Source organism: Pantoea sp. GL120224-02, assembly GCF_900215395.1.
Classification (GTDB): domain Bacteria; phylum Pseudomonadota; class Gammaproteobacteria; order Enterobacterales; family Enterobacteriaceae; genus Pantoea; species Pantoea communis.
Window position 1 is genome coordinate 317,271 of record NZ_OBEC01000004.1, and the last position, 57,671, is coordinate 374,941.

Annotated in this window: 53 protein-coding genes (2 of these 53 cut by a window edge); 23 read left to right on the plus strand and 30 right to left on the minus strand. The window is 55.7% G+C overall.

The genetic code is table 11. The features are described 5' to 3' along the window. From CRO33_RS10520 to CRO33_RS10570, 11 genes are all read right to left on the minus strand, one after another. Positions 1-492 carry the beginning of a sensor domain-containing protein gene (locus CRO33_RS10520; RefSeq protein ID WP_097118112.1) on the minus strand. The gene continues 2,352 nt to the left of window position 1, outside the view, so the window shows 492 of its 2,844 coding nt (coding positions 1-492); it begins with the start codon at positions 490-492; its stop codon lies beyond the left edge, outside the window. 166 nt (positions 493-658) lie between these two features. After that, positions 659-1,777 (minus strand): MBL fold metallo-hydrolase, encoded by a 1,119-nt coding sequence (locus CRO33_RS10525; RefSeq protein WP_097118113.1) that lies wholly within the window; start codon positions 1,775-1,777, stop codon positions 659-661. Next, entirely contained in the window at positions 1,765-3,507 is a 1,743-nt protein-coding gene (locus CRO33_RS10530) for an ABC transporter permease (RefSeq protein WP_097118114.1), read from the minus strand. The genes CRO33_RS10525 and CRO33_RS10530 overlap by 13 nt, the downstream gene beginning before the upstream one ends. A 2-nt stretch (positions 3,508-3,509) precedes the next feature. After that, a complete protein-coding gene (locus tag CRO33_RS10535; RefSeq protein WP_097118115.1) occupies positions 3,510-4,499 on the minus strand; it encodes an ABC transporter substrate-binding protein in 990 nt (329 codons plus the stop codon). A 24-nt stretch (positions 4,500-4,523) separates the two neighbouring features. After that, on the minus strand, positions 4,524-5,591 hold the full coding sequence (locus CRO33_RS10540; protein ID WP_097118116.1) for an ABC transporter ATP-binding protein: 1,068 nt from the start codon (positions 5,589-5,591) through the stop codon (positions 4,524-4,526). A gap of 122 nt (positions 5,592-5,713) precedes the next feature. Next, the gene (locus CRO33_RS10545; RefSeq protein ID WP_097118117.1) at positions 5,714-7,432 is read right to left on the minus strand and encodes a lysophospholipid acyltransferase family protein; all 1,719 of its coding nucleotides are present in this window, start codon (positions 7,430-7,432) and stop codon (positions 5,714-5,716) included. Between the two features lie 240 nt (positions 7,433-7,672). Next, positions 7,673-8,377, minus strand: coding sequence for a proteasome-type protease (locus tag CRO33_RS10550; protein ID WP_097118118.1), 705 nt, complete (start codon positions 8,375-8,377; stop codon positions 7,673-7,675). Positions 8,378-8,398: 21 nt separating this feature from the next. Then, positions 8,399-9,199, minus strand: coding sequence for a transglutaminase family protein (locus CRO33_RS10555; RefSeq protein WP_034828459.1), 801 nt, complete (start codon positions 9,197-9,199; stop codon positions 8,399-8,401). Next, the gene (locus tag CRO33_RS10560) at positions 9,196-10,125 is read right to left on the minus strand and encodes an alpha-E domain-containing protein (protein ID WP_097118119.1); all 930 of its coding nucleotides are present in this window, start codon (positions 10,123-10,125) and stop codon (positions 9,196-9,198) included. Before CRO33_RS10560 ends, CRO33_RS10555 begins: the two co-directional genes overlap by 4 nt. Further along, positions 10,119-11,558, minus strand: coding sequence for a circularly permuted type 2 ATP-grasp protein (locus tag CRO33_RS10565; protein ID WP_097118120.1), 1,440 nt, complete (start codon positions 11,556-11,558; stop codon positions 10,119-10,121). Before CRO33_RS10565 ends, CRO33_RS10560 begins: the two co-directional genes overlap by 7 nt. A 125-nt stretch (positions 11,559-11,683) precedes the next feature. Further along, positions 11,684-12,298, minus strand: a complete 615-nt coding sequence (locus CRO33_RS10570; protein WP_097118121.1) for a cupin domain-containing protein — start codon at positions 12,296-12,298, stop codon at positions 11,684-11,686. Positions 12,299-12,551: 253 nt separating this feature from the next. On the opposite strand from CRO33_RS10570, the gene CRO33_RS10575 reads away from it, so the two are divergent. Next, complete coding sequence (locus CRO33_RS10575) at positions 12,552-13,034, plus strand: YlaC family protein (protein WP_097118122.1); 483 nt, start codon at positions 12,552-12,554, stop codon at positions 13,032-13,034. Positions 13,035-13,200: 166 nt separating this feature from the next. On the opposite strand, the gene CRO33_RS10580 is transcribed toward CRO33_RS10575, so the two are convergent. From CRO33_RS10580 to CRO33_RS10590, 3 genes are all read right to left on the minus strand, one after another. Beyond that, on the minus strand, positions 13,201-14,616 hold the full coding sequence (locus tag CRO33_RS10580) for an aminotransferase-like domain-containing protein (protein ID WP_097118123.1): 1,416 nt from the start codon (positions 14,614-14,616) through the stop codon (positions 13,201-13,203). 108 nt (positions 14,617-14,724) lie between these two features. Then, positions 14,725-16,815 (minus strand): putative bifunctional diguanylate cyclase/phosphodiesterase, encoded by a 2,091-nt coding sequence (locus CRO33_RS10585; protein ID WP_097118124.1) that lies wholly within the window; start codon positions 16,813-16,815, stop codon positions 14,725-14,727. 159 nt (positions 16,816-16,974) lie between these two features. Next, positions 16,975-19,077 carry a putative bifunctional diguanylate cyclase/phosphodiesterase gene (locus CRO33_RS10590; protein WP_097118125.1) on the minus strand — a complete coding sequence of 701 codons (2,103 nt, stop codon included), beginning with the start codon at positions 19,075-19,077 and terminating at the stop codon, positions 16,975-16,977. Between the two features lie 547 nt (positions 19,078-19,624). On the opposite strand from CRO33_RS10590, the gene CRO33_RS10595 reads away from it, so the two are divergent. Genes CRO33_RS10595 through CRO33_RS10615 form a run of 5 tightly spaced genes read left to right on the plus strand, consistent with a single transcriptional unit; the run spans position 19,625 to position 24,853 of the window. Beyond that, positions 19,625-20,194 carry a spore coat protein U domain-containing protein gene (locus CRO33_RS10595; protein WP_045814784.1) on the plus strand — a complete coding sequence of 190 codons (570 nt, stop codon included), beginning with the start codon at positions 19,625-19,627 and terminating at the stop codon, positions 20,192-20,194. Between the two features lie 22 nt (positions 20,195-20,216). After that, complete coding sequence (locus tag CRO33_RS10600) at positions 20,217-20,732, plus strand: Csu type fimbrial protein (protein WP_034828443.1); 516 nt, start codon at positions 20,217-20,219, stop codon at positions 20,730-20,732. Positions 20,733-20,757: 25 nt separating this feature from the next. Then, complete coding sequence (locus CRO33_RS10605) at positions 20,758-21,456, plus strand: fimbrial biogenesis chaperone (RefSeq protein WP_176505759.1); 699 nt, start codon at positions 20,758-20,760, stop codon at positions 21,454-21,456. Next, positions 21,453-23,891 (plus strand): fimbria/pilus outer membrane usher protein, encoded by a 2,439-nt coding sequence (locus tag CRO33_RS10610; RefSeq protein WP_176505754.1) that lies wholly within the window; start codon positions 21,453-21,455, stop codon positions 23,889-23,891. The genes CRO33_RS10605 and CRO33_RS10610 overlap by 4 nt, the downstream gene beginning before the upstream one ends. Then, positions 23,888-24,853, plus strand: coding sequence for a Csu type fimbrial protein (locus CRO33_RS10615; RefSeq protein ID WP_097118128.1), 966 nt, complete (start codon positions 23,888-23,890; stop codon positions 24,851-24,853). Before CRO33_RS10610 ends, CRO33_RS10615 begins: the two co-directional genes overlap by 4 nt. A 167-nt stretch (positions 24,854-25,020) precedes the next feature. Here CRO33_RS10615 and CRO33_RS10620 read toward each other — a convergent pair whose 3' ends face one another. From CRO33_RS10620 to exbB, 3 genes are all read right to left on the minus strand, one after another. Then, entirely contained in the window at positions 25,021-26,343 is a 1,323-nt protein-coding gene (locus CRO33_RS10620; protein WP_097118129.1) for an MFS transporter, read from the minus strand. Between the two features lie 181 nt (positions 26,344-26,524). Next, positions 26,525-26,947, minus strand: a complete 423-nt coding sequence (gene exbD, locus CRO33_RS10625) for a TonB system transport protein ExbD (RefSeq protein ID WP_034828432.1) — start codon at positions 26,945-26,947, stop codon at positions 26,525-26,527. Positions 26,948-26,952: 5 nt separating this feature from the next. Further along, on the minus strand, positions 26,953-27,681 hold the full coding sequence (gene exbB / locus CRO33_RS10630) for a tol-pal system-associated acyl-CoA thioesterase (protein WP_176505760.1): 729 nt from the start codon (positions 27,679-27,681) through the stop codon (positions 26,953-26,955). Positions 27,682-28,034: 353 nt separating this feature from the next. On the opposite strand from exbB, the gene CRO33_RS10635 reads away from it, so the two are divergent. From CRO33_RS10635 to CRO33_RS10655, 5 genes are all read left to right on the plus strand, one after another. Further along, positions 28,035-29,009: a TRAP transporter substrate-binding protein gene (locus CRO33_RS10635; protein ID WP_097118131.1), complete on the plus strand. Its 975-nt coding sequence runs from the start codon at positions 28,035-28,037 to the stop codon at positions 29,007-29,009. 49 nt (positions 29,010-29,058) lie between these two features. After that, the gene (locus CRO33_RS10640; protein WP_097118132.1) at positions 29,059-29,565 is read left to right on the plus strand and encodes a TRAP transporter small permease; all 507 of its coding nucleotides are present in this window, start codon (positions 29,059-29,061) and stop codon (positions 29,563-29,565) included. Positions 29,566-29,580: 15 nt separating this feature from the next. Beyond that, the gene (locus CRO33_RS10645; protein ID WP_097118133.1) at positions 29,581-30,867 is read left to right on the plus strand and encodes a TRAP transporter large permease; all 1,287 of its coding nucleotides are present in this window, start codon (positions 29,581-29,583) and stop codon (positions 30,865-30,867) included. Positions 30,868-31,000: 133 nt separating this feature from the next. Then, positions 31,001-32,191 carry a cystathionine beta-lyase gene (gene metC / locus CRO33_RS10650; protein ID WP_034828423.1) on the plus strand — a complete coding sequence of 397 codons (1,191 nt, stop codon included), beginning with the start codon at positions 31,001-31,003 and terminating at the stop codon, positions 32,189-32,191. Between the two features lie 105 nt (positions 32,192-32,296). After that, positions 32,297-32,956 carry a DedA family protein gene (locus tag CRO33_RS10655; protein ID WP_034828422.1) on the plus strand — a complete coding sequence of 220 codons (660 nt, stop codon included), beginning with the start codon at positions 32,297-32,299 and terminating at the stop codon, positions 32,954-32,956. On the opposite strand, the gene CRO33_RS10660 is transcribed toward CRO33_RS10655, so the two are convergent. Then, positions 32,957-33,868 carry an AraC family transcriptional regulator gene (locus CRO33_RS10660; protein WP_034828421.1) on the minus strand — a complete coding sequence of 304 codons (912 nt, stop codon included), beginning with the start codon at positions 33,866-33,868 and terminating at the stop codon, positions 32,957-32,959. Positions 33,869-34,073: 205 nt separating this feature from the next. Here CRO33_RS10660 and dkgA point away from each other — a divergent pair, with 205 nt between their 5' ends. Continuing rightward, positions 34,074-34,901: a 2,5-didehydrogluconate reductase DkgA gene (gene dkgA, locus CRO33_RS10665; protein WP_034828419.1), complete on the plus strand. Its 828-nt coding sequence runs from the start codon at positions 34,074-34,076 to the stop codon at positions 34,899-34,901. 156 nt (positions 34,902-35,057) lie between these two features. Here dkgA and ftsP read toward each other — a convergent pair whose 3' ends face one another. The 3 genes from ftsP to parC all read right to left on the minus strand — a co-directional run bounded on the left by ftsP (position 35,058) and on the right by parC (position 39,644). Then, the gene (ftsP, locus tag CRO33_RS10670; RefSeq protein ID WP_097118134.1) at positions 35,058-36,485 is read right to left on the minus strand and encodes a cell division protein FtsP; all 1,428 of its coding nucleotides are present in this window, start codon (positions 36,483-36,485) and stop codon (positions 35,058-35,060) included. Positions 36,486-36,594: 109 nt separating this feature from the next. After that, positions 36,595-37,332: a 1-acylglycerol-3-phosphate O-acyltransferase gene (locus tag CRO33_RS10675; protein WP_058961927.1), complete on the minus strand. Its 738-nt coding sequence runs from the start codon at positions 37,330-37,332 to the stop codon at positions 36,595-36,597. A 38-nt stretch (positions 37,333-37,370) separates the two neighbouring features. Further along, positions 37,371-39,644, minus strand: coding sequence for a DNA topoisomerase IV subunit A (gene parC, locus CRO33_RS10680; RefSeq protein WP_097118135.1), 2,274 nt, complete (start codon positions 39,642-39,644; stop codon positions 37,371-37,373). Positions 39,645-40,055: 411 nt separating this feature from the next. Between parC and CRO33_RS10685 the strand changes: the two genes are divergently transcribed. The 6 genes from CRO33_RS10685 (at position 40,056) to CRO33_RS10710 (ending at position 45,501) form a co-directional block, all read left to right on the plus strand. Beyond that, the gene (locus CRO33_RS10685; protein ID WP_097118136.1) at positions 40,056-41,618 is read left to right on the plus strand and encodes a BglG family transcription antiterminator; all 1,563 of its coding nucleotides are present in this window, start codon (positions 40,056-40,058) and stop codon (positions 41,616-41,618) included. An 18-nt stretch (positions 41,619-41,636) separates the two neighbouring features. Continuing rightward, positions 41,637-42,107, plus strand: coding sequence for a PTS sugar transporter subunit IIA (locus CRO33_RS10690; protein WP_034828413.1), 471 nt, complete (start codon positions 41,637-41,639; stop codon positions 42,105-42,107). A gap of 24 nt (positions 42,108-42,131) precedes the next feature. Next, positions 42,132-42,446, plus strand: coding sequence for a PTS fructose transporter subunit IIB (locus CRO33_RS10695; protein ID WP_034828411.1), 315 nt, complete (start codon positions 42,132-42,134; stop codon positions 42,444-42,446). An 11-nt stretch (positions 42,447-42,457) separates the two neighbouring features. Beyond that, entirely contained in the window at positions 42,458-43,549 is a 1,092-nt protein-coding gene (locus tag CRO33_RS10700; protein WP_034828408.1) for a PTS fructose transporter subunit IIC, read from the plus strand. 9 nt (positions 43,550-43,558) lie between these two features. After that, entirely contained in the window at positions 43,559-44,410 is an 852-nt protein-coding gene (locus CRO33_RS10705; protein WP_097118137.1) for a class II fructose-bisphosphate aldolase, read from the plus strand. Positions 44,411-44,637: 227 nt separating this feature from the next. Next, positions 44,638-45,501: a ketose-bisphosphate aldolase gene (locus tag CRO33_RS10710; protein ID WP_097118138.1), complete on the plus strand. Its 864-nt coding sequence runs from the start codon at positions 44,638-44,640 to the stop codon at positions 45,499-45,501. 85 nt (positions 45,502-45,586) lie between these two features. On the opposite strand, the gene CRO33_RS10715 is transcribed toward CRO33_RS10710, so the two are convergent. After that, a complete protein-coding gene (locus CRO33_RS10715; protein WP_045831819.1) occupies positions 45,587-46,351 on the minus strand; it encodes a transporter substrate-binding domain-containing protein in 765 nt (254 codons plus the stop codon). A 163-nt stretch (positions 46,352-46,514) separates the two neighbouring features. Between CRO33_RS10715 and CRO33_RS10720 the strand changes: the two genes are divergently transcribed. Together CRO33_RS10720 and CRO33_RS10725 are read left to right on the plus strand one after the other, a co-directional pair. Beyond that, the gene (locus tag CRO33_RS10720; protein ID WP_034828398.1) at positions 46,515-47,096 is read left to right on the plus strand and encodes an NAD(P)H-dependent oxidoreductase; all 582 of its coding nucleotides are present in this window, start codon (positions 46,515-46,517) and stop codon (positions 47,094-47,096) included. 31 nt (positions 47,097-47,127) lie between these two features. Continuing rightward, positions 47,128-47,436, plus strand: coding sequence for a putative quinol monooxygenase (locus tag CRO33_RS10725; protein WP_034828396.1), 309 nt, complete (start codon positions 47,128-47,130; stop codon positions 47,434-47,436). A gap of 32 nt (positions 47,437-47,468) precedes the next feature. On the opposite strand, the gene CRO33_RS10730 is transcribed toward CRO33_RS10725, so the two are convergent. From CRO33_RS10730 to nudF, 6 genes are all read right to left on the minus strand, one after another. Then, on the minus strand, positions 47,469-48,368 hold the full coding sequence (locus CRO33_RS10730; protein WP_097118139.1) for a LysR substrate-binding domain-containing protein: 900 nt from the start codon (positions 48,366-48,368) through the stop codon (positions 47,469-47,471). 67 nt (positions 48,369-48,435) lie between these two features. After that, positions 48,436-50,331 (minus strand): DNA topoisomerase IV subunit B, encoded by a 1,896-nt coding sequence (gene parE / locus CRO33_RS10735; RefSeq protein ID WP_097118140.1) that lies wholly within the window; start codon positions 50,329-50,331, stop codon positions 48,436-48,438. Between the two features lie 47 nt (positions 50,332-50,378). Next, positions 50,379-50,960: an esterase YqiA gene (gene yqiA, locus CRO33_RS10740; RefSeq protein WP_034828385.1), complete on the minus strand. Its 582-nt coding sequence runs from the start codon at positions 50,958-50,960 to the stop codon at positions 50,379-50,381. 3 nt (positions 50,961-50,963) lie between these two features. After that, entirely contained in the window at positions 50,964-51,791 is an 828-nt protein-coding gene (cpdA, locus tag CRO33_RS10745; RefSeq protein ID WP_034828383.1) for a 3',5'-cyclic-AMP phosphodiesterase, read from the minus strand. Positions 51,792-51,828: 37 nt separating this feature from the next. Then, a complete protein-coding gene (locus tag CRO33_RS10750; RefSeq protein ID WP_034828381.1) occupies positions 51,829-52,254 on the minus strand; it encodes a DUF1249 family protein in 426 nt (141 codons plus the stop codon). Beyond that, positions 52,251-52,886: an ADP-ribose diphosphatase gene (nudF, locus tag CRO33_RS10755; RefSeq protein ID WP_097118141.1), complete on the minus strand. Its 636-nt coding sequence runs from the start codon at positions 52,884-52,886 to the stop codon at positions 52,251-52,253. The genes CRO33_RS10750 and nudF overlap by 4 nt, the downstream gene beginning before the upstream one ends. Positions 52,887-53,098: 212 nt before the next feature. Here nudF and tolC point away from each other — a divergent pair, with 212 nt between their 5' ends. From tolC to CRO33_RS10775, 3 genes are all read left to right on the plus strand, one after another. Next, positions 53,099-54,571, plus strand: coding sequence for an outer membrane channel protein TolC (gene tolC, locus CRO33_RS10765; RefSeq protein WP_097118142.1), 1,473 nt, complete (start codon positions 53,099-53,101; stop codon positions 54,569-54,571). Between the two features lie 141 nt (positions 54,572-54,712). Beyond that, a complete protein-coding gene (locus tag CRO33_RS10770) occupies positions 54,713-55,402 on the plus strand; it encodes a DUF1190 family protein (protein ID WP_097118143.1) in 690 nt (229 codons plus the stop codon). Between the two features lie 8 nt (positions 55,403-55,410). Beyond that, positions 55,411-56,574 (plus strand): glutathionylspermidine synthase family protein, encoded by a 1,164-nt coding sequence (locus tag CRO33_RS10775; RefSeq protein ID WP_097118144.1) that lies wholly within the window; start codon positions 55,411-55,413, stop codon positions 56,572-56,574. Between the two features lie 37 nt (positions 56,575-56,611). Here CRO33_RS10775 and ygiD read toward each other — a convergent pair whose 3' ends face one another. Together ygiD and ribB are read right to left on the minus strand one after the other, a co-directional pair. Further along, a complete protein-coding gene (ygiD, locus tag CRO33_RS10780; RefSeq protein WP_097118145.1) occupies positions 56,612-57,397 on the minus strand; it encodes a 4,5-DOPA dioxygenase extradiol in 786 nt (261 codons plus the stop codon). A gap of 220 nt (positions 57,398-57,617) precedes the next feature. Continuing rightward, positions 57,618-57,671 carry the 3' portion of a 3,4-dihydroxy-2-butanone-4-phosphate synthase gene (ribB, locus tag CRO33_RS10785; protein ID WP_034828370.1) on the minus strand. It continues 603 nt past the right edge of the window, so the window shows 54 of its 657 coding nt (coding positions 604-657); the start codon falls outside the window, past its right edge; it ends in the stop codon at positions 57,618-57,620.

Consider the following 57,671-nt stretch of genomic DNA (forward strand, 5'->3'; position numbering starts at 1 on the left):
GCCGGCATTCCAGTTTTCGACGTTACCGTCGAGATCAAGCATGTAGATGGCGTAGTCCGTTACGCCTTCAACTAATAAACGGAAACGTTGCTCCTGTTCCTGCTGTTTGCGCTGCTGTTCTTGCTGAACCGTGCAGTCGCGGGTGATTTTGGCAAAGCCCAGCAGTTCGCCGAAGTCGTCGCGAATCGCATCAATCACCACATGTGCCCAGAAGGCGCTGCCATCTTTACGATAACGCCAGCCTTCGGTTTCGAAGCGCCCCACCGCTGTCGCTATTGAAAGCCCGCGCTGCGGCGCACCGTTTTTACGATCTTCTTCGCTGTAAAACAGCGCAAAATTTTTGCCGACGATTTCGTCCGGCGTATAACCTTTGGCGCGTTGCGCTCCTGCATTCCAGTTGGCGACGGTGCCATCGGGTTTGAGCATGTAAATGGCATAATCCACCACGCTCTGCACCAGCAGCCGGTACATGACGTCAGAGTTATTATTCATTGTTGTTCGCCTATTGCTGGCCTGGTATTAATTGCTTCTTAAGAAAAATCTTAATTACCGTGGAGACTTAAACGCAAAAGCGCAGCGCTGACAAGCGTTAATCGTCCACAGACAAAAGTTGGTAGTCAGGTTATCGGCAATGGCGAAAAAACATTCAGAGGGATACTCAATATATTCTGCTACGTTGACGCTGCTCCTGGGGAAAACGCGGACTATCCAGATGGCATTGCAGGGGGAGATGCGCTTGCCAGCATAATGGCGCGCGTGTCGCTAAAATCGGGCACTCTGCCGCCGCAATAAAGGCCGGGATCACGCGCTGGGCAGCGGTTTTCTCAATTAACCATAGCTGATCGTCAAGCGGCGGATGGACGTTCCACGGCAGCCAGCGTGCCTGCTGCTCGGCCAGCAGCCGCGCAGCGCGTGTGCCGGGCGCAACGTGACTGCTGAAAATCAGCTTAAAGCCTGGCTGAGCACTGAGCTGCGCGGCTAAGCCGCTGTCGGCCACCGCATCGGCCGCCACAATGACATCTGCAGGCCGCCATTGTTCCGGCTGCGGCTGTTTCAACAAGCGCACCAATCCCAGCGCCGTGGTGGCGGGCAGTTTGTCCATCGCCAGCAGTTGCGCGACCTCACTGCGAATTTGCGGGCAGAGCTGAACCGCCAGCCCCCGTGCGGTGAGCTGTAAAGCCACTTCCGGACCGCGTCCGTGTTCCGGCACGGCAATCACCGCGCCGTGGGTGGCGGCCATCCCCAGTGCATCCATCTGATCGCACAAACGCTGCGTGCGATCGCCGTAGGACGCATCAGTGATCAACAGCTTAGCCTGCGGCGGGCAGTCAAACGGCAACAGCAGCGCTTCGCGGCTCCAGTCGCCCATATAGGTGATGCCACCGGCAATCGGCAGATGGAACCATACCGAACCCGGTGAATGGCCGCTGCGGCCGGTAAACAGATTTAACGGGCCAATGGCCGTTTGCCCGCGTAGCGGTAACAAACGTCGCGCATACATCGGCACCGCGACGTTAGCCAACTGCAACCAGGTTTGCTCGGTGGCGTAGACCGGCGGTGAGCCGATTTGCGCCCAGCAGTCGAGCGAGGCGGCGTGATCAATGTGCGAGTGGGTCAAACACAACGCATCAACCCGGCCAATGGCGCGGATATCCGGGCGCACGCCGGGTTGCGGACCGGCGCCGAGATCCCACAGCAGGCGATAGCCTTCCATCTCAACCAAAAAGGCCGCGGGCAGCTTGCCGCCCACACCGCTGATAACCGTTAAGCTTGCCATGGTAAAACCCCTTGCGGCAGGCGCCGCGCCAGCCGCGTTGCCAATCCCATCAGCAAACACACGACCAGAATCATTAGGCAGCCTACCGCGGCCGCCAGCGAGGCGGAGCCCCCTTCGTCGAGGAACACGATGGTGGGTCCGATGGTTTGGGTTTGCGAGGTGACCAGCAATACCGAAACCTGGATTTCATTCAGTGCGGTGAGGAACACCAGCACCGTGCCCGCCAGCGCAGAAGGCGCAGCCAGCGGCAGTAAAATATCGCGCATGCGGCGCATAAAGCTGGCACCGCACAAGCGTGCCGCCTCATCCAGCGCTGGTTCCAGTTGCGCGAAGCCTGCCAGGGTCGGGCGCAGCACCAGCGCAAGGAAGTTCGCCAGATACGCGGCGAGGATGATCCACACCGTGCCATACAGCGACACATTGATTATCGGCAGCGGCCGCAGGAAGAACAGCATCGCGGCGACACCGGTAACAATGCCCGGCAAGGCATAGGTGAGTTCACTGGCCAGCCACAGGCCGCGCACCAGTTTGGTCCGTCGCCAGCTGAGGAAATACGCCAGGAACAGCGCGGTGGACGTCAAAATCATCGCCGCCAGCGTGGTTAGCCCGAGGCTGGTCATAAAGGCGTGGCGCACCGCTGGGTAGCCCCATAGCGCGCTGCGGAAGTTCTCCAGGGTCAGCGTTTGCCAGGTGAGTGCCTGACCATATCCGCTGGTGAGTGCAGTGATCAGCAGCGCACTGACCGGCAGCAGCAGCGTCAGCACCATCCACAGCCAGGCGGTACCTTCAATCGCCATGCGCCCGCGCCCTAGCGTTTGCTGCCACAGGCGCGGCGCACCGTTGACGCGCACATCATGACGCCCACCGAGCCAGGCGCTGGCCGCCATACCCGCCAGCGTGATCACGGCAATCAGCAGCGCGTAAACGGCGGTATTGGGTAAGGCGCTCGGACCAATGCCGTTGAGCTGCTGATAGACCAGCGTGATCAGTGTCGGCACGCGGGCGGGAATACCCAGCATCGCCTGAATACCGAAGTTACCGGCAGCGGCGACAAAGGTCAGCGCGGCCCCGGCAAAGATCGCCGGACGCGCCAGCGGCAGAATGATGGTGAACAGCACGCGCATCCTGGACGCGCCGCTAATCTGTGCCGCTTCGACTAAATCGGCCGGTAAGCGACGTAAACCCGCGCGCACGGTGAGAAACACCAGTGGCGCGTTGTGTGTACCGAGCAGCAGCACGATGCCGCTCAGCGAATAGAGCGGCTGTTCGCCGGGCGCAAACCACGGCAAGCCGAGCGAACCAAACAGCAGCGCTAACGGGCTGGACGGTGCCAGCGCCTGCAGCCACGCCAGCGCCGTGACCTGCGGCGGAATCATCAGCGGCAGGATAAAGGCAAACACCCAGGCGGTTTTGGCGCGCAAATCGCTCAGCGCCACCAGCCAGGCGGCGGCGGCGCCGAGCAGCACCGAAATCAGGGTCGAGCTAAAGGCGATGAGCAACGTATTGCCACTGGCAATCAGCACGCGGTCGCTGGCTACCAAGCGCGTTAACCGAGCCATGTCCGGCACGCCCTGAGGAGCAATCGCCGTCCACACCAGTCGCAGCAGCGGCGCGACAGACAGCAAACCAATCAGCAGCACCATCAGCGCCAGGATCAGCTTTTCGCTGTTGAGACGCCAGCGTTGGCCGCCACGCGTCGCGTTACGCCATTCGTTGCTCACCACGCTCATGCTTAGCCGCCAAACATTGCGGTGAACTGATCGCGCACCGTGGCATCTTCCTTGATGGCTTTCGCCACGTCAGGGGTCAGCAGTTTGATTTTATTAATGGGCGTAAAGCCGGCCGGTGCAGAAACACGATCGTCCACCGGACGGTTACCCTGCTCGACCACCAGCTTCTGGCCTTGCTCAGACAGCATAAAGTTTACGAAGGCTTTAGCGGCGGGCAGGTTGTGCACCGACTTCATGATCGCTACCGGCTCCGTCACGTAAGAGACGCCCTCTTTCGGGTACACCAGATCGACTGGCGAGCCTTTTTTCTTCGCCAGAATCACGTCAGCATCAGTGATGATGCCGTACTTATCCAGTCCGCTGGCCACCGCTTTCAGCGCCGGGCCATTGCCGCCCTGCGGAGCCACACCAATCGCTGCCAGCTTCTTGTAGAAGTTCCATCCGATGGTTGGCGTGTTGATATCGGTGTGCAGCTTGTACAGCGCCGCACCAGAGTAGAGCGGGCTTGGCATGGCGATCTGACCTTTATTGGCCTCTACCGCTAGCGCGTTCCAGCTGTCAATCGGCTGTGCGTGCTGGGTGTTATAAGCAATCACCGTGGCGATGATTTTGGTGCCAAAGAAGCTTTTGTCTTTGTCGTAGAACGACGGATTGATGTGGCTCAGTGGCGCATCTTTGTAGCTGTAGAGCTGGTTCTGATTCTTCAACGCGCCAAGGTTGATGGCATCGGCAATCAGCAGCACATCTGGCTTAGCGCCACCGCTCATCATCTCGGTCTGCAATACGTTCATCAGCTGTGTGGTGCCGTTACGCGTCCACTCCACTTCGACTTTCGGGTACGCGGCTTTGAACGCGTCCACGGTTTGCTGCGCGATTTCCGGTGCCTGTGAGGTGTAAATCACCAGCTTGCCGGACGGGGCATCATCGGCGTGGCTGGTGGCGGCAAACACTAATCCACTGGCTAACATCAAAGCGTTAAAAGACGTGCGCATAGCAATTTCCCTAAGGTTTGAACGTTATGAAGGAAGAATCCAACCGTCGCGCAGCGCCACACCAAGGGTCGCGTCAACAACGGGTAAAGCGGCATCGGCCAGCTGCAGCGTGATGCTGTGGTCTGGTGCCTCGATGGGTGCAACATCAATTTGGTAATGGCTGCCGCGATAGATCACCCGCTGCACGCGTGCCGCAAACTGCGGTTCACCCGGTTCAGCGAGACGGAAATCCACCGCATGAAAACTGGCTTTGCCATGGGGCATCGGGCGTTGATCCGGTGCACAGCGCAAGGTGACGCGCAGACCGCACAACGTGGCGAGCGCTTTGCCCTCGCCGGTAGGTTCGATATCGCTGACCGGCAGCACTTTGCCGTCATCGATAAATCCCGCCACCATTGCATTCGCCGGTTCACGCCACAGGGTTTGCGGCGTGGCGAACTGCATCACGCGGCCGCTGTCCATCACGACAATGCGGTCGGCCAGCGCCATCGCTTCGTGCTGATCGTGGGTGATGTAGAGCAAGGTGGCGTGGCTGTGGCGATGGAAGCGTCGAAACTCCTCTTCCATGGTAGCGCGCAGGTGCACATCAAGGTTGGCCAATGGCTCATCGAGCAGCACCAGCATCGGTTTAGCGACCAGACAGCGGGCTAACGCCACACGCTGACGCTGTCCACCGGAAAGATCGGAAGGACGGCGCGAGGCAAAGTTTTCTAATCCCACCAGTTCCAGCGCCTGCTGCGTGCGGCTGTCACGCTCATGGCGCGCCACGCCGTTGACTTTCAGGCTATAGGCGACGTTTTCCGCCACCGTCATATGTGGCCACAGCGCATAGCTCTGGAACACCACGCCGAGCTGGCGATCTTCCGGCGGCAGGTGCACGCCCGGCGCAGCAAAGCAGCGCTCACCGACGTGGATTTCACCGGCATCAGCGGTTTCAAAGCCCGCCAGCAGACGTAATAAGGTGGTTTTGCCGCAGCCCGAAGGACCCAGAACGGCGATGAACTCTCCCTGCGCAATCTGCAGCGAGATATCCTGAAGTACCGGCTGGGCAGCAAAGGCTTTGCTTAACCCGCGAAGTATGATCGTTGCCATGTTTCTGGCCTTTATCTGACAGTCCGGCTAAAACCCTACGACAATCAGATGACGATCCCGTGACATCGATTTGACGTTTCCGTGCTCAAACAAAACGGGAGGCCCTAAAGCCTCCCTGCTACTTATTCGACGCTTTCAACCTGCAAATGCATGCCGATGTAGCGCTCATAGCGTGATGGCTTCACGCGTGACAGGTCCACCAGCACCAGCCCGTCAATACAGTTGTTGAAATCGGGATCGCTGCCGAAATCGATAAACTGCACCCCGCCCGGTTCACACACTTCCGAGTACTGCTTGTAGAGCGTGGGAATCGCGGTGCCGAGGTTCGCCAGCAGATGCTTCAGACGACGCAAGTCTTCCGCATAGTTATCACCGGTAAACTGCGCCAGCACCTCCGGCAGCGAGGCCGGATAAGGACGGCGCGATTTTGCCAGCGGCAATTCAGTCGGGAAGTACATGCGGTAGAACGCCACCAGCAGATCGCGCGCCGCCAGCGGCATACCGCCGGAGATCGACACCGGACCGAACAGGTAACGGGTCTCCGGGTATTTGGCGATATAGGCACCAATGCCCATCCACAGATAATCCAGGCCGCGTTTGCCCCAGTAGGCGGGCTGGATAAAGCTGCGACCCAGCTCCAGGCCCTGATTGATGATCGGCAACATGCGCTCGTCGTAGTGGAACAGGCTGTCGCTGTAGATGCCTTCCAGACCACGACGCTCCAGCTGCTCGGCACCCGGAATAAAGCGATAAGCGCCCACAATCTCCAGCGCGTCGTCATCCCACAGAATCAGGTGATAGTAATCGTCATCGTATTTATCGAGGTCACGGCGGCGACCGCTGCCCTCGCCCACCGCGCGGAAGGCGATTTCACGCAGGCGTCCGAGTTCACGCAGCAGCGGCACCCAGGTCGCGCCGTTACGACGCCACAGGTAAATCTGTTTGCCATCCGGCAGCGAGCCGAGACGCTCACTCTCCATCAGCGCTTTTTTCAGTTCGGCACGATCTTCCGGGCGCGCAATCGCCGCTTCAGTCTGGAACAGACCACGACGGCCCTGACCAATGCGATATAAGTGCTTGCGCAGCCGTTTCGCCAGCTCTTTGCCCGGCGTGTGGCCATCGTGCCAGTTGGCAAACGGGATCTGCTCGCCAATGTGCAGCTTGATGCGCGATCCACGCTGGCGGAACATCTCGCGCACCAGCATCAGCAGCGCCAGCGGTGAGGCGATTTTGGCGGCGGCATAGAACGCAAGGCTATTACGTCCGACGACGTGTGCCGGAACAATCGGCGCACGAGCACGGGCGGCCAGGCGCAGGAAGCTGTGATGCCAGCGGTTATCGCGCACACCACGGCTCGAAAGGCGCGACACTTCACCCGCCGGGAAGATAATCAGTGCGCCCTGATTGTCGAGATGCTGCTGCATGCGCGTCAGCTGTTCGCGACTGGTGCGGTTGCCCATGTTATCCACCGGCAACATCAGATTGTTGATCGGCTCCAGCATCATCAGCATGCGGTTTGCCACGATTTTCACATCACGACGCACCTGAGACACGGCCGCCAGCAGCGCCAGTCCGTCCAGCGCACCGAGCGGATGGTTGGCGACAATCACCACCGGACCGCTGGTCGGGATCTGCTCCAAATCGCGTTCACTTAATTCACAGCGCACATCCAGGTGCTCCAGTACTTGCTCGACCATATCCACCCCTTTCAGGTGGCGATAACGGTCAGCAAAAGATTGGAATTCATGTTCGCGAACCGCCCATTTCAACAGGCTTTTTTGCCAGTTCGCGGGGTGATGGCCTGGCCAGTAAGTATCGAGAAGCTGATCAACAGAAAACATCATTCACCTTTTGTGCGCAGAGGTTTATGGCACCGAAGTTAAACAGGCTTGTTTTCAGATTTATGACCAGTGAGAAAGCGAAACGGAAATAACGGGGGGAAACGCAGGGCGTTAGTCAGTAATGGCACCGCTAGCGAACCGTATAGAGGATTGTCGAGCCAGCGAGCGGCAGAAGCCGCCCCTGAAAAGACAACCACTTATCGATGGTGTGGCACCGCCCGATTCATCGTGCGTGAGCGGTTAAAGTTTTAACGGCGGCAATTGTGAGAACACGCTCAACAAGCCTTTGCTCCACAACTGACGAATCTGCGAAAAGTAAGGGTGCTGTTCGTTAATATGATGCTGTTCGTTATCTTTGAAGCTGTCGGTGTGATACACCATCACATCCAGCGGCAGGCCCACCGAAATATTACTCGCCAGCGTCGAGTCCATGGAAATCAGCGCACACTGCATCGCCTGGCTGAGCGGGGTCTCATAACGCAATACGCGATCAATAATCGGCTTGCCGTACTTGCTTTCACCAATCTGGAAATAAGGCGTATCCACGCTGGCTTCAATGAAGTTGCCCTGCGGATAGATCTGGAACAGGCGCGGCTCTTCACCACGAATCTGCCCCCCTAATAGCAGCGTGCCACCAAACTCTTCGCCATCACGTTTGATCACTTCACGCAGGGTTTCCCCCACCAGCAGCGCAATGTCATACAGCGAGCGCCCATTCAGCAGATTGGGCTGGTCGCTGTCGTGGTTATTACGCCGTAGCAAACTCATCACGCTTTGCGTGGTCGCCAGATTACCGGCGCTTTGCAGCACCAGCGTGCGTTCATCATCCACCTGAAACACATGTAATTTACGGAACGAGGAAATATGATCGACGCCCGCGTTGGTGCGTGAATCCGATACAAAAATCATCCCTGACGATAAACGCATTGCCACACAATAAGTCATAGTCACGCCTGCAAAAAAATATCACTGCTGCGCATGCACCTGCTGCACCGCGGCCATCGCCAGCATATCCTCACCGCCGCCGCCCAGCCGCATACCGCGCACCGGACAAGCATCGAGATAATCCACACCCACCGCCAGACGTAAATGCTGGCGCGTACTGCGCGTATTGTTGGTGATATCAAAGCTGTGCCAACTGCCATCCAGCCAGGCTTCAACCCAGGCGTGAGTAGCAACGTGTTCTACATTGTCCGTATAAAGATAGCCGCTGACATAGCGCGCCGGGATCCCGAGACTGCGACAACAAGCCAGAAACACATGGCTGTGATCCTGGCAAACGCCGCTGCCCGCCGCAAATACTTTCGCTGCGGTATCACTCACCTGGGTGCTGCCTGGCTGGTACGGCATTTTTAACAGCAGCTCATCCATCAGTTTTTCCAGGCTGGCGAGCGGTTTTTCCGCGTGCCAGTAGCGCTGTGCGAAATCGCGTATCGCCGCATCGGGCAAGGTTAATGGCGTGGCGCGCAGAAACACCAATGGCGAAAGGATCGATTCAGGGTCGGGGGAATACTCCCCTTCATCCAGAATTTCCACCACCCCGCGCGCGGCAATCTCCAGTTGCTGGTGTGGCGTATCCAGCGTCAGCACATGCAACACGTTGCCGTAAGCATCCAGGGTGCGCGTGGCTTCGCACGGTAAATCGAGATCCCATGACAGAATCTGCTGGTGCACCGAGTTTTGCGGCGTCAGGCGCAGATACTGGGTGCTGAGTTTGACCTGATGCTCATAGGCATACCAGGTTTTGTGCTCGATGTTCAGTCTCATTTCGCCTCCAGGTAGGTCTGATTGATGCTTTCTGCCAGCGCATTGGTCTGCGTGAGAAAGTGATTAAGCCACCTGTACAACCCGTCACGCGTCAAACTCTCCCAGGTGCTGAAGCGCATTTCGGCTAACAGCACCGTCACCAGATAGCGTGGACGATCCTCACCGCTGCTGCCGATCTGTTCCAGCTGGTTGGCGATCTCCTCAATGCAGGAGTGCAGCGAACGCGGGCTTTCGTTACGCAGGATCAGCATCTCATTCACCAGATCCGGCATCAGCTGCTGCTTAAAGATCGCGTTATAGGCTTCACGCGCCGACACCGCACGCAGCAAGGTATCGAGGCAGTAGTATTCCCGCACCGAATCGGGGTTTTGCTCCAGCAGTTGCTGGTTGACGCTCAACAAACGCGCGGTGCCGTCGCTGCGCTCCATCAGCGTGCCGATGCGGATAAAGCACATCGCATCGCCGCGCAGCAAGGTGCCGAACATCGCGCCACGAAACAGGTGGGAGCGCTCTTTAACCCAGTCGAAAAAGCTGTCGGCGTTGGCGCTGGTGATGCCGCGTCGCCGCATGTTACGCATCTCAATCCACGTTGAGTTGATGCTCTCCCACACCTCGGACGACAAACTGCCGCGCACCGCGTGCGCATTGTTCCAAGCCTCCTGCCAGCAGCTAAAAATACTGCTAGGGTTGCGATCGTCGAGGGCGAAAAAGTTAAACAGCTGCGGCATGGTGAAACGCCCGTTCAGGGTTTCAAACAGCTGGCGCGTGCCGGTGAGATTGAGCGGCAACAACAGCTCATCGGTTTGGCTGTTACGCACCGGCATCAGCGAAAGCCGGTTGGTGACATCCAGCACCCGGGCAAGTTGTTCTGCGCGCTCCAGATAGCGCGCCATCCAATAGAGGCCACTGGCCGTGCGGCTTAGCATGATGCGTCATCCTCCAGAACCCAGGTGTCCTTGGTGCCACCGCCCTGCGATGAGTTCACCACCAGCGAACCTTCGGTCAGCGCCACGCGGGTTAAGCCACCCGGCACTAAACGAATATCCGCACCGCATAAGGCAAATGGACGCAAATCGATATGACGCGGCGCCAGGCCGTTGTCGATAAACGTCGGGCAGGTGGAGAGCGAGAGCGTGTCCTGCGCGATATAGTTTTCCGGGCGTGCTTTCAAACGATCGCGAAAATCACTCAGCTCCTGCTGGCTGGCCACCGGGCCAATCAACATGCCGTAACCGCCAGCGCCGTGTACCTCTTTCACCACCATTTTGCTGAGATTGGCGAGGACGTAAGTCAGATCCTGCGGCTTACGGCACTGCCAGGTCGGCACGTTGTTGAGGATCGGATCTTCATCCAGATAGAAGCGGATCATGTCGGGCACATAGGGATAGATCGATTTGTCATCGGCCACGCCAGTTCCAATGGCATTGGCCAACACCACGTTACCGGATCGATACACCGACAGCAGGCCCGGCACGCCGAGCATCGAATCGGGACGGAACGCCAGCGGATCGAGGAACGCATCATCAATACGGCGATAGATCACATCGACTTTGCACGGCCCGGCGGTGGTGCGCATCATCACCGCACCGTCTTTGACAAACAGATCGGCACTTTCCACCAGCTCAACGCCCATCTGCTGCGCAAGGAAACTGTGTTCGAAGTAGGCGCTGTTGAAGCGGCCCGGCGTCAGCACCACGACCACCGGATCGTTGACCGGTGAGCTTTCGCGCAGGGTTTGCAGCAGGTGTGAAGGATAGCGTTCTACCGGCGCAATATGCTGCTCGACGAACAGTTCCGGGTAGAGGCGCATCATCATCTTGCGGTTCTCCAGCATGTAGGAGACACCAGAAGGCGTGCGCAGATTGTCCTCCAGTACGTAGTACTCGCCGTCGTTGTTGCGCACCATATCGACACCGGTGATGTGCGCATAGATGTTGCGGTGCAGATCGACACCTTGCATGCAGGGCTGATATTGATCGTTTACCAGCACCTGCTCGGCAGGCACGATCCCCGCCTTGAGGATGTGTTGTTGATGGTAGATATCATGCAGGAAGGCATTCAGGGCTTGCACGCGCTGGCGGATGCCGCGATCGAGCATCGCCCACTCACTGGCCGGAATAATACGCGGCACGCTATCGAACGGGATGAGCCGCTCCGCGCCGCCGTCTTCACCATAGACGTTGAAGGTGATGCCCACGCGATGAAACAGCAGTTCCGCTTCTTCGCGTTTCCGCGCCACAGCCTCTTTGTCCGCCTGTTGTAACCACTCCCAGTAATGCTGATAGTGCGCACGGTGTTCGCCGTTGCTCAATAACATCTCATCATAGAAGTGTGACGCTATCTGGTAGCTTTCTTTCATGATTTACCCGGCGCTTGTCAGAGGACCTGGATCCTCTCCTGCACAAAGTGTGCCAGAGGCTCACGCCCCAAACGGCACACGCACCCCGATAGTGGAGCAGCGCCGAATAACACTCAGATTGCACCTTACTGGTGCATTAGCTGCTGCGCAATTGGCAGCCAGATATCCGTCATCGCTCCATCGCCCCCCGTGAAAGGATCGCGCTGCGGCAAAGGTACGCGCGCGATCTGAACTTTCGCCGCGCGTAAACGAGAAGGTTCATCACGCACGGTTTCCGGGGACATTCCTTCAGGATAGGCGCCAACGGCGAAAAAATCGTCTGAGGCGAACACCTGTTTATGGCCGACACCGGCGGGGATCAGCACCGCATCACCCTCACGTAGCGTCACCATACGGCCGCTATCGCCGCCAAACAGCACTTCCGCCCAGCCCGACGCGACGCCCAGAATTTCATGGGTGTTGGGATGGTAATGGGTGTAAGGGAAGATTGGCGCGCGCCACGCGGCCGGCCAGCCGTTAGCCGTGAAGGTTTTTTCAAACCATTCGGCGCTGTTGCTTTGCAGCTCCTCATCATAGTCAGGCGCAATGCCGGGCCAGATGATCAGCGGCAGTAGATTGTTCGGGATGCCGCCCGAGGGCACCGACAGCATCAGATGCTGCGGATTATTTGATGAACCTGCAGAAAAGGTACCGGCGGCGAAAGACATCAGTAACAGCAGGCTGGAAGTGTTGGCAGTCATACTCTTTCTCCGGGAAGCCACATTGCTTAATTGTGGCAAACCCCGACGGCATTGCAATGTGCGCCCGCCGACAAAATTCACATAACAGAATGATTTACCTTACTAAAGCCAAATTACCTGGCAACATATTTAACATTTTGTGGGACCGGAAAAGCCGCCAATAAACTGTTATAAAAAAACACCTCAATTCTGTATCTGATTCGCTTCACTGTTATGTGATTAACTGGCAGGCAGTAACATTCAGAGGTGAACTATGGAAGCGATCAAACAAATTCTGCTCGATGAAATCGCCACGCTTAACCGTGAAGGCCAGCGCGATAATCTGCCACGCTTTAGCTTATCATTCCTTAAAACCCATCCGGGGCTGTGGGCGATCATGTATCTGTGTTACGCGCTGTGCGTGGCGCTGATCTTCTCCACCGACATGCTTGGCTGGCCCGCGTTCTGGTTCGCCACCGCCTTTGTATTGGTGATGAGCTTCCTGATGCTGATGGATATCAACCCCAAATACCGCTTTGAGGATATCGACACGCTGGATCTGCGCGTGTGCTACAACGGTGAGTGGTATTATGTGCAGCCAGTTTCACAGCAAGCGCTGGATAAAATCGTGGAAAATCCCGGCACGCCCGACCGCGTGCGCAGCGGCATCGATCGCCTGATGAAGCAGAAAGGTGAGGTGGATTTTTATGATGTTTATTACCTGACATGGGGCAATAAGCAGGCAGCAACTATCTGATGAATATCGTCTTGCACGAGATGCAAGGCAGCACAGGCTCCAAAAATCTGACGCGATGTTGTCAGGTTGCCCTGCAGGTACAAACGGCACATCGAATTCAGACTGACCACATTGGTCATCCTTTGTGGTCAGTCGTCTCGGGGGCCAACATTTTGCGGCAGAGCCGTTAAGCCGACGCCAACTGAGCAATCAATTTCCCTAACGTCTCCACCGCCGCCTCGGCGCGCGCATCCCACGGCCAGGCGGTGTTGAAGCGGAAACAGTGGCTGAACCCTTCACTGCCCGAGAACAGCTGACCGGGCGCGATACTGATGCCCTCTTTTAACGCCAGATGATACAGCTGCGTGGTGTTGATCTGCTGCGGCAGCGCAATCCACAAGAAATAGCCGCCTGGCGTATCACTGATCTGCGCGTCAACAGGCAGCACACGACGTAAAGCCTGCTGCGCCAGCTGCTTACGTTTTGCCAGCGTCTGGCGCAACTTCTTTAAGTGCGTGTCGTAACTACGGGTGCTGAGGAAGTCGGCCAATGCCAGCTGCATCGGCGCGCTGGTGGAGAGTGTGCTCATGAGCTGAATACGCTGTACGCGCTGTGCATAGCGCCCGGCTGCCACCCAACCGACGCGAAATCCCGCTACCAGATTCTTCGAAAAGCTGCCGCAATGCAGCACATTCCCCTCGCGATCAAAAGCTTTGGCGGGCAAAGGCTTGTCGTGGCCGCAGTAGAGATCGCTGTAAACGTCATCCTCAATCATCGCGACCTGGTAGCGTGCCAGCAACGCAACCAATTCCTGTTTACCCTCAACGCTCAGAGTAAAGCCGAGCGGGTTTTGTCGGTTGGTCATCAGCCAGCAGGCTTTGACCGGCCAGCGTTGCAATGCCTGCTCCAGCTCGTAGAGATCGATGCCCTGCTCAACATCGCTGGCGATGGCAATCGCATTCAGTTTCAGGCGCTCAATCACCTGCAAGGCACCGTAGAAAGAAGGATTTTCAATCACCACCCAATCACCGGGTTCGGTCACCGCTTGCAGGCTGAGGTTGAGCGCTTCCATCGCGCCGTTGGTGATGACGATATCGTCCGGCGACAAGGTGATGCCCTGCTGGGCATAACGTTGCGCCAGAATTTTCCGCAGCGCTTCGTTGCCGGGCGGCAGGTTATTCAAGGCATCACTGGGTTTCAGATTGTGCGAGACTTTGACCAGCGAGCGCATCAACTGACGCTGCGGAAAGAGTTCGGGATCGGGAAAGGCAGAGCCAAACGGCATGATGCCAGGGTCACGCGTGGCTTGCAGCACATCAAACACGAAGCTGTTGGTGTCCGCCTGCTCGGTTTTGGCAATCGCCTGTGTCGGCAAACGTGGGCGGCTTTCGGCAGCACGAGGCGCAACGTAGTATCCGGATTGCGGTTTTGACAGGATCCAGCCCTGGCTTTCCAGCACTTCATAGGCGTGCATCACCGTCATCAGGCTAAGGCCGCTCTGCTCCGCCTGCTGACGTAATGACGGCAGCTTTTCGCCCGGCGGCCAGATGCGCGCTTCGATCTGCTTACGAAGTTGATCGACCAACTGCTGATATTTCGCCACCCTGGCTCCGATATGGGAAATGAGTGCGGCTATTTTCCCTCACCCTGGCCCCTTCCCGCAAGCGCGAGAGGGGATGGTTGGGATGAGACCATCACCGCACACATGCCCTTACGGCAGCTGCACCAGCTGCTGCTCATTTTCGACAAAGTTCGGCAGTTCGTGGATGCGTTCCGGCGGCACCGGTTTGCCCAGCAAATACCCCTGCAAGGTATCGCAACCCAGGCCGGTGAGGAACGCTTGTTGATCCTGCGTTTCCACCCCTTCCGCCACCACTTTGAGATCCAGTGACTGCGCCAGTGCCACAATGGCGGAAACGATGGTGGCATCTTCCGATTTTGCCTGCAGTTCATTGACGAACGCGCGGTCGATCTTCAACTCACTGGCGGGCAAACGTTTGAGATACAGCAGGCTGGAGTAACCGGTGCCGAAATCATCGATCGAGGCTTTCACGCCCATATCCGTCAGTTGCGTCATGATACGCACACTCTCTTCCGGATCACGCATCGCCGTGGTTTCCGTCACTTCCAGCGTCAGCAATTCGGCCGGGATCTGATGCTTCGCCAGCGCCTGCGTCACGGTTTCCACCAGGTTGCTCTGCTCAAACTGCAGCGCGGAGAGATTCACCGCGACCGACCAGTGTGGATGGCCCTGCAGATGCCAGCAGTGCAATTGACGGCAGGCTTCGTTAATCACCCAGTTACCGATGTTGATGATCATGCCGGTCTTCTCGGCAATCGGCAGGAATTTGTCCGGTGCCAGCAAACCGCGTGTCGGATGCTCCCAACGTAACAGGGCTTCAAAGCCGAGAATCGGGCCGCTCGGCGCACAGTATTTTGGCTGATAGAATAGACGTAACTCTTCGTTATCCAGCGCTTGCCACAGATCGTTATTCAGCTGTAGCTGCGACTGCGCGAGGGTATTCATCGACGGCTGGAAGAAGTTGTAGCCGTTACGACCATTGTTTTTGGTGTGATACATCGCCGCATCGGCGTTAAACATCAGCTCGCGATCATCTTGACCGTCGCCGGGATAGACCGCGATGCCGATACTCAGTGACACCACCAGCTCATAGCGTGAAATATCAAACGGGCGATCGACCGCTTTCACCAATGCATCCGCTACCGCTGCGGCGTCATTGGGCTCATCGATTTCGATCAGCAGCACGAACTCGTCACCGCCCATACGTGCCAGCGTGTAGTGCCCTTTCATCTGACTGATCATGCGCTCGGCCACGGCAATCAGCAGGTTGTCACCCACATGGTGACCAAAGGCGTCATTGACCGCTTTGAAGCCATCCAGATCCATAAACATCAGCGCAAACTGCGACTTCTCGCGATTGGCTTTGTTGATGGATTGCTCCAGACGATCTTCCAGCAAAATACGGTTTGGCAGGCGTGTCAGGTTATCGTGCAGAGCCAGTTGCGCCAGCTCGCGGTTGGCTTCCGCCAGCGAGTGCGCAAGGATGGAGGTGCGTGCTTGCAGGCGTGCATCCAGCATCGAAACCAGCAACGTAATGCCGAGGATCGCCAGCGTCACCACGGTGACCACAATCGCCAGCCAGTTGCTGTTAACGCCCATGTGCGTGGCATGACTCATCATCGGGAAGCTGGCCGCGGCCATACCGGTGTAGTGCATGCCAGCAATGGCGCAGCCCATTACCACCGAAGCACCGAGACGCAGAATGTTCACGCGACCATGTCCTTCGCGCAGGTTAAAGGCCAGCCACAGGGCCGCCCCCGATGCCACCAGCGCAATCACCACTGAAGCGGCGACCCAGCCCCAATTCCAGACGATGCCCGGCGCAAACATCAGCGCGGCCATGCCCATGTAGTGCATGGCGACCACGCCGGAACCGAGCACCAAAGCCCCGCCCGTTAAGCGCCGCCAGGATAAATCATGCGATGAGCACACCAGCCACAAGGCAAAAATTGATGCCAGGATTGCCACTGCCATCGACGTCGCCGTCAGCAGCGGATCGTAGCTCATCACCATATCCAGGCTCATCGACAGCATGCCGATGAAATGCATCGCCCAGACGCCTACGCCCATGGCGAATCCACCGCCTAATAACCAAACCAGCGCCACCTTGCCAGTTGAAGAAGCCACGCGTCCCGCCATATCCAGCGCGGTAAACGAGGCCAGCATCGCCACCAGAATGGAAACGATGACGGTAAACGAATCGTACGAAGTCACTAACATAGTGATTTCCCAAGTTAAAGCCGTTATCAATCAGCTGTGGTGTTATGAAAAAAAGTCAAGGCTATAGGTTTTATGGTGTGTTTTATCGGCAGGAACACTGCCGATTTGAGTCTTTGAACGATGAAACCTTCCGATGCGGAAGAAAATAAAAATGATTTATCAGGCGCTGGTTAAGGGCAGCGGGTGCTCAGCAAACAGTGGCGGTGCATTAAACACAGCGGTAAATTCACCGATACGCTCCGCCGGTGTTGGCTTGCCCAGCAGATAGCCCTGCAGCGTGTCAAAACCGAGCCCGGTCAGCAGACGCTGCTGTTCTTCGGTTTCTACCCCTTCGGCCACCATGCGCAGATTGAGACTTTGTGCCAGCGTCAGCATCGCGCTCACGACGGTGGCGTCCTCGCTGTCGGCACGCAGGCTGTTAATAAAGGCGCGGTCGATTTTCAGTTCGGTGGCTTCCAGATGTTTCAGATGCAGTAAATTGGCATAGCCGATACCGAAGTTATCGATCGCCACTTTCACGCCGAGCTGATGCAATTCTGCAATGCGCTGCTGGCTGAACTGCGGGTCGCGCATCGCGATATTCTCGGTAATCTCCAGCATCAGCGCCCCCTCCGGCAGCTGATAGCGCAGCAGTGCATGACGCAAGCTGTCGATGAGATCGCGCTGATGGAATTGCAACGCCGAAAGGTTAACTGACACGCTCCAGTCGCGGTTGCCTTCATCGTGCCACTGTTTTAACTGACGGCACGCTTCGTTGATCACCCAATTGCCCAGCGCCACGATTTGCCCGGTTTTCTCCGCACGCGGCAGGAACATATCCGGCATCAGTAATCCGCGACGCGGATGTTGCCAGCGCAGCAGCGCTTCGAAGCCCATGAGCACCGTGCCGCCTGCGCGGAATTTTGGCTGATAAAACAGGCACATTTCCTGGTATTCCAGCGCATTCCACAGGTCATTCGCCAGCGCCAGCTGATGCTGTGCCACGGCGCTCATCATCGGTTCAAACAGACACCAGCCGTTTCGGCCGCTGTGTTTGGTGTGATACATGGCGGAGTCGGCGTTGAACATCATCTCCTGCTGGCTACGACCGTGCTGCGGGAACACCACGATGCCGATACTCAACGACACCCGCAGTGAATAACGATCCAGTTCAAACGGCGCATCAATCGCATTCACCAGCTGCTGCGCCAGCGCCGAGGCTTGTAAATCATTGTATTGTGGACACAGCAGCACAAACTCATCGCCCCCCAGTCGCGCCAGCAGCACGCCCTCGCCCAGCTGCACGCGCAGACGTTCGGCGACCGCGATAAGCAGGCGATCGCCCACGTGATGGCCCCAGGTATCGTTGACGGCTTTGAAGCCATCGAGATCCATAAACATCAGCGCAAAAGTCTCATCCTGCAACGTGGCTTGCTTGATCTGCGCCGTCAATTGCTGCTCCAGCAGCACGCGGTTGGGAAGCGAGGTGAGATTGTCATGCAACGCCAGCTGGCGCAGTTCACTGTTGGCACGCTTGAGCTTGGCCGCCAGACGCGCCGCGCGTAGCTGAGCGTCCAGCATCGAAACCAGCAGCGTGACGCCGAGAATGGACAGCGTGATAATGGTCACCCATACCGCCAGTCCATCCTCACTGATGCCATGATGTTGCTGCATGGTGCTTGGCACGCTGTACTCCGCTGCCGCCATGCCGGTGTAGTGCATTCCGGCGATGGCAATACCCATCACCAGTGCCGCGCAGACGCGCATGATCCACACGCTCTCGCCCTGACGCAGATGAAACGCCAGCCACAGTGCTGCCCCCGAGGCGGCATAGGCAATCACCACGGAGAGTGCGACCAACGGCATGTCCCAGCGAATCGCCGGTTCAATCATCAGGGCATTCATGCCAATGTAATGCATTGCCACCACGCCGCTGCCGAGTATCAGGGTGCCACTTAACAGCCGACGTGGGGTCAGATCGCTGCCCTGAACACCCTGGGCGAAGGCGAAGATGGCAGTGAGGATCGCCACCAGCAGGGAAACCGTGGTGAGGGTAATGTCATAACGCATGGTCATCGGCATCATCATCGCCAGCATGCCAATGAAGTGCATCGCCCAGATGCCAATGCCCATCGCGGTGCCACCGCCAATCAGCCACATTTTCGCCAGGTAGCCGCGTGATATCGCGACGCGTCCTGCCGTATCCAGTGCGGTAAACGCAGCAATGAAGGCCACGATTAATGAAACCGTGACCAGAACGCTATCCCAGGTAACCAGCAGCATGTGCGCTCCTAAACTCAGCCCGCTGCGGAGCAGGTGCTGTATCGTCAAAAAAGTTCAAAGAGTTCGAAACATTGATTAAGGGTGAGTAATGACCGCACGCAGTGAGGCAGAGGGGGGAGCCGATCCAGATAATTCTGGAAACACCACGCTATGTTTTTTGTTTTTCATCATCCGTCGCAGTCAGAAAAATTAATAATATCTGATTAATGCACGAACATAACATTGAACGATTAATCGCGGTAGAGGGTGAAATCACTCGCTGTTTAGTTTTTTTAACCGGTTGTCACTCCTTGCGATTACTGCATTATCGGCGAAAATTGTGAATTGATTAATGAAAAATCTAACCGCAACGCTCCCAGTGTTGATTTGCTGATCTATAGTAAAGAAAACTGATATAAATCATAAACCCTCCATCTAAGAATATTCCTAGATGTCGGGCACTTACGCAGTAAAGTCGATCGTGGCTCTTGTTTGACTTCGGATTCGTTACATAAATGAATCACCAGGTGAAAAAGCACTGACTACGGATAATCAGTAAGGAATGATTATGAAACTCAAGCTTTTTCTTTTGGCGTCCAGCCTGAGCGTAGTGCTCGCCCCTCATGCGGCTTTTGCCGCCACCACAACGGGAACCATTAATGCGACCCTGACCCTGACCACCGGCTGTCTGGTGAATGGTCAGTCTGCCACCACAGGCGTCAACTTCGGTACCCTGAACTTTGGTAGCAGCGCCGCAACCTTCGATACCCTGAATGCCACGTTGGTCGGCGCATCAGGCAACGGTATCTATGTTCGCTGCACTACCGGCCAGACTTTCAACGTGCAGGTCACCAGCAGTAACGCCGCGCCAGCGACCATTTATGGCACCGTCAGCGGCCAGCCGCGCTATCTGATCCTCGGTTCCAATAACACCCAAGGCATTGCCTATACCCTGTATAGCGATGCGGCATTCACCACCGCCATCGCCAATAACACCAACATTGCCGCCAGCGGCACCACGGACCCGACCTTAGGCACTAACTACGCCATTTATGGTCGTGTGGTGGGCGGCGGGTTTAACCCACTGATTCCGGCAGGGACTTATACCGACACCATTAACGTTGCGGTGAACTACTGAGGTCAGTTGTGGGGTAATCAGGGTGGCCGTGGTGCAGCGTTGGGTGCACATTGCAGGCGGCCTCGCCCTGCTGATAGGGAGCGTCTCTGCCTGGGGGTTGCCAACCGCAACCTTTCAGGTCTCTGCATCAGTAGTGGCAGGCTGTGTTGTCTCCGGTACCAATACCGGGGTCTTTGGCACGCTTAATTTCGGTACGCAATCTGGCGTATCGTCCAGCAGCGTGAGCGCCAGCTATGTGCAAAGCACCACCATCATTCTCGCCTGCACGCCAGGCACCGCCGTTAGCATGAGCATTAATGGCGGCGCCAATTACTCTACTACCCGCAATCTCAAGGTGTCGGGTAACACCAATACCGTGCCCTATTCCCTTTACACCAACGCGGCACACACCACGGCTATCCCAGTGAATAGCGCCGTGGCGCTGAGTTACAGCAACGCCAATAACATTACTTTGCCGATTTATGGCCTGTTAACGCTGCCCGGCCCCACGCGCGCCGGCACTTATACCGACACCTTAACCGTTACGCTTAGCTGGTGACGGCAGTGATAAAGAAGGATGAATAATCATGAACCTGCGCGCCCTGTTACTGTTGTTTATCATGGCACTAATGCCTGCTGCCCACGCTGCCAATTCGCTGATGATTTGGCCCATCGATCCCACCATCAATCCCGATGATAAAGCCAGTGAGCTTTGGCTGGAAAACCGTGGGAATGCCACCACCATGATGCAGGTGCGCATCTTTAGCTGGCTGCAAGTGGGCGGTCAGGAACAGTATCAAACTCAGCAGCAAGTGGTCGCCAGCCCGCCGATGGTGCGCCTCGAACCGGGTCAGAAACAACTGGTGCGACTCATTAAGCAGGGCGCGCCGGAAGCGGGACGCGAAATGTCCTACCGCGTGGTGCTGGATGAAATCCCTACGCCACGCACGCCCGGCGAAAATCAGGCGGGATTAACCTTCCAGATGCGCTATTCGGTTCCGCTGTTTGTTTATGGTAACGGCGTCACCAGCGACAGTGCGAAGCCGCATCTCAGCTGGCAACAGGTGGACAGTGGTGGCAAACGCTGGCTGGAACTCACCAACCGTGGCAATGGCCATGCGCGGCTGAGTAACGTCACCATCGGTGGTCGCCGCCTGGGCAATGGCCTGTTTGGCTACGTACTGGCAAACAGCAGTAACCGCTGGCCATTAACCAGCAGCGTGAGCGGTGAGCTGTCCGCAGAAGTGAATAAAGGGCACTGGAGCAGCGCGGCCGCGCGTTGATGACGTTTTCGCTGCATCCCTGCACGTTGGCAGTGGCTAGCGTGCTATGCCTGTTACCTCAAATCAGTAGCGCGGAGACCTTTTCCGAGCTACCACCGCCCCCTGCGCTGGAGAACAACGCCAGCGGTCAGCAGTACATGCTGGAGCTGGTGGTGAATCAGAACGCGCGCGGCGATATCGTGCCGGTGGAGCGCAAAAAAGGCGACTTTTGGCTGCGCAGTGGCGATTTACAGCGTGCCGGTATCCCTGCGGAGAAACTCCAGGGCGAGCAAATCGATGTGAATCAACTTGCGGAGGTGAAAGCAGAATATGACGAGCGCCGTCAACGCCTGTTGCTCACCGTTCCGCCCGCCTGGCTGCCCGGCCAGGTGATCGGTAAAGATCAGCGCGGCCCTCGCTACCCGGGGCGAGCCAGTAACGGTGCGCTGCTCAATTACGACTTTTACGCCACGCGTACCGATAATGCCGGTTCCCGCCTGTCGAGCTGGAATGAGCTGCGCGTGTTTGGCCCCAGCGGGCAATTCTCCACCAATGGCGTCTACACCCAACAACTGGAAGGCGGTGTCAGCGGTCAGCAAGAGGGATACATTCGCTACGATACCTGGTTCAGCAATGAAGATGAGAACGATGCAATTAGCTGGCGCGCCGGGGATCTGGTCACCGATGCGCTGAGCTGGAGTAACAGCGTGCGTCTGGGTGGCGTGCAGATTGCGCGTGATTTCAGCGTGCGACCGGATTTGGTCACTTACCCGCTACCGGCGTTTTCCGGCCAGGCCGCAGTGCCCTCTTCCGTCGATCTGTTTATTAACGGTTATCGCAGCACGCAAGCCAATGTGCAGCCGGGTCCGTGGTCGCTGACCAATGTGCCGTTCGTTAATGGCGCGGGCGATGCGGTGATCACCACCACCGATGCCGTGGGGCGCCAGGTCACTACCACGCTGCCGTTTTATGTCTCCAGCAGCCTGCTGCGACAGGGTTTGTCGGATTACTCCTTCTCGGCCGGTGCTATTCGTGAAAACTACGGACTGGAGAACTTTGACTATGGCGCAGCAGCAGCCAGCGGCTCTTATCGTTATGGGTTAACCGACTGGCTGACGCTGGAGAGCCATGCGGAAGGCAGCGACAGCGTGGCCACCGGCGGCGCTGGGGGATTGGTGAAGCTCGGCAGCTGGGGCGTGGTCAATGGTGCGCTGGCACAAAGTCAGATGGAAGGTAAACCCGGCACGCAATACAGTTGGGGTTATCAATACAACAACAGCTGGTTTAGCCTCGGCACCCAGCATGTATTACGCACCGCCGATTACGGCAATCTGGCGCTGGTCGGCAGCCGGGGCGACAGCGCCAACACCAGCTACTCACTGGCGCGACGCAGTGCGCAGTACACCGCCAGCGTGTCACTCAATCAATACGGCAGTCTGGGCCTGGCCTACTTTGATATTGCCGGCGGATCGGGCGATCGCACCCGTTTATGGAACCTGTCGTGGAGTAAAAATCTGTGGGGTAACAGCAGCCTGTATATCTCCGCCAGCCGCGATCAGGAACAGGGCGACTGGAGCGGTGCCATCTCTTTGGTGATCCCATTCGGCGAGCAGAGCAGTGCTTCGGTGAGCTATGAGCGCGATCAGCAGGGCAACAACAATCAGCGCCTCTACGTGTCACGCGCTATGCCGACCGATGGTGGCTTTGCGTATGATGCGGCCTGGGCCAATCAGGGTGGCGACAGCGGTGATTACCGCCAGGCAAGCCTGCGCTATCGCAATAACAAAATCGACACCTCAGCCGGATTCTACGGTGATAACGATAACACCACGCAGTGGGCCGATTTCACCGGTTCGCTGGTGCTGATGGATAACCGCGTGTTTGCCGCCAACGACATCAATGATGCGTTTGTGGTGGTGAAAACCGATTACCCGGATGTCACGGTGCGCTATGAAAACCAGGCAATGGGACGCACTGATAATCAGGGCTATTTGCTGGTGCCATCGATCAGCAGTTACTACGGCGCAAAATACGATATCGATACCCTGGATTTACCCGCCGATCGTACCGCACCCAAGGTGGAACAGCGTTTTGCGGTGAAACGGAAAAGCGGTTACCTGCTGAACTTCCCGGTGGAGCGCCTGCGTGCCGCCAGCGTGGTGCTGCACGATAAACAGGGGCAACCGTTGCCGATCTCCAGCCAGGTGCTGCGCCCGAATCAGGGTACGGAATATATCGGATGGGATGGCATTGTCTGGATGGAGAATCTGAGCGCTGAAAACCCAATTCATGTCGTGACGCCTGATGGGCGCAGTTGTGATACCACGCTGACCATTGCGGACGGCCAGCCAAAAGCGCTGGAGACCTACGGTCCGCTGACGTGCGACCTGCCGTCGCCGTCGCCGGGTTCGGCGGTCATCACGGCCAATAATTCACAGTCAGGAATTTCGCCATGAGAAAGTTTCTTCTGCTGCTGGCACTGTTTATCTTGCCGGGCACCAGCTATGCGCTTTGCAGTTTATCGGCCCCAACGGCGACCTTTGGCTCCGTGACCACCTTCGCGGTGGGCTCCACAGTGCAGAACACCTCCAGCACCACCAACGTCAACTGTGGGTCAGGTACGCTGTCGTTGCTGGGCACCGATAACGTCACTTACGCCTTCACCACCGCGACCTATCTTAGCGGCGCGCGCGCGGTGTTGAAAACCGCCAGCTCCGGCACGGACAGCATTCCGATTCAGATGTGTATCGACAGCGCCTGTGCCAGCGAACTCACACAGGGGTCTAACCACGTTTACAGTTCATCGGCGTTATTAACACTGGGCAGCACGCTCAATTTCAATATTCCGCTCTATTTCCGCACAGTGCCTGGACAGGTGATTGCCGCAGGCAGTTATACGACGACGATTACGCTCACTGTGAGCTATACGGTATGTGCCGGGTTGAACGTAGCAGGTTTATGCGTGGGTACGGTGCAAACCAGTACCGGCACCGCGATGCCGATTACCGTTAACCTGGTTGTGACCAATGATTGCACCACCATCACCGCGCCCAATGTGAGTTTTGGCAGCGCACCCTTGGTGGGAAGTTTCTCCACGGTGCAGCAGACCATCAACGTGGTGTGTTCTAAAGGCAGCACTTTCACTGTGGGGTTGAGCAATGGCAGCTACTACAGCGGCACCACGCGCCAGATGGCGAGCGGGACTAACCGGCTGGCTTATGACATTTATAAAGGCACCACCACCACGACACGCTGGGGACCGACCGGCACTGACCGCTGGAGTAGCGCCAGCGCCACCTCCCTGAACGCGGATCTGGTAACGCGCAACTTCACCTATACAGCGCAGATTCTGACGACGCAGAATACGCCAGCGGCGGGGAGTTATACGGATAGCGTGGTGGTGGATCTGTCGTTTTAGGCAGGGCATGAGCGACGATGTCGCTTGTTAAGAGGCCCGATGATTGCGTTTCACTGCGCCATACCCACATATCTGCATAAACAAAAAAGCAGCCCCTTCAACAAGGGGCTGCTTTATTCGAATCGCTTCTTAACGGGCTGATATGAGGCCCGTTGTCAGCCAGGGCGTTACAGCGAAGCTCCCACCGGCATGCCGCCATGGCGTGCCTGATACTGTTTCACCATGCGGCCAATCAGCAGCGTCCCGATCAATCCGCACACCGCCGCGAATGACAACCACACGCCGGGCATCGCTTTATCACCCGTGGCATGGATCAGGTAGCTTGAAACTGCTGGCGTGAAGCCACCAAACAGCGCGGTCGCCAGGCTATAAGCCAGTGAGAAGCCGGTGGCGCGCACTTCAGCCGGCATAATTTCCGCCAGATAGACCACCATCGCACCGTTATAGCTGGCATACAGGAACGATAACCACAATTCCGCTTCCACCAGATGCGCAAAGGTGGGCGATCCCACCAGCCAGTGCAGCACTGGCCAGGTGGTAAGAATCATCAGGATAGTAAAAGTGATCAGCAGCGGGCGGCGTCCTATGCGGTCTGACAGCGAACCCATCACCGGCAGCCAGATCAGGTTAGAGATGCCGACAAACAGCGTCACCATAAAGCTCTGCTCGTCGCTCATCATCAACACGGTTTTGCCAAAAGTCGGGGTGAAGGCGGTGATCATGTAGAACATCACCGTGGTGGTCACCACCATCAGCATCCCCGCCAGTACCAATGCCCAGTTCTCACCGACCGAGCGCATAATCTGTCCCATGGAAGGATGCTGCTTGCGCTTGCTGAACGCTTCGGTTTCTTCCAGCATGCGGCGGATCCAGAACAGGAACGGCACAATCATACAACCGACCACGAACGGAATACGCCAGCCCCATTCGGTGACCGCATCCTTCGCCAGCAGATGGTTCAGGCCGAGGCCGAGCAGCGCCGCGAAGATCACCGCAACCTGCTGGCTTCCAGACTGCCAGCTAACATAAAAACCTTTGCGTCCTTTTGGTGCTACTTCAGACAGATAAACTGACACACCGCCCAATTCCACACCCGCAGAGAAGCCCTGCAGCAAACGACCCAGCAGAATCAGAATCGGTGCGGCGGCACCCAGCGTGGCATAGCCCGGCACCAGGGCGATGGTGAGTGTGCCCAACGCCATCAAGCCCAATGTCAGCAACAGTCCTTTACGGCGTCCGTGATGGTCGATGTAGGCACCGAGAATAATCGCGCCAAGTGGACGCATCAGGAAGCCCGCACCAAAGGTCATCAGCGTAAGCATCAATGAAGCAAAGGGATCATCTCCGGGGAAAAAGGTTTTGGCGATCGCCGTAGCGTAATAGCCAAACACCATAAAATCGTACATCTCAAGAAAGTTACCGCTGGTAACGCTAAAGATGGTTTTGGCCCCGCCTTGCGATGGCTTTTGTAAAGATTGACTCACGCTCATGTTGTCCTTCCTGGGTTTTTCTACCGTTGTAGCGGGTTGCGCCAGGAATAGATGTGATCAGCCTCACCATTGCAGTTTACAAAAGTGATACCAAAAGTAACAAGAAATTAACATTGACGGCGGGAGAAAATAGAAAGGGCCGCTTTCGATGGCGGCCCTTATGAGCGATAAGAGGGGGGATTTATTTCTTCACCGTCTCCATGCCCATCAAACCAATCTTCAGATAACCCGCTTCACGCAATTGATCCATCACGCTCATCAGGGTTTCATAATCCACTGACTTATCCGCCTGGAAGAAGATGGTGGTGTCTTTCTTGCCTTCGGTCTGCGCCGTCAGCGCATTCACCAGCGTCTCTTTGGTGACCGCATCGTTGCCGATATAGATCTGCTTATCTTCCTTAATAGATAGATAAACCGGTTTTTCCGGACGCGGTTGCGGTGCGCTGGTGGAGGCAGGCAGGTTAACACGCACATCCACCGTGGCTAATGGCGCGGCGACCATAAAGATGATCAGCAGAACCAGCATAACGTCGATAAACGGCGTCACGTTGATTTCATGCATTTCGCCATCGCCTACCGAGTCATCGTTTAAACGCATCGCCATAATACTTATCCTACGCGCAGTTTCTGTGCCGCCGTCGGACGGGTCGCTTCTTTCGCGGTGTCCACATTGCCGAGATCCAGATCGCGGCTCTGCAGCAGCATCACCTGCGCCGCAACATCACCCAATGAGGCTTTGTAGCTGGCAATCATGCGCGCGAAGACGTTGTAGATAACAACAGCAGGAATAGCAGCAACCAGACCAATCGCGGTCGCCAGCAACGCTTCTGCGATGCCCGGCGCCACAACAGCGAGGTTGGTGGTCTGGGTTTTAGCGATACCGATAAAGCTGTTCATGATGCCCCAAACGGTACCAAACAGACCGATGAAGGGTGCAACAGAACCGATGGTAGCGAGGAAGCCGTTACCGCGACCGGCATGACGGCTGAATGCCGCAACGCGACGATCAAGGCGGAAGCTGGTACGTTCCTTAATGCCATCAAGGTCTTCGGTACCTGCAGAGAGTTCCAGCTCATTCTGCGCATCGTTCAGCAACACCGCACTATGGCTGTTACTTTTGAAGCTTTCAGCGGCGCGGTAAGCATCTTTAAGCGAACGCGCTTCGCCCAGCGCCTGCTGTTCGCGTTTCAGGCGACGTTTCGCCCCGCTCAGCTCAGCAAACTTGCCGAAGAAAATCGCCCAGGTGACAACCGAGGCCAGTAACAGGCCAATCATCACCACTTTTACCACGATATCGGCATGCTGATACATGCCCCAAACGGAGAGGTCCGTTTGCATCAAATCACTGGCTACCACGCTGCGTCTCCAACTTCTGTTGCACAGTTCACGATTGAAGCGCGGATCATAGCAAAAAAATTGACCGAAGTGATAGTAGTTCTCATTACTATTTACAAACGATTAATGCTTCAATTTCTAACAATCTATGTGGTTTTTATGGATGCGCTGGCTGATGTTTTACAAATGTGAGCTAAATTGAAAATTTATTAAAACATCGTTTCAAAATGTGATGTATTTCATCCAATCAACATTTGACCACTTTTTCGCCAGCGCAATTTCACTATTCTGAGCCAGCCCTTCCCGATTGTGGTGTGCCTGACACCGCTAATGATCACTAAGCTGGAGCAATAATAATGACATCTAAAAAACGACTCACGATTGCAATCTCTTCTCTGGTTATGCTGCTGGCGAGTGGTGCTCACGCCAAAGTGTTAAAAGTCGCGGAAGTACAGCCCGCCGGTTATCCCACTGTGGTCGCGCTGCAGCATATGGGCGATAAGTTAAAAGAAGCGACGCAAGGACGATTAGAGTTGAAGGTTTACGCTGGCGGCGTGCTGGGCGATGAGGATCAAACGCTGCAGCAGGTTCAGCTCGGCGCGATTGACATGATTCGCGTCTCGCTGGCTCCTGTCACCACTATCGCCCCTGAAACCAGTGTGCTAACCCTGCCCTATGTGTTCCGCGATGAAGACCACATGCACAAGGTGCTGGATGGCGATGTCGGCAAACAGATTGTCGAAAAATTCGATAACGATCCCCGCACGCGCATGGTGTTCCTCGGCTGGACCGACGCGGGCACACGCAACATGATCACCAAAAAACCCATCACCAAACCCGAAGATTTACAGGGGATGAAAATTCGCGTGCAGAACAGTGCCATTTCACTGGCCACGCTGAAAGCGATGGGTGCCAATCCTGTGGCAATGGGCGTCAGCGAAGTGTTTAGCGCCATGCAAACCGGCGTGGTCGATGGCACAGAGAACAATCCACCGACGTTTGTCGCCCACAACTATCTGCCCGTGGCGAAGTACTACACCCTGAGCGGCCACTTTATTCAGCCGGAGATGATCCTGTTCTCTAAAGCCTCGTGGGGACGGCTTTCCGCAGAAGATCAGGCGCTGCTGAAGAAACTCGGCAAGGAAGCGCAGGATGAAGAGCGCCAGCTGTGGGCCACTTACACCGCCCAGTCAGTGGAGAAAATGAAAGCCGGCGGCGTGACATTCCAGGACACCAACCGCGATTACTTTATGAAAGCCACGCAACCGGTGCGCGACCAGTTTGGCGGCAATTATCAGGATCTGATGAAACAGATTGCGGATGTGAAATAACCCTCTCAGCGCCGCGCGACCGCGTGGCGCCTTGCTCAGGTAACGAAGCATGAATGCATATTCCCGTTTGATGGATGGGCTCTATCTGTTGTGCATGGGCATCGCGGCGGTAGCCCTGTTGATCATGGTCACGGTGATACCCATCGGTATTTTCGCGCGCTATGTGCTAAATGGTGCCCTCTCATGGCCGGAGCCGGTCGCTATCGTCTGCATGATCATCTTTACCTTTATTGGTGCGCCCGTCGGATTGCGGGCAGGCACACACATTTGTGTGTCGATGGTGACCGATCGCCTCTCTGAGGCTGGGCAAAAATGGGCACAACGGCTGTGCAACCTGCTGCTGATCGTGGTCTGTCTCATCCTGCTGCAGGCCAGCTACAGCTTGTGCGAGGCCATGTGGATTCAACCGCTGGCGGCAATGCCTGCTGTGACGTATGGCGAAATGTATCTGCCCATTCCAATCGGCGCGCTGTTTACGCTGCTGTTTGTGATCGAGCGAATACTGAATGGCGATCAAAGTCAGCGTCCGCTGGTGACGCTGGGCGGCACACACTAAATTCGGAGCACTAAAATGGATGCTTTCATTCTGGTTGGTAGTTTGGTGTTGCTGCTGTTGGTCGGCTTTCCGGTGGCGTTTGCCGTGGGGTTTGCCGCTTTTATTGGCGCCTGGTGGATTGATTTGCCACTGGAAGCCGTGGTGATTCAGATCACCAACGGGGTCAACAAATTTTCACTCCTCACCATTCCGTTCTTCATTTTGGCCGGGGCGATCATGGCCGAGGGAGGGATTGCCCGCCGCCTGGTGAACTTTGCCTATATCTTCGTCGGTTTTATCCGCGGGGGCTTGTCGTTGGTGAATATCGTGGCATCGACATTTTTTGGCGCCATTTCAGGATCGTCAGTGGCCGATACCGCCTCGATCGGGTCGGTGATGATCCCGCAAATGGAGCAAAAAGGTTATCCGCGAGATTTCGCCGCCGCCGTGACCGCCAGCGGTTCAGTGCAGGCGGTATTAACGCCGCCCAGCCATAACTCCGTGATCTACTCGCTGGCCACCGGTGGCGTCGTTACCATATCCTCGTTGTTTGTTGCGGGTATTATCCCCGGGCTGATGCTGGGATTCTGTTTGATGGTGATGTGCCTGGCGTTCGCACGCAAGCGCGGTTATCCCAAAGGCGAAGCCATTCCGTTGCGTCAGGCGGTGAAAATCTTCTTCGATGCGTTCTGGGGACTGTTTACCATCGTCATTATTTTGGGCGGTATTCTTTCCGGCATTTTTACCGCTTCGGAATCCGCTGCGATCGCCTGCCTTTGGGCGTTTTTTGTCACGATGTTTATTTATGGCGATTTCAAATGGAATCAGCTGCATATTCTGGTGTTTCGTACCATCAAAACCGTCACCATTGTGATGGTATTGATTGCCTTTGCGGCGGGCTTTGGCGCAGTGATGACCTTTATGCAACTGCCGACCATGATCACCGATGCCTTCACCAGCATCTCTGATAATAAATACGTGATTCTGATGTGCATCAACGTGTTACTGCTGGTGATCGGCACCTTGATGGACATGGCCCCTATTATTCTGATTTTAACCCCAGTCTTGCTGCCCGTTGCCACCAGTCTGGGCATCGATCCTGTGCATTTTGGCATGATTATGATGACCAACCTGGGTATCGGTCTGATCACCCCGCCGGTCGGTACCGTGTTGTTCGTTGCCAGCGCCGTCAGTAAACAGAAAATTGAGCAAGTGGTGACGGCCATGCTGCCCTTCTACGTCACGCTGTTTTTCATCCTGATGCTGATCACTTACGTGCCCGCGCTATCGCTGTGGCTGCCGCATGTCATGGGTGTGATGTAACGCGAAATCGCAGGGACGCGCTTTTGCCCGGCCAATTCATCGACTGACTCCGATAATCCGCAATCAGGGTCAACCCACTGCAGTGTTTCGTGGTAACGTGGATGTTTTGTGGTAAGTGTCAGGAAAGGCAGTGATGGCAACGAATAAAATTGATACCACGCTGGTTAGCGCGGGACGAAGCAAACGTTACACTCAGGGCTCAGTTAACAGCGTCATTCAGCGCGCATCTTCACTGGTTTTTGACACGGTTGCTGACAAAAAACGGGCGACGGCAGGTCGTGCATCGGGCGAGCTTTTTTATGGTCGCCGTGGCACCCTCACCCACTTCTCGCTGCAAGACGCCATGACCGAACTGGAAGGCGGCGCGGGTTGCGCGCTGTATCCGTGCGGTGCAGCGGCAGTATCCAATGCGATTATCTCTTTTGTCGAAGCGGGCGATCACATTCTGGTGAGCGGCGCCGTGTATGAACCGACGCAAGATTTCTGCACCAAAATTCTCAGTAAGCTGAATGTCACCACCACGTTCTTTGATCACTGCATCGGCAGCGAAATCAGTGAACTGATTCAGCCAAACACGCGCGTGGTATTCCTCGAATCTCCCGCCTCCATCACCATGGAAGTGCAGGACATTCCCGCCATCGTCGCCGCCGTACGTGCGAAAGCGCCCGACGCGATCATCATGATTGATAATACCTGGGCGGCGGGCGTGTTGTTTAACGCGCTGGAGCATGGCATCGATATTTCGATTCAGGCGGGCACCAAATACATTATTGGTCACAGCGATGCGATGATTGGCACTGCCGTCGCCAATGAACGTTGCTGGCCGCAGCTGCGTGAAAACTCGTACCTGATGGGCCAGATGGTGGATGCCGATACGGCATACATGGCCAGTCGCGGCTTGCGCACGCTCGGTACGCGTTTGCGCCAGCATGAAGAGAGCGGTTTGCAGGTTGCCGAATGGCTGGCCGCTCAACCGGAAGTGGCGCGCGTTAACCATCCGGCGCTGGCGCAGAGTAAAGGTCATGAATTCTGGCAGCGCGATTTCAACGGCAGCAGCGGACTGTTTTCCTTCATCCTGCATGAAAAATTGAGCCGTGAGCAGCTGGCGAATTACCTCGATCACTTCCACCATTTCAGCATGGCTTATTCCTGGGGTGGCTATGAATCCCTGATTCTGGCCAATCAACCGGAAGAGCTAGCGGAGATTCGCCCGGCAGGCGGCGTCGATTTCGACGGTACGCTGGTGCGTTTGCATATTGGTCTTGAACACGTTGATGACCTGCTGAACGACCTGAAAGCGGGCTTTGCGCGCTTAAAACAGTAAATATTTAAACAAAACCTAAACCATTTCGTGCCGCATCGGTGAGATCAACGTCTGCGATGCCACAGATGGTTAAAATAGAATCCTTGTGACTCGATGGGATAGCAGATGGGTGTTTTACATGAGATTGTTCACGCGCTCTGGCATCAGGATTTTGCCGCGCTGGCCAATCCGGATGTCGTGTGGATTGTCTACGGCGTGATGTTTTTAACGCTGTTTCTGGAAAACGGTTTGTTGCCTGCCTCTTTTCTGCCGGGTGACAGCCTGTTGCTGCTCGCAGGCGCCATGATTGCCAAAGGCGTGATGGATTTCGTGCCCACCATGGTGATTCTGACCACTGCCGCCAGCCTGGGTTGCTGGTTGAGTTATTTACAGGGACGATGGCTGGGCAATACGCGGATGGTCAAAAGCTGGTTGATGCATTTGCCGGCGCAATATCATCAGCGCGCCTGGAATCTGTTTAACCGCCACGGTTTGATGGCGCTGCTGGTCGGGCGTTTCCTGGCGTTTGTTCGTACCTTGCTGCCGACCATGGCGGGCATTTCCGGTTTACAGAATGGGCGCTTCCAGCTGTTTAACTGGCTGAGCGGCGCGCTGTGGGTCGGGATTGTGGTCGCCATGGGCTATGGCATCAGTCAGGTGCCGTTTATCAAGCGTCACGAAGATCAGGTGATGGCGGTGCTGATGGTGCTGCCGATGGTGTTGCTGTTTGTCGGTCTGACCGGCAGCATCGTGGTGATCTGGAAAAAACGCCGCCAGAAAATATGATTAAGACGCGGCGTCAAACGGTAACGTTTGGCGCACGCGGCTGGCTTCCTCTCCCGGCGTCACGCCGAAATAGCGCTTAAACTCCCGCGAGAATTGCGAAGGGCTTTCATAGCCTACACGTACCGCTGCCGCACTGGCTTTCATCCCATCCTGCAACATCATTAATCGTGCCTGATGCAGACGATAGCGCTTCAGATATTGCAGCGGCGAGGTTTGGGTGACGGCTTTAAAGTTGTGATGAAACGCCGAAACGCTCATGTTCACTTCGGCTGCCAGCATATCGACGCTGAGGCTTTCGGCGAAATGGCTTTCGATGCGTCGCAAGGCGCGCGCAATCTGGCTGAACTGGGTCTGACGATTCACCAGCGACAGCAGCGCACCGCCAATCGGGCCGGTGAGCACATAGTAGATAATTTCCCGCACCAGCTGTGGGCCCAGCACGCGCGCATCACGCGGATGGCTCATCGCATCCAGCAAACGCTCGGCAGCGCACAGCATCTCTTCACTCATAAACGCCGAATGGATACCAGAAGTCTGCAACTGCGGCTGAAATTGTTCGTCGTCGCCAATATCCATCAACAGATCCTGCAAGCTGGCGATATCCACGCTCAGGCACATGCCGGCCAACGGCTCTTCCGGAGTGGCTTCGGTTTCGCACTCCACCGGCAGCGGTACGGTCAGCATCAAATACTTCGTGGCGTCGTAATGAAACACCGTGCTGCCGAGATAACCGGTTTTACGTCCCTGAAAAAGAATCACAATGCCGGGTTGATACATCATCGGCGTGCGCGGAAGCGTTTCGCAGGCGTAGATGAGCTTGACGTTTTCCACAGCGCACAGCGGCTTACGCGCATCATTCATTAGCGCGGTTACGCGCTGCGCCAGCTGGCGGCAAAGGGCATCGTTCGGCATGGATCACTCTCAGGCAGCAAAAAAATCAGTGTGCCGCAATGCTGCTCAAAGCTCCACCCTTCAGCAGAATCAGGCAAGATTCTGGCAGAAATGACCAGGGTAAAAGGGCGAGGTGATTGCCACAATGATCCTGCGGTTGAGTTTGTTGACTAGACTTAACCACAGCGCTTTTACGGTAAGTCACTGCGACAGATAAGGAGCAACTATGGCAGAGCAACCCATTATCAAACTGCACGACGGCAATATGATGCCGCAACTCGGACTCGGTGTCTGGCAAGCGAGTATCGAGGATGCCCGGGCGGCGATTGTCGAGGCCCTAAAAGTAGGCTATCGCTCGATTGACACCGCCGCCATCTACAAAAATGAGGAAGCCGTCGGTCAGGCACTGCAGGACACCGATGTCGCACGCGAAGACATTTTCATTACCACCAAACTGTGGAATGACGACCAGCAGAACGGTCAGCAGGCGATTGAGACCAGCCTGAAGAAGCTGCAACTGGAGAGCGTCGATCTCTATCTGATGCACTGGCCGTGCCCGGAAAAAGATCACTACGTTGAAGCCTGGAAAAAGATGATTGAGCTGCAACAGCAGGGCTTAACCAAAAGCATTGGCGTCTGTAACTTCCATGAAGCCCATCTCAAACGCCTGATCGATGAAACAGGCGTCTCGCCGGTGGTGAACCAGATTGAGCTGCACCCGATGCTGCAACAGCGCACCCTGCATGCCTGGAACGCACTGCATCAAATCCAAACCGAATCCTGGAGCCCGCTGGCGCAAGGCGGTAAAGGAGTATTCGATCAGGAGATCATCCGCGAACTGGCGAAGAAATACGGTAAGACGCCAGCGCAGATTGTCATTCGCTGGCATCTGGATAGCGGATTAGTGGTGATTCCAAAATCGGTGACGCCGGAACGTATTCGTGAAAACTTCCAGGTGTTCGACTTCAGACTGGAAAAACCCGAGATCAGCGAGATCACTAAGCTGGATAAAGGGAATCGTTTGGGGCCGGATCCGGAGAGCTTTAACGGCTAAGTCGGCACCGTTTAACCGCCAGGCGAATACGGTCAATGCGTGCTCGCCTGTATTGGCTTCACAACAGCCATGCGGTCATGTGCGGGTTGCTATGAATCGTGACCCTGTCGATTTGACGAACTGTTGTAAGGTGCGCATCACTGCGCACCTTTTTTTTTATGGCACCGGATTGACCTGCAACTGCCCCGCCGTGCCGCGGTCGGCTAATTCCAGCGTCTGGCTGTAGTAGACAAACGGGAAGTGATCCGACGAACTCTGCGGGAAGCTCACCAGCAACTCCACATCACCATCCACCCACACCGTATCTTTCCAGCCGCGATCTTCGCCCATCGGCTGTGCGCCATTGACGCTTTTGATCAGGAACATCACGCCCTGAATATTCAGCGATTGCGGGCGATCGGCATGGATAATCCAGCGTTCAAAGGTGCCCTGCTGCACCGTGGTGTCGATGCGGCTCATGTCCCACAGTGCGCCATTGATGCCCGGCACACTGTCGCCAATGCGGAATTCGCGCGTGCGCACCGCCACGCCATCCAGAATCTGATCCGCTAATAAACGCATCGGCAGATTGTCGGTAACCAGCGGCAGTAAGCCGGTGGGCCGCAGGCTCAGAACCAGCGTGTTGGCGAGGATGGAGGAAGGTTCAAACAGACCACGCAGGCGATCCATCAGGCCCGCCGCAGTCCCTGCCGTAATCGAGACTTCATCGCCCTGCGACATATCCACCAGCACTTCACGGCGTTCACCGGGTGCCAGCGACAGCGTTTGCACCGCAACGGGCGCAGGCAGGAAGCCTTGATCGCTGGCAATCACGGTAAACGGACGATTATCCGAGAAGCTCAAATCAAAGCGACGCGCGTTCGAAGCATTCAACAGGCGCAGACGCACCCAACCACGCGACACCTCGACATACGGATTCTGCACGCCGTTGACCAGCAACGTATCCCCGAGGAAACCGCCGTCTGATGGTGGGTTATAAACCGGCGTGGCAAAGTTATCGAGACGCTTGTCCTGGATAATCAGCGGGAAGTCATCAACGCCATAGTGTTTGGGCAGCGGCAGCGCTTTGCTGACGTCATCTTCAATCAGCCACATGCCCGCCAGACCGTTGTAGACGTGTGGCGCCATACGATTTGGCGTATTGGCGTGATACCACAAGGTCGATGCGCCCTGACGTACCGGCAATACCGGCGCCCAGTCAACGCCGGCTGACATCATGCGCGGTGCACCGCCCATTAAGGCACCCGGCACCTGCAATCCACTTACCGTCATCGCCACCGGTTCGTTGAGACGGTTGCTGTAAATCAACTTCACGTCATCGCCGCTGTAGACGCGCACCGTGGGACCGAGGTACATGCCATTAATACCCCAGACCGGCACTTTATTGTTATTACCGCTAAATGACCAATGGCTGCGTTGCAGCGTCAAAAAGAGCGGTTGGCCACGGCGAGACTCAAGCAGTGGCGGAACAGGAAGCGGCACATCGCCCATCGGAGCCGCAGCGTAGGCGGCATAAGGCATGCTACTGGTCGCCAGCGCAACACCGGCGGAAAGCTGAATAAACTGACGTCTGCTGCAAGACATAAAACTTCAGACCTTTTGAGCGGGGCGTGAAGACGCCGTGTCCATGTTGTTCTTGTTAGTGAGTTTTTGCTGTGATGAGCACGGGGCAGCGTTTCTACCCCGTGGATGGCTAGAGTTTACCGTTTTTTTCGCGTTCGGCGACTTCGGCGTTCAATTCTTCCAGCTTAGCAGACATTAATTCGCGGCAGTGGGTGGCTAATTTGCGCACCGAGGTGGTTTCAAACTGTTTGGTATCCACTGGCGGCAGCATTTCAACAATCACCAGGCCGTTATTCCAGCGATTAAGTTTCACTTTGCCGTGGGTATTCGACACCACCACAGGAATGATCGGCACACCTGCTGCCACTGCAGCATGAAACGCACCGGTTTTAAACGGCAGTAAACCACGACCACGGCTGCGGGTACCTTCCGGGAACATCCAGAATGAAATCTTCTTTTTATTAAACTGCTCGACCAGTTCACCGATGGTGCCATGCGCTTTTGCGCGGTTATCACGGTCAATCAGCAAATTACCGGTCAGCCAGTAGAGTTGACCAAAGAATGGGATCCACAGCAGGCTCTTTTTGCCGACGGTGACCGTGGTCGGCTGCACGATCTTCGCCGCCGTGATCATGTCGTAATTGTTCTGATGGTTGGCAATGTAAATCGCATTGCCATAGCTCTCCGCGTCGGCGGGTTTGCGCAACTCGACTTTGACGCCAAACACCGTCGACAGGCGACCAAACATATGGCCGAACGTCGCCACATGGCGAGGATTACGCGGTGAGAACAAACACCAGATACTGCCGAAGATGCACACCAAAATCGAATAAACGATAACAATAATCGTGCGTAAAATTAGTAACATAGCTTCCTCAAGTTGGGCAATCCATTGCCTGGTCAGTCTTATTCTTCGCTACTGGCGTCACTTTTCGGGCGCGCTGGCGCGTTCACTTCCACGCTATCAATGCGCTGCAGGCCACGCGACACGCTGCCACGACGACCGCGATCGGCACGCACTTTTTGCAGATCTTCATCGCGCATAATCAGCTTACGTTTGCCGACATACAGGGTAATCGAACTGCCCGGCGGCAGAATCAGCAACCACTGCAGCTTATCCACGCCCGCAGCGGCATCCGCTGATGGAATAGAGATGATTTTATTACCTTTGCCTTTCGACATCTGTGGCAGATCGCCCACCGGGAACATCAACATACGTCCGGCCTGGGTAATCGCCAGCAGCATATCATCGCCCGAATGCACCGCCATTGGCGTCATCACTTTGGCATTGTCTGGCAACGTTAGCAGCGCTTTACCGGCGCGGTTGCGCGAAATCAAATCGGCAAAGGTACAGATAAAGCCGTAACCCGCATCGGAGGCCATCAACAGTTTTTGGTCGTCCGCTTCCATCAGCACCTGTTCAAACGCGGCACCTGGCGGCGGCGTCAGTTTGCCGGTTAGCGGCTCGCCCTGCCCGCGCGCCGACGGCAACGAGGTCGGATCCAGCGTATAACTACGGCCGGTGGAGTCGATAAAGGCCACTGGCTGATTGCTCTTACCGCGTGCGGCGGCGAGGTAACTGTCACCGGCTTTGTAACTGAGACCGGTTGGATCGATATCGTGGCCTTTGGCGCTGCGCACCCAGCCCATCTGCGACAGCACAATCGTCACCGGCTCGGCACTCACCAGCTCGGTTTCGCTCAGCGCTTTAGCTTCTTCACGCTCATGCAGCGGCGAACGGCGATCGTCACCGTAGGTCTGGCTATCTGCCAGCAATTCTTTCTTCAGCAGGTTGCTCATCTTGCGTTCGGACGCCAGAATCGCCTGCAGTTGATCGCGCTCTTTCTCCAGCTCCGCCTGCTCACCACGAATCTTCATCTCTTCCAGTTTGGCGAGATGGCGCAGTTTCAGTTCCAGAATGGATTCGGCTTGCGTATCGCTGAGTTCAAAGCGTGACATCAGCACTTGCTTAGGCTCGTCCTCGGTACGGATGATGTGAATCACTTCATCAATGTTGAGGAACGCCACCAGCAAACCTTCGAGGATATGCAGGCGGCGCAGCACGCGCTCTAAACGATAGTTCAGGCGGCGCGTCACGGTATCGCGACGGTACACCAGCCATTCAGACAGGATCTCCAGCAGGTTTTTCACCGCCGGACGGTTATCCAGCCCAATCATATTCAGGTTAACGCGATAGCTCTTTTCCAGATCGGTGGTGGCAAACAGATGATTCATCACCTGCTCCACATCCACACGATTCGAGCGTGGCACAATCACCAGACGCGTTGGGTTCTCGTGGTTGGATTCATCACGCAGATCTTCCACCATCGGCAGCTTTTTATTGCGCATCTGGTTAGCGATCTGCTCCAGCACGCGCGCACCGGAAACCTGGTGCGGCAGTGCAGTGATCACCACATCGCCATCTTCTTTCTTCCACACCGCGCGCTGACGGATCGAACCGCGCCCGCTTTGGTAGATTTTACGAATCTCGCTGCGCGGCGTGATGATCTCGGCTTCGGTCGGATAATCCGGGCCCTGCACAATATCCAGCAACTCATCCAGCGTGGTGTTGGGTTTGTCGATCAGCTTCACCGCCGCTTCCGCCACTTCACGCAGGTTGTGCGGTGGGATATCGGTGGCCATGCCCACGGCGATACCGGTGGTGCCGTTCAGCAGGATATTCGGCAGACGTGCCGGCAACATCTTCGGCTCCTGCATGGTGCCGTCAAAGTTCGGGATGTAATCGACCGTGCCTTGTCCTAACTCACCCAGCAAAATCTCGGCATATTTGGAGAGGCGTGACTCGGTGTAACGCATCGCGGCGAAGGATTTGGGATCGTCCGGCGCACCCCAGTTGCCCTGACCATCCACCAGCGGGTAGCGATAGGAGAATGGCTGTGCCATCAACACCATCGCTTCATAACAGGCGCTGTCGCCATGCGGATGGTATTTACCTAATACGTCACCGACGGTACGGGCAGATTTTTTGAATTTGGCGCTGGCATTGAGGCCCAGTTCCGACATTGCGTATACAATTCGGCGCTGCACCGGCTTGAGGCCATCGCCGATATACGGCAGTGCGCGGTCCATGATCACGTACATGGAGTAGTTCAGGTACGCGTTTTCCGTAAATTTGTGCAGGGCAAGACGCTCTGCACCATCCTGCGTCAATTCGCTCATTAAGCTCGCATCCTCACTTCGTGGCCCGCAACGGCGGGGCATCCGGCGCTCATTTGGCGAGGATAGTACCTTATTCGTGCGAGTTAGTCACAGGGAAGCCAATGACCGCAGGCAGAATCGTATGGCATTAAATAACGTGATATCGGTTGGAAAATGAAAAAGGAATGAGATCAATATCACAATCAATATTCCCATTAATATGTGAGCAGGATCGCAATTAATTATTAACAATTTCAGGTGTATTAAAGCTGTCCGTAATCATGGACAACATTTAGTATTGTTGCTTACACCGTCCTTTCCTAAATTTATACTCCATAAGACATCAATATTGCGCTCCTGATTTCTGGCATGAAGAAATAGATAACGAGGAAATAATCTTAAAAACGCTTTGCCAAAATAAAGGGTGACCGAATGCAAATACTGACTTCGCGACAACACCGTTTAGTCAAACTGCTGTTGCAACATGCTGCACCTCAGCCGATCAGAGAATTAGCCCTACAGTTGGGCGTGTCAGAAAAGACGATTCAGCGCGACTTGCAGTGGCTGGAAAGCTGGCTTGGTAGCTGGTCACTGACGCTGGAGAAAACCCCAGGCCGCGGCGTGCGTTTGCGGGTTGATGATATCCAGCAGCGCCTGCAACTGGAGCAGCAACTCAACGGCGATGAAAGCAGTGCCGATGCGCTGGGGCAAAACAGCCGCCGAGTAAAAATTGCCTCGCAGTTGCTGAGTGACGCCCCGCGTGCGACCTCTATCAGTAAGCTGTCGGAACGCTATTTTATCAGCCACGCCTCGATTGTGAATGACCTGAAAGTGATTGAAGAGTGGCTACAGCCGTTGGGTTTGACGCTGCAACGTGGGCCAGGTGGCACCCATATCGAAGGTAACGAACAGGCGCTGCGTCAGGCAATGGTCTCCCTGATCAATGATGTGATGCAGCAAAACGTTGCCGGTACGCCGCTGTTGCCGCGTCTCGATCCCGGCAGCCAGCAGGCACTGGTGCATTATTTTGGCGATGAGGATGTGGCTTTTGTGCAGACGCTGCTGCAACAGATGGAGCAGCAACTCAGTTACCCGCTGGGCGATGCCTGGTATCTGAATCTCTGCACCCATATTCTGATCATGATGCACCGGATGGCGCAGGGGAATGCGCTGGCACTGGCAACTCTGGCCACAATGCAGGATCTCGATCAGCGCATTTTACTGATTGCCCAGCAAATGGTGACGCAGATTGAACAGCGGATGTGCTGTGCCCTGCCCGCCGATGAAGTGGGTTTTATTTATCAATATATCGTGTCATCCGGCATTGTGGTGGAAGAGCGCGGCGATAATGCGCCGATGCATAATCAATTCTGCACCGCAGAGTCCGTAAAAATAACCTGTGAATTAATTGATCGTTTCGCAGCCTTTATTCAGCAAGATTTAGCGCAGGACCGATTATTATTTGACGGCTTACTGGTGCATATAAAGCCACTATTAAATCGACTCAAATATCATATTCATATTCGCAATCCGCTGCTGGAGGATATTCAGCAGGAAATGAAAGGCATATTTTCGTTAACGCACCAGGCGATGCAATTAACTGCTCGCACTTATGGGCTTTCGCCAGTGGCTGACGACGAAATCGGTTATCTCTGCGTGCATTTCCAGGCCGCGCTGGAGCGGCAAATTGCCCATAAACGCATCCTGGTGGTGTGTTCCAGCGGCGTGGGGACGTCGCATCTGCTTAAGAGCCGCATCCTGCGGGCGTTCCCTGACTGGGAAATTGCGGGTGTGGTCTCTGCCAGCAATCACGCCGCGTTTTGTCAGAACCAGACAGTGGATTTAGTGATCACCACTATCCATCTCAACGCCGGGCCAATCCCAGCAGTGTATGTGAGTGCATTTTTTAACGATGACGATATCCGGCGGGTCACTGACGCCATGATTGGCAGCCAGCTGCCGGACGGCGCGCACTGCGCGTTGGCTGAACATTAATTGAATGAGGTAAAACCCATGGACATTTCCCGCATTCTGACGCCACGCCGCGTTAACCTGGCGCTCACCGCCACCACCAAAGAAGAAGTGATCAACGAACTGACCGATCTGCTATATCAGGACGGCGCCATCACCGATCGTGCAGCCTTTATTGAAGATGTCTGGCTGCGTGAAGCTGAGGGCTCAACCGGGTTCGAAAACCACGTTGCCATTCCGCACGGCAAGTCTTCCGCCGTCCAACACACCACATTAGCCATTGGTCGTACCCAACAGGATATCCCCTGGGAAACGCTCGATGGCAGCCAGGTGCGCTGCATCATCCTTTTCGCGGTGCGACTGGAAGATCAGAACACCACCCATATTCGCCTGTTGTCGCAGGTGGCCAGCGCGCTGGCCGATGATGAGGTGATAGCCCAACTGCTGGTGGAAAACGACCCCAGCAATATCATCCGGCTGTTTAGCCAGTACGCCGAAACCGACCTCTGTTAATCCCCTAACTTTTTGAGGTGACACATGAATATCGTCTGTGTAGCGGCCTGCACGGCAGGCATCGCGCATACCTATATTGCGCGTGAAAAACTGATCAAAGGCGCTCATGCACTGGGCCACACCATCCACGTTGAAACCCAGGGCACCATCGGCACTGAAACCGCGTTGACGCGTGAAGACATCGCTGCCGCTGACGTGGTGATCCTCGCCATTGATGTGAAGATCAACGGTGAAGAACGCTTTCAGGGCAAACCCATCGTACGAGTGAAAACCGAAGTGGTGATCAAGTCACCGGTGAAATTCCTCGAAAAAGTGGCGGATTCACTGGCGCGTGCCTGAGGAGATCCATCATGAACGACAACAAACGTCAGTACGGACAAGAGATCAAAGGCCATCTGCTCACCGGGATATCCTGGATGATCCCGCTGATCGTCGCCGCCGGGATCTGTATCGCGCTCGGCCAGGTGATTGGCGGGCCGGATGTCGGCAAGCAAACCGGCACTATCGCCTGGATGTTGAATCAGATCGGCGGTTGGGGCATGGGCTTGATCGTGCCGCTGATCAGCGCGGCCATCGCCTACTCCATCGCCGATCGTCCCGGCTTTGCGCCCGGTTTGATCGTCGGTTTTATCTGCGGGCAGATCGGCACCGGTTTTATCGGCGGTATGCTCGGCGGCTTCCTGGTGGGTTACACGGTATTGCTGTTGCGCCGCACCATTAAGCTGCCGCAGTCAATGCAGGGGTTGATGCCGATTATGGTGCTGCCGGTGTTGAGCACCATCATCGCCGGTCTGTTGATGATGACCTTTATTGGCCAGCCGATTGTCTGGCTGCAGAAGGCGCTGATTCATCTGCTGGAATCGATGCAGGGCGGATCGAAGTTTGTGCTGGGTGCGGTGCTGGGTGCGATGGCGACTTTTGACTTCGGCGGCCCCATCAACAAAACCATGTCGCTGTTCGCCGACGGCATGCTGGTCGACGGGATTTATGGCCCGGAAGCAGTGAAGTTTGTCGGCTCAATGATTCCGCCGTTTGGCATCACGCTGTCGTATCTGCTGACGCGCCATAAGTACACCAAAGCGGAGAAAGAGGCGCTGAAAGCCGCCTTCCCGATGGGTATCTGCATGATCACCGAAGGGGTGATTCCGATTGCGGCGCGTGACCTGCTGCGTGTGGTCGGCAGCTGCGTGGTGGCCTCTGCCATCGCCGGTGGGCTGATTATGGTGTGGGGCGTGGAAGCACCGGTGCCGCACGGCGGCATGTTTGTGGTGCCGCTGTTCACCAAACCGCTGATGTTCTGTCTGGCGCTGGGCATCGGCACCGTGGTGTGTGGCGTGATGCTGTCGCTAATGAAGAAGCCAGTGACGCAGGCAGATGAAGAGTTCGATGACGTGGAAGCCCCTGGCGTCCGCGACGAAGAGATCAAATTCACACTGGAATAAGGAGCCACCATGTTTGCCATGATGAATGACCTGATTCAGGCCGCCGCTAAGCAGCAATATGCCGTGCTGGCGATAAACTGCTTCAATCTTGAAACCGCGCGGGCGGCGATTCAGGCCGCCGAACAGCAGCGTGCACCGCTGATATTGAATGTCTATCAGGGTCACAGCACGCACTTCCCACCCGCCGTGGCCGTGCCGCTGGTGCAGGCGCTGGCGAAAGACGCCACGGTACCGGTTGCCCTTGCGCTGGACCACGGCAAGGCCTTTCCGCTGATTGGTCAGGCGTTTCGCGCCGGCTTTACCGGCCTGATGATCGATGCCTCTGCCGATCCGCTGGCCGAAAATATTCGCCAGACCGCAGCGGTAGTGAAGATGGCGCACACCGCTGGCGTTTGCGTCGAAGGCGAGCTGGGGCATATCGCCGATGCGCCGACCTACGAGTTAGCCGATGCCTCCGTAAAGATGACGCAGGTTGCTGACGTGCTGCCGTTTATTGAGCAAACCGATATCGATTTGCTGGCGATTTCGGTGGGCACTGCGCACGGGCTCTATCCAGCGGGCGTGAAGCCGAAGATTGATTTCCAGCGCTTGCAGGAGCTGCATGCGGTCTCAACACGCCCATTGGCACTGCATGGTGGTTCGGGCACACCCGCCGAGGATATTCGCCGCGTTAATCAGCATGGTGTGGCGAAGATTAACGTCGGTGCCGCAGTGTTTGATGCCGGTAAAAACGCGGTTGAGCAGGCGCTGAAACAGCATCCGCACGCGGAACTGGCCGATCTGCTTGGGCTGATGGAATCCGCCTGCCGTGAAGTGGTGATTGAGTATCTGAGCTGGTCGGGATCGGCTGGCAAAGCGTAGTGCTCGGGCGCGCTCACCCTAAATGCATAGCGCTAAAACGAACGCACGTGATTTGACGCATTTATACGCACCTGAAAGCCGCTTCGGTCATCGTGATTTAAAGCAGCGGCAAGATACCGCGCGATAAGTCGTGCAGCAACAGGATGCAGAAGCATTTCCCTTTTTATCCATCATCGGGTCGGCGCACGCGTCGGCTCTGGTAAAACTCACGTTGAGGAAATATTAACATGTTGATTTCAATGAAAGAGATGTTGGCACCGACTCGTGAACACCGCTACGCCATCGGCGCATTTAACGTAGCAGACAGCTGCTTTATCCGTGCCGTGGTGGAGGAAGCCGAAGCCACTAACACCCCGGCGATCATCTCGATTCACCCGAGTGAGCTGGAGTTTGTGACCAATGAATTCTTTGGCTATGTGCGGGAACGCACGCTGAAGAGCAAAGTGCCCTTCACCATTCACCTCGACCACGGTGCATCGATTGCGCAGGTGCTGCGCGCCATCCAATGTGGATTTACGTCAGTGATGATCGATGGATCACTGCTGCCGTACGAAGAGAACGTGGCGCTGACCAAAGAGGTGGTGAAGCTGGCGCATTCGGTGGGCGTGTCGGTGGAAGGTGAACTCGGCACCATTGGCGATACCGGCACCACCGTGGAAGGTGGCGTTAGCAAAGTGATCTATACCGAACCGGCGCAGGCAGAAGATTTTATCCAGCGCACCGGCGTCGATACCCTGGCAGTGGCAATTGGCACCGCGCACGGTATCTATCCAAAAGATATGAAGCCGGAACTGCAGATGCATATTCTGAAAAATATTGCTCAACGCACCGATATTCCGCTGGTGCTGCACGGGGGGTCTGCTAACCCGGATGCGGAGATTGCTGAGGCGGTGACCCTCGGCGTGGGCAAAATCAATATTTCCAGCGATATGAAGTACGCCTACTTCGCTAAACTGCGTGAAATTCTGGCGCGTGAAACCTGGTGGGATCCCAATGTGATTTATCCGGAAGCGATTACTGCCGCCAAAGCAGTGATTCGCTACAAGATGAATCTGTTTGGTGGATTGGGTAAAGCGAGTTTATATCGCTGAGTACCCGAATGGGGCCACGTTGCCCCTTTTAAGCCACGCAATAATCGCGCCGCTCCAGTAGCGGCGCGATGCATCAGGCATGAGTTTACTTAATCACACCCAGCCACTGCGAGGCGATCTGCGCATATTCGCCGGTGGCGGTGCTAAGATGCAGCCACTGATCGACATACAGTTTCCAGCTCATATCATCACGCGGAATCATGTAGGCTTTTTCACCATACTGCATCGGCTTATCCGGATTGATGGCGCACAGCGTCGGGTAGTGCTTCATCTGGAACAATGCTTCGGACGCATCCGTAATCATCACATCGGCTTTCTTATCCACCAACTGCTGGAAAATACCGACGTTATCGGCCAGTTGCAGCGTCGACTGCGGTAAGTGGCTGTGCACAAAGGCTTCATTGGTGCCGCCAGCCGGTTCAATCACCCGCACGCTCGGCTTGTTGATCTGCGCGACGGTTTGATATTTGTCTTTATCATCACAGCGCACCAGCGGGATTTTGCCATCCACACCCAGCGGCTCGGCAAACCAGGCAATCTGCTGGCGTTTTAAGGTAACGGACACGCCACCCAGCGCGATATCACACTGCTTCGCCACGAAATCGTCACTCATGGTTTTCCAGGTGGTTGGCACCCACTGCACTTTGGCACCCAGACTTGCCGCCAGTGACTGCGCCATGCTGATATCCAGCCCTTCATACTGCCCATCGCTGCGCAGATAGCTGTAAGGCTTGTAGTCTCCCGTGGTACAGACTTTCAGGGTTTTACTGCTACGAATCTCGTCGAGGTGGGATTGCGCCGACGCAGCGCCACTCACCAGAAGTAATGCACTCAGTATCGCGGTTTTCATGGTTTCTTCTTTTTTATGTTGATGTTGGTTTGCGCGCGGATTGTTGCATAGCCCTGCGCATTGTTGCTTTATTAGCAAAAGTCTTGTGATCAATCACGCATTTTTTTGCTTCGCCTGCGCGCGTACAGTGTGCGTCATCAACGGGAAACGGAGCGAATCATCCATGAGCAATATTTTAATCATCGACGGCGGTAAAACTTTTGCCCACTCGAAAGGCGAACTGAATCACACCCTCACTGACGTGGCAGCCAGCCAGCTGCGCGATCTGGGCCATAACGTAGTTGTCACCCTTGCAGACAGCGATTACAACGTGGCAGAAGAAGTGCAGAAATATCTCGACAGCGATGTGGTGATTTATCAGATGCCTGGCTGGTGGATGGGCGAGCCGTGGACGGTGAAAAAATACATTGATGACGTGTTCACCGAAGGCCACGGTTCACTGTATGCCAGTGATGGTCGTACGCGCAGCGATGCGGGCAAAAAGTACGGTTCAGGCGGTCTGATTCAGGGCAAAAAATACATGCTATCGCTGACGTGGAACGCACCGCTGGAAGCGTTTAATGATCCTGAGCAGTTCTTCGAAGGCGTGGGCGTGGACGGTCTCTATCTGCACTTCCACAAAGCCAACCAGTTCCTTGGCATGGAAGGTTTACCGACCTTTATCTGTAACGATGTGATCAAGATGCCGGACGTGCCGCGCGATATCGAACGTTATCGGACTCATCTTAGCCAGATCTTTGCTTAACTGTAAGCACACCGGGAAAAGAGGAAGCGCTATGTTAACCGTCGTTGCAGAAATTTGCGTCAAGCCAGGCCGCCGTCATGTGGTGCTGGAAGCCATCAATAAACTGATCCCCACCGTGCTGGAAGAAGAGGGTTGCCATCAGTATGACGCGCTGGTTGACCATCAGGCGCAGGTGCCGTGGAAGCAGAATTCACCAGATTCCATTTTCATGCTGGAGCAGTGGGAATCGCTGCGCCATCTTGAGCAGCATCAGCAAATGCCGCATATGGATGCGCATCGCGCCACGATTAAAGACGATGTGGTGGATGTGAAGATCCTGGTATTAGAGCCGGTTCGTTAATCGTCTAAGCCTCTGCCTGTGCAGGGGCTTTTTTATAGCAGGCGATCTTGTTCTATCTTCTCGCGCAGAAAATCGAGAAAACAGGTAATGCGCGAGGTCAGAGATTGATTACGGTAATACACGGCGTGAATCGGCAGGCGCCATTCGCGCGTTTCCTGCTCCAGCACCTGCACTAAATCGCCCCGCTCGCGATCTTTACGGCTGACAAAATCAGACAGGCGCGCAATGCCCTGTCCTGCTAACGCCAGCTGACGCAACGTCTCGCCACTGGAAGCCGACAGCGTGGGCTTAATCTGCAAAAACTCACCCTCACTTTGCCAAACAGGCCAGACATTGTGTGCATCCAACTGACTGAAGCCGAGCAGCTGATGAGCTGCTAACGCCTCAACTGATTCCGGGCTGCCATACTGCTGCAGGTAAGCCGGGCTCGCCACTAAACGCGTGGCGCTGCTGCCCAGCACGCGGGCACGCAGCGTAGAATCACGCAACTCCCCGACGCGAATCGCGATATCGGTCTGCTGCTCCAGCAAATCGATCATGATGTCGTCGGTATTCAACTCCAGCTGAATCAGCGGGTAACGCTGTCGAAATTCCGCCACCAGCGGCACGATCACGTGCAGCATAAAGGGGGCGTTGGCATTGATGCGCAATCTGCCAGAGGGGATATCGCGACGTTGGGCGATCTGCTCTTCCGCCCTTTCTACCGACGAAAGGATCTGGCGCGCATGATCGAGGAAGATCAAGCCTTCCTCGGTGAGCGCGAGACGCCGCGTGGTGCGGTGCATTAGCGTGGTTTGTAATTTGCTTTCCAGCCGGCTCAACGCCCGGCTGATACCAGAACTGGTTTGATCGAGCTGCTCGGCCGCCGCCGTGATTGAGCCGGTATCCACCACCGCCACCCAGGCGCGTAGCTCTTCCAGTGTGATTTTCACGTTCCTTTCCCCGGTAAAAATGTTTGGCTTGCCCAAATAACAAGGGACGCCGCAGCGTCCCAGGTCATCAAGCTTCCAGGTCGGCGAGGTCGCCTTTTTCCTGTAGCCAGTTACGGCGATCTTCAGAACGCTTTTTCGCCAGCAGCATGTCCATCACGCGCAGCGTCTGCTCGACATCATCATCGCTGACTGTCAGCTGCACCAGACGACGGGTGTTCGGGTCGAGCGTGGTTTCACGCAGCTGCAGCGGGTTCATCTCACCCAGACCTTTGAAGCGCTGTACGTTCGGTTTGCCCTTCTTGCGCTTCAGCTGCTCCAGCACGCCCTCTTTCTCGTCTTCATCCAACGCGTAAAAGACTTCTTTGCCGAGATCGATGCGATACAGCGGTGGCATGGCGACATAAACATGGCCGTGTTGTACCAGCGAGCGGAAGTGCTTCACAAACAGCGCACACAACAAGGTGGCGATGTGTAAGCCATCGGAGTCCGCATCCGCAAGGATACAGATCTTGCCGTAACGCAGCTGGCTCAGATCTTCACTGTCGGGATCGATACCGATCGCCACCGAGATGTCGTGCACTTCCTGCGAGGCCAGCACTTCGTCCGATGAGACTTCCCAGGTGTTCAGGATCTTACCTTTAAGCGGCATGATCGCCTGATAATCACGATCGCGCGCCTGCTTGGCCGATCCACCTGCGGAGTCCCCTTCCACCAGGAAGAGTTCGGTGCGATTCAGATCCTGTGCACTACAGTCTGCCAGTTTGCCCGGCAGTGCGGGTCCGCTGGTGAGCTTTTTACGCACCACTTTCTTGGCCGCGCGCATACGACGCTGAGCACTGGAGATCGCCAGTTCGGCCAGCATTTCGGCGGCTTGCACGTTCTGGTTCAACCACAAGCTGAAAGCATCTTTCACGATAGCCGAGACAAATGCCGCGCACTGACGCGAAGAGAGACGCTCTTTGGTTTGACCGGCGAACTGCGGATCCTGCATTTTCACCGACAGCACGTAGGCGCAGCGATCCCAAATATCTTCCGCAGACAGTTTTACTCCGCGTGGCAGGATATTGCGGAACTCGCAGAACTCACGCATCGCATCCAGCAAGCCCTGACGCAGACCGTTGACGTGCGTCCCGCCTTGCATAGTGGGAATCAGGTTGACGTAGCTTTCGGTCAGCAGTTCGCCGCCTTCTGGCAGCCATAGTAACGCCCAATCCACCGCTTCCACATCACCGGCGAAGCTGCCGATAAAGGGTTTTTCCGGCAAGGTGGGGAGGCCGTTGACTGCTTCTGATAAGTAATCAGAGAGGCCGCCATGATAGAGCCATGTCTGCTCGGTATCATTGACCTTGTCTTTGAACACGATCTCCACGCCCGGACAGAGCACCGCTTTGGCTTTCAACACATGCGTCAGGCGCGACACCGAGAAGCGTGGACTGTCGAAGAAACTCTCATCCGGCCAGAAATGCACGCGCGTGCCAGTGTTACGTTTGCCGACCGTGCCGGTCACCGTCAGATCCTGCACTTTATCGCCATTTTCGAAGGCAATATCGTAGATCTCGCCATTGCGGCGCACGGTGACTTCTACGCGTTTTGACAGGGCGTTGACCACCGAAATCCCCACGCCGTGCAAGCCGCCGGAGAACTGGTAGTTTTTGTTGGAGAATTTACCGCCCGCATGCAGACGGCAAAGAATCAGCTCAACCGCTGGCACACCCTCTTCCGGATGGATATCTACCGGCATGCCGCGACCGTCATCGATCACTTCCAGCGACTGATCCGCATGCAGGATCACTTCCACGCGTTTGGCGTGACCCGCCAGCGCCTCATCGACACTGTTATCGATCACTTCCTGGCCCAGATGGTTTGGGCGCGTGGTATCGGTGTACATCCCCGGACGACGACGCACCGGTTCAAGGCCGGTTAAGACCTCAATGGCATCGGCATTATAACTTGATTGGCTCATCGTAACTGTCTGATTAGCAATAGGAATAGGGGTCCATCTCGCAGCAATCAGGGAGCATTTAATCCCAGAAAATCAATGATCTGCGCAAAATGGCGTTCGAATCCGATATAAGCATGATTGCCACCCTCTTCGACCGTTTGGCGGCACGCGCTGTAGTATTCCAGCGCCTGGCGGTAATCGAGTACTTCATCGCCGGTCTGTTGCAGCAGCCAGAGTAAATCGGGCGCTTCGAGAGGGTCAATCTGCATGACTTTCAGATCGTAAATGTGGCGTGACTCTAACACATATTGCTGGCCGGTGTAGGGATTACGGTTCTCGCCGAGATAATCCACCAGCAGCTCAAACGGGCGCACCGCTGGATTGACCACCACCGCCGGCAGCATAAAGCATTGCGAGAGCCAGGTCGCGAAGTAGCCCCCGAGCGACGATCCCACCAGGCCAAGTGGCTCACCGGCGTACTGCATCACCAGCTCTTCCAGCATGCTGGCGGCTTCGGCGGGGAACGTGGGCAGCTGCGGCACCAGAACATTAATGTGCGGATGATGTTGCGCTACCCACTGCTGCAGTTGTGTGGCTTTGGCCGATTGCGGAGAGCTGTTGAATCCGTGCAGATAGATCAGCACCGCCATCGCTTAGTAGCCCTCGGAATCGAGATCGGGACGGAACAGATCGCTTTGCAGACGATTCACTTCGGTTTCCAGTACGCCATCTGCCTTCAGGGTTAACCAGCGCCAACCTGGCGCGACGTTATCGATGGTGAAGTTGGTGCAATGCGGTTTGAACTGCACGCAGGTCGAAGGAGAAGCCAGCACGCGACGACCATGCCAGTCGAGATCTAATTCCTGATGAATGTGGCCACACACCAGATTACGCGCACGCGGGAAGTGTTGCAGCACCGCTTCTAATTGATGGGGATTGCGCAAGCTATGCTGATCCAGCCAGGTACAGCCGGAAGCGAGCGGATGATGGTGCAGCAGCACCAGCGTATGGCGCTCAGGATGCAGGCGCAGCGCCTTGTCGAGCCACTCGAGTTGGTACTCGCTTAACATGCCATGCGGCACACCAAAGACCTGACTATCCAGCAGCACCAACTGCCAGTGCTCACCCAACAGCACATGTTTATCGGAAGCGATTCCGGCATCGGCAAGTGTATTGACCATCGCGGGCTGAAAATCGTGATTCCCCGGCAGCCAGACACACGGCTTTGGCAGGCGTGAAATGCCCGCTACAAAGTGTTGATAAGCTTCGACGGTGTGATCCTGGGCGAGATCGCCGGTGGCGATAATCAAATCATAATCGCGCTGTTGTGCCATGATGGCGTCCAGCACCGCATCAAAACTCGACCAGGTATTTACCCCAAGCAGCGATTGATGTTTTCCTGCAAAAAGATGGGTGTCCGTGATTTGTAAAATCCTGATATCGGCCCCATTTGCCGCAGGAAGAGTAAGCAGGCTATCCAAAGCGTTTCCTTTCTCTCCACGCCATAGTTGTATGCTATCAGCAGACCGGCACTGCTACAGCACCGTGCGCCAGACAATAGCGCAACCAATCTGCAAGAAACTGGTTAATCTGATGTTTTTCATCGCGCTGATGCAGTTTTTTATTAGGATAATCATAGCGCGCTTTGAAGCGATAGATCTGCTGAGTGGAACACACTTCAGCGACCATCGCATCATGGTACAGCCGAACGGACATGGATGGCAGGCTCCAGTAACTTACTGCCGGGGCCACCTGGCGAATCTCCACCAGCGTGGTATAACGCGTCGACTCTTGAATAGTCAGCTGATAACGGGCGCCGCTCACCTGATAGATCACCGACGCGCCTGCCTCGTCATCACGCGGCAGCAGGCGACGCAGTTGGGCGAAATTGGTTTCGCACAATCGCATCATTTCGGGAAAGTCAGGGGTATAGCGCTGTTTCATTTTAGCTTCCACTCTTGTCGTAGTTTTTCATGGTGCAACGCCAGCCATTGCAGGGCGATGACAGATGCCGCGTTATCAATAATCCCCTCTTCCACCCAGCGATAAGCCTGTTCGCGGCTCACCACATGGACAAGAATATCCTCATTCTCTTCCTCCAGCCCGTGATTTCCCTCTGCCAGGCTGGCATCCACTTCGCCCACCAGCACCGACAAACGTTCAGACGTTCCGCCTGGGCTGGCTAAGTAATTCACTATCGGTTTCACACGCCCGACCTTGAGGCCTGCTTCTTCTACGGCTTCGCGACGCGCCACATCTTCCGGCGTTTCACCGGGTTCAATGATACCGGCCACCATTTCCAGCAGCCAGGGCGTTGGGCTGGAATCATAAGCCGGGATGCGAATCTGTTCGATTAGCACCACTTCGTCGCGTAAGGGATCATAGGGTAGCAGCACGGCGGCGTGTCCGCGCTCAAAAACTTCGCGTACTACCTCACCGCTCATCTCGCCATTAAAGCGGCGATGGCGGAAACGGTAGCTAATAATGGAAAAAAAACCATCGTAGCGTGTATCGCGTGCAATAATTTCTACATCGTTTTTTGTGAAAGTCACAGGGGATTTTTTTTCACCCGCCATCATCTGGTTCCTTATGCAGATTGGGATGGAGCGAAGAAAAGCCAACCCTTGTGCTCCGTCCGAGTGGTTCTTTCTGAATTATTTACGTAAATTAGGGGAAGAAGGCACGTTCAGCCAACTTATCTCTGACGCCGCCTCTGTAGAATCGGCGATTATTTTTTGGCTTACCTGCAGCACTACCAGTGCAATTTGCTGCAACAAAAGGAATGCAAATGAAAAAACTGCTCCCACTTTTTATTGGGTTGAGCCTGGGCGGATTTAGCCTTGCCAGCCAGGCAGAGAACCTGTTGCAGGTTTACCAGCAGGCGCGCCTTAGCAACCCGGATCTGCGTGCTTCTGCCGCTGACCGTGATGCAGCCTTTGAGAAAATTAACGAAGCGCGTAGCCCTTTATTGCCACAGCTCGGTCTGGGCGCAGATTATACCTATAACAACGGTTACCGTGACAGCAGCGGTCTTCATTCCAACACGACCAGCGCTTCTCTGCAATTAACACAAACCATTTTCGATATGTCGAAATGGCGTGCGCTGTCGCTGCAGGAAAAAACCGCCGGGATTCAGGATGTGACTTATCAGGTTGCACAACAGGATCTGATTCTGAATACCGCAACGGCGTATTTCAACGTGTTGAAGGCGATTGATACCCTTTCTTACACGGAAGCGCAGAAACAATCGATTTACCGCGAATTGGATCAAACCACCCAGCGCTTCAACGTTGGCCTGGTAGCGATCACTGACGTGCAGAACGCCCGTGCCCAGTACGACAGCGTGCTGGCCAACGAAGTGACCGCGCGTAACAACCTTGATAATGCAGTGGAATCGCTGCGTCAGATCACCGGTATGGATTATCTGGCACTGGCTTCACTGAATATCGATCGTTTCAAAACCGCACGTCCTGATGCCGTTGCGACCCTGCTGAAACAAGCGGAAAGCCGTAACCTCAACCTGTTATCTGCACGTCTGAGCCAGGATTTAGCGCGCGAGCAGATTCGCTCTGCGGAAACAGGCCATATGCCAACGCTGGATCTGACTGCCTCAACCGGTATGTCTAACAGCAAATATGGCGGCAGCCGTGCGAACCAGAGTTCAGGCACCACCGATTCCATCACGGGTTCCAACCAGGTCGGCCTGAGCTTCTCCCTGCCGCTGTATAGCGGTGGTTCAGTGACCTCGCAGGTGAAACAGGCGCAGTACAACTTTGTTGCCGCCAGCGAACAGCTGGAAGGCGCACATCGTAGTGCGATCCAGACCGTGCGTTCTTCGTTCAACAACGTTAACGCGTCGATCAGCAGCATTGATGCTTACAAGCAGGCCGTTGTCTCTGCTCAAAGCTCATTGGATGCAATGGAAGCCGGTTATCAGGTGGGTACCCGTACCATCGTTGATGTGCTGGATGCGACCACAACCCTGTTCAACTCTAAACAGCAACTTTCTGATGCGCGTTACAGCTACCTGATTAACCAGCTGAACATCAAATATGCGCTGGGTACGTTGAATGAGCAGGACCTGCAGCAGCTGAACAGCACGCTGGGCAAGGAAATCACCACCGCACCTGAAGTGGTGGCACCGGAAAACAGCCAGCAGGCTTCACGTGTCGATAATGGTCCGAAAACTTCGGCACCTTCAGCCGCCGCGAAAGCGCGCCCGGCTGCCGCGCACAGCAGCGGAAATCCTTTCGGTAATTAATCCCTTAAGGGGTCGCTTGCGGCCCCTTTCGCATTCAAACGTATAACAACGTAAAGATCCCCCAGCCATCCGGCTTCTCGCTTCATTTTCCACCACTCATCACCTATCCTAAGCCCCACCTTTGGGCACAGGATGAAAATAATGAAACGGACTAAACATATTCGTCATGCCGCTTTTCGTAAAAGCTGGCAGGCACGCCATTTAACGCCAGTGGCACTCGCGGTTACCGCAGTGTTTATGCTGGCTGGCTGCGAACAGAGCGATGAGACAGTATCGCTGTACCAAAACGCGGATGATTGTGCGAAAGCTAACCCTAGCCAGAGCGCGCAATGTACCACTGCGTATAACAATGCGAAGAAAGAAGCCGAACGCACCGCACCGAAATACGCCACGCGCGAAGATTGCGTCGCAGAGTTCGGTGAGAATCAGTGCCAGCAAACTCCTGCCCAGGCCGGTGTCGGTAGCACCAACAATGCCGAAGCGCAGCAGAGCGGTAGCTTCTGGATGCCGCTGATGGCCGGTTACATGATGGGTCGCATGATGGGCGGCGGCGCGGGCTTTGCGCAGCAACCCTTGTTCTCACCGAAAACCCCGAACAGCCCGGCTAACGGTCAGTTTGTCGATGCTTCCGGCAAAAACTATGGTGCAGCGACCTCAGGCCGCAGCATGAACGTGCCGAAAACCGCCATGGCACCTAAGCCAGCGACCACCTCCACCATCACGCGTGGTGGCTTCGGTGAGAGCGTTGCGAAACAAAACACCCTGCAGCGCAGCAATGCCACCAGCACCAATCGCAGCAGCACTGGCAGCAGCCGCTCGATGGGAGGCTAAGCCGTAGTATGCAACGTATTGCTATCAGCGAACGCCCGGACTGGCGCGAAAAAGCCAACGAATACGGCTTCCAGTTTCATACCATGTATGGCGAACCTTACTGGTGTGAAGACGCTTACTACCAGTTCACCCTGGCACAGGTTGAGCAATTAGAAGATACCACCGCCGAACTGCATCAGATGTGCCTGCAGGCGGTGGAAAAAGTGGTGAACAGTGATGAACTGCTCACCCGCTTCTGCATTCCCAAACACACCAGGGACTTCGTACGAGACTCGTGGAAGCTGCGTCAGCCGTCGCTCTATTCCCGTCTGGATTTAGCCTGGGACGGTAAAGGCGATGCCAAGCTGCTGGAGAATAACGCCGACACGCCGACCTCTCTGTATGAAGCCGCCTTTTTCCAGTGGATCTGGCTGGAAGATCAAGTCAATGCGGGCAACCTGCCACAAGGCAGTGACCAGTTTAATAGCCTGCAGGAAAAGTTGATTGAGCGCTTTGCCGCGTTGCATCAGGAGCACGGTTTTAACTGGCTGCACTTTGCCTGCTGCCGTGACACCGAAGAAGATCGTGCCACAGTACAGTATATGCAGGATTGCGCCACCGAAGCCGGCCTGCCGAATGAATTCCTGTATATCGATGAAATTGGGTTGGGTGAAAGAGGCCAGTTTACCGATCAGCATGATCAGGTGATCAGCAACCTGTTTAAGCTTTATCCGTGGGAATTTATGCTGCGTGAAGTGTTCTCCACCAAGCTGGCAGATGCCGGTGTGCGTTGGTTAGAACCGGCGTGGAAAAGCATTATCTCGAATAAAGCGCTGCTGCCGCTGCTGTGGGAAATGTTTCCTGACCATCCCAATCTGCTGCCCGCCTACTTTGCCGACGACAAAAATGCCCCGCAGATGGACAAGTACGTGGTGAAACCGCTGTTTTCACGTGAAGGCGCCAATATTCGCATCATTGAAAACGGCCAGGAGATCGCCCGTGCTGAAGGTCCGTACGGCGAAGAGGGAATGATCATCCAGCAATTCCATCCGTTGCCGAAGTTCGGCGACAGCTACACCTTGATCGGTAGCTGGCTGATTGACGATCAACCTGCTGGTATCGGCATTCGTGAAGATCGCGCGCTGATCACTCAGGATCTGTCACGCTTCTACCCGCATACTTTTATCGAATAAATGCTGTGCCGCCCGTCAGACACGGGCGGCCAGTGCATTAGCTGACCTGCACCGAAAGCATACTGATAGCGCCCATCTCCATCCCTTCCACCGGAATGCTGATCGACTCCTCAGCTGCACGCGCGCCGAGGATATACAGCAACGGCAGATAGTGTTCTGGCGTTGGGTTGGACATCTCTGCACCTTCGTGCTGCAAATAATTCACCAACGGATGATCTGCTGCTTCACCGGCAAAGCTCAAATTCTCACGCACAAATTCATTGAAGCTTTCAGCCCACGGATAGCTTGTGGCGGCACCCTGCCAGCGCAGCATCCGCAGGTTATGCACCACGTTACCGCTGGCGACGATCATCACGCCTTCGTCACGCAGCGACGCCAGTTTGCGACCTAATTCGAAGTGCCATTGCGCCGATTGCGTCCCATCGATACTTAACTGCACCACCGGGATATCGGCTTGCGGATACATTTTTGCCAGCACGCCCCATGAGCCGTGATCAAATCCCCATTCCTGGTCGGCATGGACGTCAATCGGTGCCAGCAGTTCGATCACTTGCTGTGCCAGCTCTGGCGAGCCCGGAGCCGGATAACGCACATCAAACAGCGCCTGCGGGAAGCCACCAAAATCATGGATGGTGCGAGGATTATGCATGGCCGTTACCGCCGTACCGCGTGTGTACCAGTGTGCCGACACCGCGAGAATGGCGCGCGGACGTGGCAATGTTGCACCCAGATGCTGCCATGCGCGGGTATAGGTATTGTCTTCCAGTACGTTCATCGGGCTGCCGTGACCTAAAAACAGGGCGGGCATACGGTTGTGGCTCATGATGGTTCCTCTGACGAAAGTGTCGCTTTATTAGCCGCTACGATACGCGCTTTCGTGCCGGGATTAACGCTGATAACTGTGATGATCTCTATCAGAGAATTTGAATAAGAATTTGCGTAGTGGTTGGGCGGTGAAGATGAGGATTAAAGGTGCACTTTCGCGCGAAAAAAAATCCGCAGCCTGTAAAAACCGCGGATCTTTTGATGACGATAACTGAGGCTTAACTTGCCTGGCGCGTTTCACGCTCGCGGCGATAAGCCACCAGATCTTCAAT

What these genes read in the sequence shown, in the direction of transcription:
- CRO33_RS10655 (WP_034828422.1), top strand. Translation starts at nt 32,297, where the DNA reads ATGGGTGTTTTACATGAGATTGTTCACGCGCTCTGGCATCAGGATTTT.
- exbB (WP_176505760.1), bottom strand. Translation starts at nt 27,681, where the DNA reads ATGCAAACGGACCTCTCCGTTTGGGGCATGTATCAGCATGCCGATATC.
- CRO33_RS10635 (WP_097118131.1), top strand. Translation starts at nt 28,035, where the DNA reads ATGACATCTAAAAAACGACTCACGATTGCAATCTCTTCTCTGGTTATG.
- CRO33_RS10560 (WP_097118119.1), bottom strand. Translation starts at nt 10,125, where the DNA reads ATGCTAAGCCGCACGGCCAGTGGCCTCTATTGGATGGCGCGCTATCTG.
- CRO33_RS10565 (WP_097118120.1), bottom strand. Translation starts at nt 11,558, where the DNA reads ATGAAAGAAAGCTACCAGATAGCGTCACACTTCTATGATGAGATGTTA.
- exbD (WP_034828432.1), bottom strand. Translation starts at nt 26,947, where the DNA reads ATGGCGATGCGTTTAAACGATGACTCGGTAGGCGATGGCGAAATGCAT.
- dkgA (WP_034828419.1), top strand. Translation starts at nt 34,074, where the DNA reads ATGGCAGAGCAACCCATTATCAAACTGCACGACGGCAATATGATGCCG.
- CRO33_RS10720 (WP_034828398.1), top strand. Translation starts at nt 46,515, where the DNA reads ATGAGCAATATTTTAATCATCGACGGCGGTAAAACTTTTGCCCACTCG.
- CRO33_RS10530 (WP_097118114.1), bottom strand. Translation starts at nt 3,507, where the DNA reads ATGAGCGTGGTGAGCAACGAATGGCGTAACGCGACGCGTGGCGGCCAA.
- CRO33_RS10535 (WP_097118115.1), bottom strand. Translation starts at nt 4,499, where the DNA reads ATGCGCACGTCTTTTAACGCTTTGATGTTAGCCAGTGGATTAGTGTTT.
- CRO33_RS10575 (WP_097118122.1), top strand. Translation starts at nt 12,552, where the DNA reads ATGGAAGCGATCAAACAAATTCTGCTCGATGAAATCGCCACGCTTAAC.
- CRO33_RS10545 (WP_097118117.1), bottom strand. Translation starts at nt 7,432, where the DNA reads ATGTTTTCTGTTGATCAGCTTCTCGATACTTACTGGCCAGGCCATCAC.
- CRO33_RS10750 (WP_034828381.1), bottom strand. Translation starts at nt 52,254, where the DNA reads ATGAAACAGCGCTATACCCCTGACTTTCCCGAAATGATGCGATTGTGC.
- CRO33_RS10550 (WP_097118118.1), bottom strand. Translation starts at nt 8,377, where the DNA reads ATGACTTATTGTGTGGCAATGCGTTTATCGTCAGGGATGATTTTTGTA.
- CRO33_RS10705 (WP_097118137.1), top strand. Translation starts at nt 43,559, where the DNA reads ATGTTTGCCATGATGAATGACCTGATTCAGGCCGCCGCTAAGCAGCAA.
- CRO33_RS10700 (WP_034828408.1), top strand. Translation starts at nt 42,458, where the DNA reads ATGAACGACAACAAACGTCAGTACGGACAAGAGATCAAAGGCCATCTG.
- CRO33_RS10710 (WP_097118138.1), top strand. Translation starts at nt 44,638, where the DNA reads ATGTTGATTTCAATGAAAGAGATGTTGGCACCGACTCGTGAACACCGC.
- CRO33_RS10770 (WP_097118143.1), top strand. Translation starts at nt 54,713, where the DNA reads ATGAAACGGACTAAACATATTCGTCATGCCGCTTTTCGTAAAAGCTGG.
- parE (WP_097118140.1), bottom strand. Translation starts at nt 50,331, where the DNA reads ATGAGCCAATCAAGTTATAATGCCGATGCCATTGAGGTCTTAACCGGC.
- CRO33_RS10615 (WP_097118128.1), top strand. Translation starts at nt 23,888, where the DNA reads ATGAGAAAGTTTCTTCTGCTGCTGGCACTGTTTATCTTGCCGGGCACC.
- CRO33_RS10690 (WP_034828413.1), top strand. Translation starts at nt 41,637, where the DNA reads ATGGACATTTCCCGCATTCTGACGCCACGCCGCGTTAACCTGGCGCTC.
- CRO33_RS10590 (WP_097118125.1), bottom strand. Translation starts at nt 19,077, where the DNA reads ATGCTGCTGGTTACCTGGGATAGCGTTCTGGTCACGGTTTCATTAATC.
- CRO33_RS10695 (WP_034828411.1), top strand. Translation starts at nt 42,132, where the DNA reads ATGAATATCGTCTGTGTAGCGGCCTGCACGGCAGGCATCGCGCATACC.
- CRO33_RS10715 (WP_045831819.1), bottom strand. Translation starts at nt 46,351, where the DNA reads ATGAAAACCGCGATACTGAGTGCATTACTTCTGGTGAGTGGCGCTGCG.
- CRO33_RS10620 (WP_097118129.1), bottom strand. Translation starts at nt 26,343, where the DNA reads ATGAGCGTGAGTCAATCTTTACAAAAGCCATCGCAAGGCGGGGCCAAA.
- metC (WP_034828423.1), top strand. Translation starts at nt 31,001, where the DNA reads ATGGCAACGAATAAAATTGATACCACGCTGGTTAGCGCGGGACGAAGC.
- CRO33_RS10570 (WP_097118121.1), bottom strand. Translation starts at nt 12,298, where the DNA reads ATGACTGCCAACACTTCCAGCCTGCTGTTACTGATGTCTTTCGCCGCC.
- CRO33_RS10595 (WP_045814784.1), top strand. Translation starts at nt 19,625, where the DNA reads ATGAAACTCAAGCTTTTTCTTTTGGCGTCCAGCCTGAGCGTAGTGCTC.
- CRO33_RS10640 (WP_097118132.1), top strand. Translation starts at nt 29,059, where the DNA reads ATGAATGCATATTCCCGTTTGATGGATGGGCTCTATCTGTTGTGCATG.
- CRO33_RS10775 (WP_097118144.1), top strand. Translation starts at nt 55,411, where the DNA reads ATGCAACGTATTGCTATCAGCGAACGCCCGGACTGGCGCGAAAAAGCC.
- parC (WP_097118135.1), bottom strand. Translation starts at nt 39,644, where the DNA reads ATGAGCGAATTGACGCAGGATGGTGCAGAGCGTCTTGCCCTGCACAAA.
- CRO33_RS10675 (WP_058961927.1), bottom strand. Translation starts at nt 37,332, where the DNA reads ATGTTACTAATTTTACGCACGATTATTGTTATCGTTTATTCGATTTTG.
- CRO33_RS10645 (WP_097118133.1), top strand. Translation starts at nt 29,581, where the DNA reads ATGGATGCTTTCATTCTGGTTGGTAGTTTGGTGTTGCTGCTGTTGGTC.
- yqiA (WP_034828385.1), bottom strand. Translation starts at nt 50,960, where the DNA reads ATGGCGGTGCTGATCTATCTGCACGGATTCAACAGCTCTCCGCAATCG.
- tolC (WP_097118142.1), top strand. Translation starts at nt 53,099, where the DNA reads ATGAAAAAACTGCTCCCACTTTTTATTGGGTTGAGCCTGGGCGGATTT.
- ygiD (WP_097118145.1), bottom strand. Translation starts at nt 57,397, where the DNA reads ATGAGCCACAACCGTATGCCCGCCCTGTTTTTAGGTCACGGCAGCCCG.
- CRO33_RS10540 (WP_097118116.1), bottom strand. Translation starts at nt 5,591, where the DNA reads ATGGCAACGATCATACTTCGCGGGTTAAGCAAAGCCTTTGCTGCCCAG.
- CRO33_RS10725 (WP_034828396.1), top strand. Translation starts at nt 47,128, where the DNA reads ATGTTAACCGTCGTTGCAGAAATTTGCGTCAAGCCAGGCCGCCGTCAT.
- CRO33_RS10585 (WP_097118124.1), bottom strand. Translation starts at nt 16,815, where the DNA reads ATGTTAGTGACTTCGTACGATTCGTTTACCGTCATCGTTTCCATTCTG.
- CRO33_RS10685 (WP_097118136.1), top strand. Translation starts at nt 40,056, where the DNA reads ATGCAAATACTGACTTCGCGACAACACCGTTTAGTCAAACTGCTGTTG.
- CRO33_RS10555 (WP_034828459.1), bottom strand. Translation starts at nt 9,199, where the DNA reads ATGAGACTGAACATCGAGCACAAAACCTGGTATGCCTATGAGCATCAG.
- nudF (WP_097118141.1), bottom strand. Translation starts at nt 52,886, where the DNA reads ATGGCGGGTGAAAAAAAATCCCCTGTGACTTTCACAAAAAACGATGTA.
- ftsP (WP_097118134.1), bottom strand. Translation starts at nt 36,485, where the DNA reads ATGTCTTGCAGCAGACGTCAGTTTATTCAGCTTTCCGCCGGTGTTGCG.
- CRO33_RS10525 (WP_097118113.1), bottom strand. Translation starts at nt 1,777, where the DNA reads ATGGCAAGCTTAACGGTTATCAGCGGTGTGGGCGGCAAGCTGCCCGCG.
- CRO33_RS10660 (WP_034828421.1), bottom strand. Translation starts at nt 33,868, where the DNA reads ATGCCGAACGATGCCCTTTGCCGCCAGCTGGCGCAGCGCGTAACCGCG.